Raw genomic sequence first — 55,037 nt, 5'->3', positions numbered from 1 at the left:
TGGTGGAGTGCGATCGTCGAGGCGGTGTTGCAGGCAATGACGATCAGGCGCGGATCATAGCGCTCCGCCAGCCGGCCGAGCAGGGCGGGCACGCGCGCGGCGATCTCGCCCTCGCTGCGCGTGCCATAGGGAAAGCCCCCCGAATCGGCGACATAGACGAGCGGCGCGTGCGGGAGCAGCGCGGCGGTGGGCGCGAGCACCGAGAGCCCGCCCACACCGGAATCGAAGAACAGGATGGGGCGGTTGTCGGTCATCGCCGCGGGCATGGCTCCGCAGCCGTTGAGCGTCAACCGCCCCGAGTTTGGGAACACCCCCGAAGGGGATTTCATCGGCTCTCGATCGCTAGACGCCGCGCACGGCGCATGCCCTTACGGGAGGGGATCAGTTGCTCGGTTTCCAGTTGGCCGGAATGCCCATGGCGAGGACCATCGGGCGGCGCGTGGCGATATATTCGTCCCTGCTCACCTTGCCGTCGCCATTGGCATCGAAACGGGCGAGGAACATCCGCCCGCCCTGCTCCGCGCCGATATCCTTGCGCGGGCCGTGATTGACGCTGACCGAGGCGCGCGGCGCCTCCCCCGCCTCGAGATAGCCGGACTTGTCCCTGTCCATCGTCGCAAAACTCGCCGCGATGAACGCCGTGGCCTGTTCGGGCGTCGCGGGAACGAAGGGGCCGTCGTACAGCTTCGCCTTCTGCTGCGGCGCAGGTGCGTTCTGCCGGGGCGCCGGTGCGCCCGTCGGCATGAGGGCAAGCGCGGCCGCGATCGTGATGCTCATTGCGATTCCTCCTATCCACCACCGGCGCCTGTCGCCGGGGACGGGACCGGGATGCAGTTCGGCGATGCCCGCGGCGAGGTCCGGCGCATGGGGTACCAGCAGCTGGGACTCGGCCTGGACGAGCAGCCGGGCGGCCTGGAGCGAGGAGGACAGGCCCAGCTTGGCCCGCGCCATCTTGAGCCGCTTTTCCACGGCATGGGGCGAAACGCCGAGCTCGATCGCCATTTCCTTGGCGGTCTGGGGCAGCAGGCGGCGGCGCAGGCATTCCTTCTCATTCTCGGTCAACCGGGCGATCGCCGCCCGCATTCGATCGTCCAGCACGCGCCGCTCCCCGCCCCCCACAGGCGCGCGAGGCTAGGGGAAAGTCGAGTTTCGCCCAAGTCGGAGCGATTGGTACCCCATCCACATTGCGCACCCGCAGCAAGCCACTATGTTGACCGGCGCGCAGGGGGATCCTTTGACGAACGACATTCCATGGCTGGTTCCCGCGGGGGTCTTGCTGCTCGGCTATCTGCTGGGCTCGATCCCCTTCGGGCTGCTGCTGACCCGCTTCGGCGGTGCCGGCGACCTGCGCCAGATCGGCTCGGGCAATATCGGCGCGACCAACGTGCTGCGCACCGGCCGCAAGGGGCTGGCGGCGGCGACGCTGCTGCTCGACCTGGCCAAGGGCGCGGCGGCGGTGCTGATCGCTGGCGCGATCCTGCCCGGCGGCGGCGTGCTGGGCGGCCTGGCCGCGTTCATCGGCCATTGCTATCCGGTGTGGCTCAAGTTCAACGGCGGCAAGGGCGTGGCGACGATGATGGGCGTGGTGCTCGCGCTCCACTGGCCCTCGGGCATCGTCTTCGCGGTCGTCTGGCTCGGCCTGCTCGCGATCCTGCGCATCTCCTCGCTGGCCGGCATGAGCGCGGCGATCAGCGCACCGGTGAGCGCCGCGTTCTTCGGGCGGATCGACCTGGTGCTGATGCTGCTCGCGCTGACGATGATCGTGCTGTGGAAGCACCGCGCCAATATCGACCGGCTGCTCAACGGCACCGAACCGCGCATCGGCGGCAGTAAGAGCGGCAGCAAGAAAAGTGCCTGACAGGCGCGAGGCACGGCTAAGGCTGCTGCGCTCCGCCAATATCGGCCCCGTAACCTATCGCCAGTTGATCGCCCGCTTCGGCACCGCCGAGGCGGCGCTCGACGCGCTGCCGATGCTCGCCGAACGCGGCGGCGGGCGGGCGCCGGTGATCGCCGATCTGGGGGCCGTGCGGCGTGAGATCGCCACGGTCGAGCGGCTGGGCGCGCGCTATCTGTTCCTGGAGGATGAGGACTATCCGCCGCTGCTCGCCGAGCTGGACAGTGCTCCGCCGGCGCTGGTCCTGCGCGGGCGACTGGAGCTGCTCGACCGGCCGGCGGTGGCGATCGTCGGCGCGCGCAACGCCTCGGCCGCGGCCTGCCGCTTCGCCCGGCAGATCGGGCTTGGCCTGGCCGAGGCAGGCGTGACGGTGGTCTCGGGCCTGGCGCGCGGGATCGACACGGCGGCGCATGTCGGATCGCTGGGCGGCGGCACGGTGGGTGTGATCGCCAGCGGCATCGACATCGCCTTCCCGCCCGAGAATGCCGAGCTGCAGGAGCGCGTCGCCCGCGAGGGCCTACTGCTCGCCGAGCAGCCGCCGGGCACCGAGCCGCTCGCCCGCTTCTTCCCCTCGCGCAACCGGATCATCGCCGGGCTGGCGCTCGGCACGGTGGTGGTGGAGGCGGCACCGCGCTCGGGATCGCTGATCACCGCGCGGATCGCGGGGGAGGCGGGGCGCGACGTGATGGCGGTGCCGGGGTCGCCGCTCGATCCGCGCGCGCAGGGCTGCAACCTGCTGATCCGCGAAGGCGCGACCCTGGTGCAGGGGGTGGACGACATCCTCGAGATGGTCCGCCCGATCGACCCGCGTGCAGTGCGGGCGCCGTGCAGCGGCTGGCAAGGTCCGCCGCCGGAGGACGCCAGCGATGCCGATCGCCGGGCGGTCGCCGGGCTGCTCGGGCCGGTGCCGGTGAGCGCGGACGAGTTGATCCGGCAGTCGGGACTCGCGCCCGCAGTGGTGCAGACCGTACTGCTCGAGCTGGAGCTGGCCGGAAGGCTGGAACGGCATGCAGGCGGGCGAGTGAGCCTGTCGGGATAGGGGGACGGGGTGGAAGATTTCGATACGCGCATGCTGCTGAAACGGACCGCCGAGATGGTCCGGCACGCGCCTGGCGTCGCGCTGGTGGCCTGGCTGGCCCTGGTGCTGCCGAGCACGCTGCTGAGCGTCGCCACGGACGGCGACGGCCGGTTTGGCTTTGTCAGCGGAATCATCGGGATCTTCGCCCAGTTCATGGTGACCAGCCGCCTGGCCCGGCAGGCCGGCCTGATGCAGGCGGAGAATGTGCCCGGTCGTGCGAGCAGCTTTGTGCTGCTGAGCATCGTCACCGGGCTGGCCATCATGCTCGGCTTCCTCGTGTTCGTGCTGCCCGGACTCTATCTGCTGGCCCGCTGGTCGATCGCGGTCCCGATCGTGATCGCCGAGGGCGCGAAGATGGGCGACGCGCTGACGGCGAGCTGGGAGCGGACCCGGGGCAAGGCCGTGCCGATCTGCGTCGCGCTGCTGGTCGTCGGCACTGGCCTGCTCGGCTCGGTCGCGCTCGATTACTTCTATGTGCCCGACTACGGGACGATGCCGCTGATCCCGACGCTCGTCAGCGACCTGATCGGTTTCGGCTCGAACGTGCTCGCCTGGTTCCTCGCAATGGCGATCTATTCCTTTTCGGCCAGGGAAGCGGAGCCCCGGCTCGAGGAAATCTTCGCCTGACGATCGGGCGGGAGATGCGATCCGCGGCGGCGATCCCTTGCCCTTTCATCGCATGGACCTGCACGTTCGTCGTAGGCCGGCCCGTCCCGATCGCGGTTCAAATGCGGACCCCTAGCAAGTTACGGGAGCGTTCCTACATGCCGGCCACAATCCCCAGGGAGACTATCGACATGGCCGACGCATCCGATCCCGCCAACAACCAGCCTGCCGGCTATGTCCCGCCCAAGGTGTGGACCTGGGAGCAGCCGAGCGGCGGGCAGTTCGCCAATATCAACCGGCCGGTCTCGGGCGCGACGCACGACAAGGTGCTGCCGGTCGGCGAGCACCCGATCCAGCTCTATTCGCTCGGCACGCCCAACGGACAGAAGGTGACGATCCTGCTCGAGGAGCTGCTCGCCGCCGGCCATGCGGGCGCCGAATATGACGCCTGGAAGATCAACATCGGCGAGGGCGACCAGTTCGGCAGCGGCTTTGTCGAGATCAACCCGAACTCGAAGATCCCGGCGATGGTCGACCATTCGGTCTCGCCCAACATCACCGTGTTCGAGAGCGGTGCGATCCTGGTCTATCTCGCCGAGAAGTTCGGTGCGTTCCTGCCGACCGATCCGGCGAAGCGCGCGCAGACGATGAGCTGGCTGATGTGGCAGATGGGCTCGGCGCCGTTCCTGGGCGGCGGCTTCGGTCATTTCTTCGCCTATGCGCCGTTCAAGATCGAGTACGCGATCAACCGCTATGCGATGGAAGTGAAGCGCCAGCTCCACGTGCTCGACACGCATCTGGCCAAGAGCAAGTTCATGGTGGGTGACGAGTACACGATCGCCGACATCGCGATCTGGCCCTGGTATGGCGGCGTGGCGCGCGGCGATGCCTATGCCGGCGCGGCCGAGTTCCTCAACATCGGCGAGTACGAACATTTCAACCGCTGGGCCGCCGAAGTCGGCGAGCGCGAGGCGGTGCAGCGCGGGCGGCTGGTCAATCGCGGCTCGGGGCCCGAGGACCAGCGCGTGCCCGAGCGGCATAGCGCGGCGGACATCGACGCGGTGCGGGCGAAGATGCCGGCCTAGCGGCCGACATACTCCACCCTTGCCGTCCCCTCGGCCCAGACGGGCAGGTACAGTCCCTGCCCGCTGGCCTTGAGCGTGCCGGTGCGGGCCTCGGCGAGGTCGGCGCGGATCAGGAAGTCGCCGGCGCGCTTGCGGACGATCGCGCGGCGGACCTTGCCGAGGAGCTTGTCGAAGTCATGGGTGAAGTTCTGGGTGAGCGATTCCGCCAGCGTCTCGGCCACCCCGGGGCTCTGGGCGAGCAGCACGACCAGGTCGCCGGCCATCCGGTCGGTCTCGCCCGAGACGGAGAGATTCTCGAAATGGACGCGCTGCGAGCCGGGGGCGTTGACCGGTACCGCGGTGAGCCAGACCCGGCCGTGCGTCTCGGCCCCGCCGCTCTGCGGGCGGACGGCGATCGTCAGGCCGACGGCGATGCGGCCTTTGGTGGTGCCGTACAGGACCACGCCGCTGAAACGCGCCGTTACAGGTCCGATCTTGGGCAGCTCGAAGGGGCGTTTCGAACGCTTGTCCAGCGCGCGCTGCAGCACCGGCTCGAGCTGGGCATAGTCGGCGATGACGGGGATGAAGAATTGCAGCTTCGCTCCCTTGGCATCATGGCCGAGCGACGGCAGCGCCACGGGCTTGGGATCCGCAGGCTTGGGCCCGACGAACGTCTCGGTGAGCGCGGCCAGGCCGAGGTTGAGGCGCAGCCGGTTGCCGGTCAGGCGGTAGCCGCCATAGCTCAGCTTCTCCGGGGTGATCCGCATCCAGACCGGCGGATTCTCCTCGTTGAGCTGGAGCACGGTGAAGCTCTGCCGCCAGGCTTCGGCGACGCGGCTGCGGATATCGACCCGGGCGATCTCGCGCGGCAAGGTGCGCTCGAGGTCGCGGACGATCGGGCGGAGCTTCTCGTCGGCCTTGTCGGTGAAGGTGATCCGCTTTCCGAGGAAGTCGATCCCCGGCGGCGCGGTCCAGTCATAGGCGAGGCGGATGGTGGCGCGCGGCTGCCAATTGTCGCTCACCGACAGGCGGATACGGGCATGGACCATGGCCGACCCGGTCGCGGTCTTGCCCTTGAGGAAGCCGCCGACATGGCGTGCGGCGATCGTCGCGCGGATCGGCATGTCGGCGACGATCTCGTCCCCCACGCCGCGCAGCCGGATGCCCGAGCGCGTGACCGTGCCGATCACGTCGCAACCGAGATCGGGGCTGACCTTGAGCTTCGCCTTGAACAGCTTCACCCGCTGGGCCGGCACGCATTTGTCGATGTGCTGGTCGATCGACCAGAGCGTGCGCGGCACCGATTTCTCGATCGTGCGGAGCAGGACGGAAACCGGCACGTCGAGCGGCACGTCGATCGCGGAAACCTGGCGCGGCACTTCGATCGCGTCGCTGGCGCGGGGCGGCGCCTCCGCCCTGGTGTCGAGATGGGCGCGCAGCCAGAAGAAGCCTACGCCGGCACCCGCCGCGAGCAGGGCGAGCACCGCCCCGAGGACCCATGGCCAGCGGCGCCGGCGGCGCGGCGGCAGCGTCGTCTCTTCGGGCAACGTCTCCTCGGGCAATATTCCACTCCCCCTCGGCCTGGCTCGGTGATACCCGCGAAGCGTTACCAAGTTCCAGATCAACCCGCTTGACGCCCGCCGCCACCCCTCCCCACCTTACACGCGTACACGTGAGGAACGCTTACCCCCCATGCAGCTCGTCATCGTAGAATCGCCGGCCAAGGCGAAGACCATCGAGAAATATCTCGGCAAGGACTACCGGGTCCTGGCCTCCTACGGCCATGTCCGCGACCTGCCGGCGCGCGACGGCTCCGTTGATCCCGACGAGGGGTTCGCGATGGAATGGGAGACCTATGCCGACAAGTCGAAGCAGCTGAAGGCAATTGCCGACGAGGCGAAGAAGGCCGACCGACTGATCCTCGCGACCGACCCTGATCGCGAGGGCGAGGCGATTTCCTGGCACGTGCAGGAAGTGCTGAAGAACAAGAAGGCGCTGCCCAAGGAAGTGGAGCGCGTCACCTTCAACGCGATCACCAAGCCGGCGATCCTGACCGCGATGGCGCATCCGCGCGAGCTGGATACCGACCTGATCGACGCGTACCGGGCACGCCGCGCGCTCGATTATCTCGTCGGCTTCACCCTGTCGCCGGTGCTGTGGCGCAAGCTGCCCGGCGCCAAGTCGGCCGGCCGTGTCCAGTCGGTCGCGCTGCGCATCATCGTCGATCGCGAGCGCGAGATCGAGGGGTTCAAGCCGCAGGAATATTGGTCGGTCACCGCCGACATGGAGCAGGACGGCACGCCGTTCCAGGCTCGGCTGGTCAAGTTCAAGGGCGACAAGCTCGACCGGCTTTCGATCGGCGACGGCAAGACCGCCGAGGCGGCGAAGAAGGCCGTCGAGGAAGGCCGTTTCACCGTGGTCTCAGTCGAGACCAAGCCGGCGATGCGCAACCCCGCCGCGCCCTTCACCACCTCGACGCTGCAGCAGGAGGCCGCGCGCAAGCTCGGCTTCTCGGCCAGCCACACCATGCGGATCGCACAGGGCCTCTACGAGGACGGCGCGATCACCTATATGCGTACCGACGGCGTCCAGATGGACCCGAGCGCGATCCAGGACGCCCGCAAGGCCGTCGCGACCCGCTATGACGGTAGCTATGTGCCCGACAAGCCGCGCATCTACACCGCCAAGGCGAAGAATGCCCAGGAAGCCCACGAGGCGATCCGCCCGACCGATTTCTCCAAGGACCGTGCGGGCTCGGGCGATCACGCCAGGCTGTACGATCTGATCTGGAAACGCGCGCTGGCGAGCCAGATGGCCTCGGCCCGGCTGGAGCGCACCACGATCGATCTGGAAGACGCGACCAGCCAGCACGGGCTGCGCGCCACCGGCCAGGTGGTGATCTTCCCCGGCTATCTCGCGCTCTACGAGGAAGGCCGCGACGACGAGGGTGATGAGGATTCGCGCCGCCTGCCACGGATGAGCGAAGGCGCGACGCCGGCCAAGAAGGCGGTCAACGCCGAGCAGCACTTCACCCAGCCCCCGCCCCGCTTCAGCGAAGCGTCGCTGGTCAAGCGGATGGAAGAACTCGGCATCGGCCGGCCTTCGACTTATGCCTCGGTCATCCAGGTGCTCAAGGACCGCGCCTATGTCCGCCTCGAGAAGAACCGCTTCTTCGCCGAAGAGAGCGGACGGCTGCTGACCGCGTTCCTGGAGCGCTTCTTCCAGAAATACGTCAATTACGACTTCACCGCCGAGCTGGAGGAGGAACTGGACGACGTGTCGGGCGGCCGCGCCCAGTGGCAGGCCGTGCTCGAGGCGTTCTGGAAGGACTTCAAGCCGCGCACGGCCGATGTGATGGAGCAGAAGCCGTCGGACATCACCGCGGCGCTCGACGAGTTCCTCGCGCCCTATCTGTTCCCCGAAAAGGCGGACGGCAGCGATCCGCGGCTGTGCCCGAACTGCGGCAATGGCCGGCTGGCGCTGCGCGGCGGCAAGTTCGGCGCGTTCATCGCCTGCTCCAACTATCCGGAGTGCAAGTTCACCCGTCGCTTCGCCCAGCCGGGCGGTGAGGACGGCGCGGACAGCGGACCGGAAGTGCTCGGCCAGGATCCGGACACGGGCCTGAACGTCGAGCGCAAGTCGGGCCGGTTCGGCCCGTACATCCAGCTTGGCGAAGGCAAGGAAGCGGCGCGCGCCTCGATCCCCAAGGACGTCGAGCTCGACCTGGAGCTGGCGCTGAAGCTCCTGAAGCTGCCGCGCGTGATCGGCGACCATCCGGAAACGGGCAACCCGATCACCGCCTCGATCGGCCGCTATGGGCCGTACCTCGCGCATGATGGGAAATACGCCCGCCTGCAGGGCACGATGGAAGTGTTCGAGACCGGCATGAACGCCGCGGTGGTGAAGCTGGCCGAGGCGGCGGCGAATTCGGGCCGTCCGGCCCGGGGAGCGAGCCGTGAGCCGCTCAAGGTTCTCGGCAAGCATCCGCGCACCGAGGCCGAGATCAAGCTGATGGACGGTCGCTACGGCGCGTACGTGACCGATGGCGAGACCAACGCCACGCTGCCCAAGTCGATCGACAAGGACCAACTGACGCTCGAGGAAGCCGCCCAGCTGATCGACGCCCGCGCGGCGGCGGGTCCGGCCAAGGGCAAGGGCAAGAAGAAGGCCGCACCGAAGAAGGCGGCGGCGCCGAAAAAGGCCGCTGCGAAGAAGCCGGCGGCGAAGAAGGCCCCCGCGAAGAAGGCTGCGGCCGAGGACTGACGCATACACTCCTCCCCCGGAGGGGGAGGGGGACCGCCCGAAGGACGGTGGAAGGGTAGTCGCGACAAGCGACGCCCTTTGAATCTGAAGCGGATTACTGGTGGAGAATACCCCTCCACCATGCTGCGCATGGTCCCCCTCCCCCTCCGGGGGAGGAATGGATCAGGCCTTTACGCCGCGCGTACCTCGAAGCCGCGGAGCCAGGCACGTGCGGCCTTCTGCGCTTCGATGATCTCGCGCGCGGTCATGTCCTCGGCGATTTCGGCGCGGCATTCCTGCGCACGCGAGTCGCCCGAGACGGCCGCGATGTTGAACCACTTGTGCGCTTCGATCAGATCGACGCCGATGCCGTCCGCACCGCTCGAATAGACCATACCCAGATCGTAACACGCGTTGGCGTCGCCGCGGGCCGCGTCACGCAGCCGGCTCTCGACGAGGAAACGCGCACTCTTAAGGCTGCTGCCCATGTCGCTTAACCCCTGTTCACCACACCCTCTTGTGGTGGCTTGGGGTTTGGCAGCTAAATCCGAAACAAATGGTTAACAGCGTTAACTGTATTTGTTCAGGTCCGTACTTCTTCAGGGTACCGCGATATTGTCGATCAGCCGGGTGGCGCCGAGCCGGGCCGCAGCGAGCAGACGGAGCTTGCCGGGCGCATAGGCGGTGGCGGGCTCCAGGGTCTCGGCATCGGCCAGCGCGACATAGTCGGTCTCGAAGCCGGCGGCGGCGAGCGTCTCGCGCGCCTGGGCCAGCGCCGCCTCGACATCGCCGCCATCGGTGATCGCCTTGGCCGCGGCGCCGAGCGCGCGCGGCAGCGCCACGGCCTTGGCGCGCTCTTCCGGCATCAGATAGGCGTTGCGCGACGAGAGCGCCAAGCCGTCATCCTCACGCTGGGTGAGCACCGACTGGATCTCTACGGCCAAATTGAGGTCCGTCGTCATGCGGCGGATCACGGCGAGCTGCTGCCAGTCCTTCTCGCCGAACAGGGCGATGTCGGGCTGGACCTGGTTGAACAGCTTGGAGACCACGGTGGCGACGCCGTCGAAATGGCCGGGGCGGTGCGCGCCTTCGAGCAGCGCGCTCACGCCCGAGACCGAGATATTGGTCGCGAAGCCTTCGGGATAGACCACCTCGACCGGCGGCATCCACAGCAGGTCGACGCCGGCGCCAGTGAGCATGCGCGAATCCGCGGCTTCCTTGCGCGGGTATTTCGCCAGGTCCTCGTTCGCGCCGAACTGCTTCGGATTGACGAAGATCGAGACGACGACGCGGTTCGCAGCGCGCTTGGCCGCTTCGACCAACGCCATGTGCCCGTCATGCAATGCGCCCATGGTCGGAACGAGGGCGATGCGCTCGCCTGCCTGGCGCCAGGCGGCGGTCGCCTCGCGAAGGTCTTCGAGCTGACGGACTGTTTGCACGCGTTAACACTTTCGATAAGACGGAAGCGCGGCCTTCTATGGGGGGGAGGCGGTTCGATCAATAAAGGATGTTGGAACTTTGAGCGACGGGTCGAAGCGGCTGCACGTTCTGGTGTTCGCGAACGAGAAGGGCGGCACCGGAAAGTCCACCACCGCCGTTCATACGGCGATCGCGCTGGCGTCGAAGGGCGCGCGCGTCGCGTGCTTCGATCTGGACCACCGCCAGCGGACCATGGGCCGCTATCTGGACAACCGCGCGGCGACCGCCAAGCGGATGGGCAAGCCCCTGCCGATGCCGGTCTATGACACGCATGACGGCGAGAGCATGTCCTATTTCTCCGAGGCGCTCGACAAGCTGGGCGAGAATGCCGACTTCCTGGTGATCGACACGCCGGGCCGCGACGACAAGTTCGCGCGGATCGCGGTGACCAATGCCGATACGCTGGTCACGCCGATGAACGACAGCTTCGTCGATTTCGACCTGATCGGCCAGGTGGACCCCGACACGTTCAAGGTCGTCCGCCCCAGCTTCTATTCCGAGCTGATCTGGGAATCGCGCAAGCGCCGCGCCAAGGCGGACGGCGAGACGATCGACTGGGTCGTCCTCAGGAACCGCATGCAGCACATCGAGGCGCGCAACATGAAGCGCGTGTCCGAGGCGATCGACCAGCTTTCCAAGCGCGTCGGCTTCCGGGTGATCTCCGGCCTGTCCGAGCGCGTGATCTATCGCGAGCTGTTCCCCCAGGGCCTCACCATGCTCGACAGCCGCGAGTTCGGCGAGATGGGCCTGGCGCACGTCGCCGCGCGGCAGGAGCTGCGCGAGATGATGGCCGGGCTGGCGCTGCCCGAAGTCACCATGCCGCTGTTCGCCTGATGGTCTTCAAGCTCCTTGTCGCCGCGGCGATCCTCTATGCCTTGTACCAGCTCGTACTGAAGCCGCGCTCGTCCGCACCGCGCATGCCCGAGGACGAGGCCCGCGCGATCCTGGGGGTTTCGGGCGAAGCCGATGCGGATGCGATCCGTGCGGCGCACCGGCGGCTCGTTTCGGCGGTTCACCCCGACAAGGGCGGTTCCGCCGAGCTGACGCGCCGGATAAACGCGGCGCGCGATACGCTGCTGCGGTCGCGCAATTGAACTTTCCCCCTGTTCGCGATTTGGGCGGGCAGGATTTCCCCGGGAGGCACCATGACGCATCGTTTCGACCCCACTTCGCTGCGCGAGTACGACATTCGCGGGATCGTGGGGGAGACCCTTGGCCCCGATGACGCGCGCGCGATCGGCCGCGGCTTCGCCACCCTGCTGCGCCGCGCCGGCGGCACCCGCGTTGCGGTCGGCCGCGACGGCCGCCTGTCCTCCCCTGCCCTCGAAGCGGCGCTGATCGAGGGCCTGACCGCTTCGGGCTGCTCGGTGGTGCGCACCGGCATGGGCCCGACGCCGATGCTATATTATGCCGAGGCCACGCTGGAGGTGGATGGCGGCATCCAGATAACCGGCAGCCACAATCCCGGCCATTACAACGGCTTCAAGATGGTGTTTCAGCACGCCAGCTTCTTCGGCGAGAAGATCCAGCTGCTCGGCAAGATGGCGGCGGAAGGCGATTGGGACGAAGGCGATGGCACCGAGACGGTGACGGAGGCCGATGTCGAGGACCTGTACGTCAGCCGGCTGTTCGCGGGATTTGCCGGCGGCGCCTATCGCGTTGGATGGGATACGGGCAATGGCGCCGCCGGCCCGGTGATCGAGAAGCTGGTGAAGCTGCTCCCGGGTGAGCATCACACGTTGTTCACCGATGTGGACGGCAATTTCCCCAATCATCATCCCGATCCCACCGAGGAGAAGAACCTCGCCGATCTGAAGAAGCTCGTCGCGGAGAAGCAGCTCGATTTCGGACTGGCTTTCGACGGCGATGGCGACCGCCTGGGTGCGATCGACGGGCAAGGCCGTGTGATCTGGGGCGATCAGCTTCTGTCCATTCTGGCTGAACCTGTTCTTCGCGTGGAGCCCGGCGCGACGATCATCGCCGATGTGAAGGCGTCGCAGATGCTGTTCGACCGAGTCGCGGAGCTCGGCGGCAAGCCGCTGATGTGGAAGACCGGGCACAGCCTGGTGAAGACCAAGATGAAGGAAACCCATGCGCCGCTCGCCGGCGAGATGAGCGGCCACATCTTCTTCGCCCAGGACTATTACGGCTTCGACGACGCGCAATATGCTGCGATCCGGCTGATCCAGGCGGTGCATGTGATCGGCAAGTCGCTGACCGAGCTCAAGGACGCGATGCCCAAGCTGGTCAACACGCCCGAGATGCGCTTCCAGGTGGACGAGAGCCGCAAGTTCGCGGTGGTGGACGAGGTCCTGGATCGCCTCGAGGCCGAGGGCGCCGACGTCAACCGCACCGACGGCGCACGCGTGAACACCGCCGATGGCTGGTGGCTGCTGCGCGCCTCGAACACCCAGGACGTGCTGGTCGCCCGCGCCGAGGCGAAGGACCAGGCCGGCCTCGACCGTCTGCTCGCCCAGATCGACGACCAGCTCGCCAAGAGCGGCCTCGTACGCGGGGAGACCGTGGGGCATTGAACTAATTCCCTCTCCCATTGGGAGAGGGAGCGAGCCGACGCAGTCGGCGGAAGGGTGAGGGTCGAGAGGCAAGGCTACCCTCACCCTTCCCACTCGGCTTCGCCTCGCGGGCCCTTTCCCGCTCCCAAAGGAAGCGGGAGTTAGGGAGATAAGACTCGCATTTCCGCGCCTCAGCCCCCAAATGCGCCCTCATGGCGTCATCCCACCCGCCCATCATCCGTGTCATCGATCTCGAGACCACCGGCGACAAGCCGCCGGCTCATGCCGTGTGCGAGATCGGCTGGCAGGACGTCGCACTCGGCAAGGACGGGCGCTGGGAGCTATACGGAGAGGGCGGCAACCGGATGGTCAATCCCGGCCGGCCGATCCCACCGCTGACCATGGCGATCCACCATATCCGCGACGAGGACGTCGCCGACGCGCCCTGGTGGCACGACGTCGCGCGGCCGATCCTCGATCCCTGGCCGCGCCGCGTCGCGCTGGCGGCCCACCGGGCGAGCTTCGAGGAGCAATATTGCACCCCCGCCCTCACCCGCGGCGCCGACTGGATCTGCACCTGGAAATGCGCGCTGCGGCTCTGGCCGGACAGCGGCGGCTTCTCGAACCAGTTCCTGCGCTATTTCCGCAATCCGGTGGGGCTGGAGCATGAGCGCGGCCTGCCCGCGCACCGCGCCTTCCCCGATGCCTATGTGACTGCGCATCATCTGCGCGACATGCTCAACGAGGCGAGCGTGGCGCAGCTGATCGAATGGTCGAAGTCGCCCGGCCTGCTGCCGCGCGTCCGCTACGGCCCCGACCGCGGCAAGGAATGGAGCGAAATCGACGACGATTCGCTCGCCGCCTTCATGAACGACCGCGACGAGGACATCCGCTTCACCGCGCAGACCGAATTCGCACGGCGTCGCGGCGGAGCTCCGGTCGGCCCGGACGCGCAGACGCAGCGGCTGTTGTTCTAGGCTTTGGCGGGGTCATCCCGATCCATTTCCCCGGCGAAGGCCGGGGTCCAGTCCTTGAACGTCAAGCGCCTTGGCGCGTCTTCGCGCGCACGCTTAGTCTGGGCCCCGGCCTTCGCCGGGGAAAGAAGATGCCTGCCTTGCGGTCTCTTCAGCGCCGCCCGGCGATCAGCCAGCGTACGCCTTCGAGGACGATGCCGTAGACCAGGTGCGAGGCCGCGCCATAGGCGTGCTCGGCGAGCGGCGTCTGGTCCGGTGCCGGCGCCAGGCCCGCTGCGGGCACCGCGACCTCATCGAGCAGGGCGCTGGTGGCGATGCCATAGGCGCCGCCGAAACCGGCGCTCGCCTCGGGCTTGTATTCGGTGATCACGCCGTAGATGCCGCCCAGCACCGCGCCGGTGATATAATGGACAGCCTGGCCCGCCTGCTCGCGATATTCGTCCGGCACCGGCGCGTCGAGGATCGCCTCGCTCGCCTTGTCGGCGGCCTTCACCGTCGCCGGATCCTCGTCCCCGCCCTCGTCGGGCAGCAGCTTCTTCGCCTGGGCCTGGACGGCCGCCATCGCCGCCGAGGCGACGAGGCCGGCGGCAACACCGGCGAGCAGACCGAGAAGGGGACGAGGCTTGGCCATCAGTATCTCCGGGCAGGAAGGGGGCAAACGCTCCCTGCCCGGCTCAACCGGTCACATCAATATTGGATGCGCTCGGCCTTCAGATTGTGCTTGGCCAGATAGGCCTGGACGCTGTCATTGCCCGCGAGATGGCCCGCGCCGACCGCGATGAACACGGTGCCCGGCTTGGCCATGCGCGCGCTGATCCAGTCCGCCCAGCGGGCGTTGCGATCGCTGAGCAGGATCTTGCCGACTTCCGGCGTCTTGCGCATTTCCTCGTTCATCGTCTTGCCCAGCGCGTCGGGATCCCCGGCGCTCCACTGCGCGACCATCTTGTCGAGCAGCGGGCCGACATTGTTGAACTCCTTCACCGTGCTGGCGAGATACTTGACCTGCAGGTCCTCGGGCATCGTGTCGAAGAAGCCGATCTGCTGCTCGAAGGTCTCGAGGCCGATGAGCTGCTTGTTGGCGGCCTTGGCGGCGGCGGTGATCGTCATCTCGGCGCCGCTGTTGGGATCGTAGCCGAGCTTCGGCAGCGGAGCCATGGCGAGCGTCATGGCGGCGAACCAGGGCTCGAAGCGGTCGAGCGCGGAGGCCGGCATGCCGACGCTGGTGAGCGCCGCGGCATAGGCCGGGCGCGAGGCTTCGGGCAGCTTGGTGGTCAACGCCGGATCGGTCTGCGGCGCCATGGCGGCCTTCATGATCACGCCCTGCATCGTCGCGGGATCGGGCATGACCATCTCGAGCGCGACCGTGTCGCTCTTGTCGAACGCGGCCTTCACGGCCTCGTCGAACCAGCTCAGGCCCGGCTTGAGGACATGGACGGTGCCGAACAGATAGATGGTGGTGTCGGCATCCTTGACCACCCAGAGTGCCGGATCGGCGTCCTTGGTTGCGGCGGCAGCAGCAGGCTGCGCGGGGGCCGCCTGGGCATAAGCGGTCGCGGGCAGCGCGAGCGCCACGGCCAGACCGGCGACGGCGTTGAGCAGTTTCTTCTTCAGCAACATCGTGAATGCACTCCACATTGCGCGGCCTTCAGGGCCGGATCTTCTTCCAGAAATAAGCAACGGCCATGACGATCATGGTCGAAAGGAAGAGGGCTTCGTGATCGGGCTGGGACACCAGGCCGCCCTTCCAGAGAAAATACCAGTCGGCGTAGAGGATCAGGTAGAAATTGAGCGCGATCGTACTGGCGATGTAATTGGCCTCCCGCTCGACCTCGTCGATGACCCGCAGGAACCACCAGGCACCGCCGAGCACGCTGAGGGTGAGGAGCACGACCAGTCCGATCGCCAGCGCACCGGGCAGCGTTCCGCTATGGCGCTCCATCACGACCAGAGTCGCGCCCGCCACGCCACCGAGCAGCAGGAAGCCGGCCATGATCCCCCAGAACCGATTGCGGCGCGTTTCCTCGGCGCGCTCGCCCGGACGATCAATCGCCCCGGTCTCCCGACTCGTCATCGAAAAATATCTCCTCGATGGGCATGGCGAACAGGCGCGCGACCTTGAAGGCAAGCGGCAACGAAGGATCGTGCTTGCCCGTCTCGATCGCGTTCACCGCCTGGCGCGACACGCCGAGCCGACCGCCAAGCTCCGCCTGGCTCCAGTCGCGTTCGGCGCGCAGCACTTTCAGGCGATTTCGCATCCTGTTGCTGTCCCCATGTCCTGACTATCTGTCAGGTACACCTTACATAGCGAGTCGAATGGCGTTGTCAATAAGACCTGACATATTGTCAGGACTAGCTGGCGACGAGTTCCTTGAGTGGCACCGAAGTGTCGGCCAGCGCGACGGGATCGAGGACGAGCCCCTCCACCACCAGCTTGCGGCCCTGGACATAGTCCTTGACCGCATTGACGCAGTCGAGCGCGATCACCCGGCCGGCGCGGAGGTAGATCAGCGAGAAGCTGCGCGTCGCGGTATCGCCGCGCACCACCACATCGTGATGCCCCGCCGAGATGCCGACGGTCTGGAGCTTGAGGTCGTACTGGTTCGACCAGAACCAGGGCACGGCGTCGTAGCCCGCCTCGACCCCGCAGATCGTCTTGGCGGCGACGGTCGCCTGGTCGTTGGCGTTCTGGACCGACTCGAGACGGATCGCACTGTCCGCCGCATAGCGGTTCACATGGAGCGCGCAGTCGCCGATCGCGAAGATATCGGGGAGGCTGGTGCGCGACTGGTCGTCGACCAGCACACCATTGCCGCCCGCTGCACCGGCAGCGAGCAGCGGCTCGACCGCGGGGACGATGCCGATTCCGACGATCGCCATGTCGGCGGGGATGACCTCGCCACCCGCCAGACGCACGCCGGTGACGCTGGCTTCGCCCTCGATCGCCTCGACCTGCACGCCCAGCCGGACATCCACGCCGTGGGCACGGTGCTCGGCCTCGAAGAAGCGTGACAGGGCCTCGCCGGCGACGCGGGCGAGGACGCGGTCCTGCGCCTCCAGCACGGTCACCTGCTTGCCGAGCTTGGCCAGCACCGCCGCCGCCTCCAGCCCGATATAGCCGCCGCCGACCACGGCAACGTAGGTGACGCCATCCAGCTCGGCCACCATCTGGTCGACATCGGCACGGGTGCGCACGGTATGGATGCCGGCAAGGTCATGTCCGTCGCAGGACAGGCGGCGCGGTTTGCCGCCGGTCGCCCAGATCAGCCGGCCATAGCCGATCGTCTCGCCATCGGCGGTGACATGGTGCGCGACGGGATCGACCGCGGTGACGGTGCGGCCGGATAGCATCGCCACCTGCCGCTCTTCCCAGAAGGCCGCGTTGCGGATCAGCAGCCGCTCGAACGCCTTTTCGCCCGACAGATATTCCTTGGAGAGCGGCGGGCGCTCATAGGGCAGTTCGGGCTCGTCGCCGAGCAGCGCGATGCTGCCTTCGAACTTGTTCTGCCTGAGCGCGATCGCAGCCTGGGCGCCGCCATGGCCGGCACCGACGATGAGGACGTCGAACTTCATGCCTTGAGCCGCTCCGCATGCCAGGCGACATGGTCGCCGAGGAAGGTCGAGACGAAATAATAGCTGTGGTCATAGCCGGGCTGGAGCCGCTGGGTGAGCGCGATGCCGGCATTCCTACAGGCGCCATCGAGCAACTCGGGCTTGAGCTGGACCTCGAGGAACTGGTCGGCGGTGCCGGTATCGACCAGCAATTCGGGAACCCGCGCGCCATCCTCGATCAGCGCCACGGCGTCGTACTCGCGCCATGCCGCCCGGTCCTCGCCGAGATAGCCGGTCAGCGCCTTCTGGCCCCACGGCACCTGCCCCGGCGCGACGATCGGCGAGAAGGCCGAGACCGAACGGAAGCGGCCGGGATTGCGCAGCCCGATGGTGAGCGCGCCGTGGCCGCCCATCGAATGGCCGGTGATGCCCTGGCGATCCATGTCGGCGGAGAATTCGGCGCCGATCAGCGCGGGCAGCTCCTGCTCGATGTACGAGCGCATGCTGAAGTGCGTCGCCCAGGGCGCCTCGGTCGCGTCGACATAGAAGCCGGCGCCCTGGCCGAAATCATAGGCCTCGTCATCGGGCACGCCTTCACCGCGCGGGCTGGTGTCCGGCGCGACCAGGATGACGCCATGCTCGGCGCATGCCTGCCGATACTCGCCCTTCTCGGTGACGTTCGCATGGGTGCAGGTCAGGCCGGAGAGATACCAGAGCACCGGCAGCTTCGTGCCCGGCGCATGGTCCGGCACGAAGATCGAGAAGGTCATGTCGGTGCCGGTGGCCGCCGAGGCGTGGCGGTACACGCCCTGCATGCCGCCATGCGATCGGTTCGAGGAGAGTTGTTCCATGGGCGGCCTTTTCAGCGGAAGACGATTTCAGCGAAATACGATGGTACGGTTGCCGTTGAGGAAGACGCGGCGTGCGCCCACCCATTGCACCGCGCGGGCTAGCACCTGCGCCTCGATGTCGCGGCCGATGCGGATCATGTCGTCGACCGAAGCGCGGTGATCGACGCGCTCCACCGCCTGCTCGATGATCGGCCCCTCGTCGAGATCGCTGGTGACGAAATGGGCGGTGGCGCCGATCAGCTTCACGCCGCGCTCGTGCGCCCGGTGATAGGGCCTGGCGCCCTTGAAGCCGGGCAGGAAGCTGTGATGGATATTGATGCAGCGCCCCGCCAGCCGGTCGGCAAGATCGGAAGACAGGATCTGCATGTAGCGCGCGAGGATCAGGTAATCGGCGCCGGCGCGGTCGAACTCGGCGAGCAGGGCCGCTTCCTGCGCGTCCTTGCCCTCTGGCAGCAGCATGAAGGGCAGGCCGTGCCATTCGGTCAGGTCGCGCAGCGTCTCGTGGTTCGAGACCACCCCGGCGATCTCGACACCGAGATGATCGGTCTTCCAGCGATGGAGCAGGTCGTTGAGGCAGTGCGAGCCCTTCGACACCGCGATCAGAATCCGCGGGCGCGCGCCGCTCTCGGCCAGGGCCCAATGCAGGCCGAAGCGCTCGGCCACGGGCGCGAAGGCCGTGCGTAGCTGTTCGGTCTCGAACGGGGCGCCCGCCGCCTTGAACTCGACGCGCATGAAGAAGCGCCCGGCATCGAGATCCGCATATTGCTGGCTATCGAGGATGAAGCCGTCGCGCTCCGCCAGGAATCCGCTCACCGCCGCGACGATGCCCGGCCGGTCCTCGCAATCGAGGGTGAGGATCCAGGCCGGTGCGATCACAGGGCCTCGACCTGGGTGGCGGTGGCAGTATCGCCGGTATTGGGCGTGCCTGCCGGCTCGATCACGATCATCTTCACTTCGCCGTGGCGCGCGACCGGACGATGCTCGACGCCGCGCGGGACGACGAAGATCTCGCCGGGGTTCAGCGTGACGGTGCGGTCGCGCAGCTCGATGTCGAGCACGCCTTCGAGGACGAGGAAGAAGTCGTCCGTCTCCGGATGGCTGTGCCAGACGAACTCTCCCTCGACCTTCACGATCCGGATATCGTTGTCGTTGTACCGCGCGACGATGCGCGGCGCCCAATGCTCGGTGAAGGTGGCGAACTTCGCCGCCAGGTTGACGACGTCGCTCATGCGGGCACGCGCCACATGGCGCAGAGCTTGTTGCCGTCCGGATCGCGCAGATAGGCGAGGTACAGCGACCCGAGCGAACCGCCTTCGCGCACGCCCGGCGGATCCTCGATAGCGGTACCGCCATGCGCGAGGCCGGCCGCGTGGAACGCCGCGGCCTGCTCGGCCGAGTCGCACTTGAAGCCGATCGTCGCGCCATTGGCGCAGGTCGCGGGCTCGCCGTCGATCGGCTCGCTGATGCAGAAGCTGCCGCCGTCGTGCCGGTAGAACAGCCGAACCTGGCCGGTGGCGTTGACGTGGCGGAACGGCGCGCCTGCCCCGAGCGTGCCCAGCACAGCGTCGTAGAACGCCCTGGACCGCTCGATGTCGTTGCTTCCCACCATCACATGGCTGAACATGGCCGTTCCTCCCCCCGTTACTGATTAGAAGCCAGGTCGCTGCTTAGAAGACCACCACGCTACGGATGCTCTCGCCCGCATGCATCAGGTCGAAGCCCTTGTTGATCTCTTCCAGGCCCATGACATGGGTGATCATCGGATCGATCTCGATCTTGCCGGCCATGTACATGTCAACGATCTTGGGCACGTCGGTGCGGCCCTTGGCGCCGCCGAACGCGGTGCCGCGCCAGTTGCGGCCGGTGACGAGCTGGAAGGGACGCGTCGCGATCTCCTTGCCTGCCTCGGCCACGCCGATGATGATGCTGGTGCCCCAGCCGCGGTGGCAGGCCTCGAGCGCGATGCGCATCACTTCGGTGTTGCCGGTCGCGTCGAACGTATAGTCCGCGCCGCCATCGGTCATCGCGACGATCGCGGCGACCACGTCCTCACGGCTCATTCCCTTCGAGTTGAGGAACTCGGTCATGCCGAAGCGGCGGCCCCATTCCTCGCGATCGGGGTTGATGTCGACGCCGATGATCTTGTTGGCGCCGGCCAGGCGGGCGCCCTGGATCACGTTGAGGCCGATGCCGCCCAGGCCGAAGATCACGACATTGTCGCCGACCTGGACCTTGGCGGTGTTGATCACCGCGCCGACGCCGGTGGTGACGCCGCAGCCGATATAGCAGCTGCTCTGGAAGGGCGCGTCCTCGCGGATCTTCGCCACGGCGATCTCGGGCAGCACGGTGAAGTTCGAGAAGGTCGAGCAGCCCATATAGTGGTAGATCGGCTGGCCCTTGTACGAGAAGCGCGTGGTGCCGTCGGGCATCAGGCCCTTGCCCTGGGTGGCGCGGATCGCGGTGCACAGGTTGGTCTTGCCCGAGAGGCACGACTTACACTGGCGGCACTCGGGCGTGTAGAGCGGGATCACGTGGTCGCCCGGCTTCACGCTGGTGACGCCCGGACCGACTTCGCGGACGATACCGGCGCCTTCATGGCCGAGCACGCTGGGGAAGATGCCCTCCGAATCGAAGCCGTCGAGCGTATAGGCATCGGTATGGCAGATGCCGGTCGCCATGATCTCGACCAGCACTTCGCCGGCCTTGGGGCCTTCGAGGTCGAGCTCGACGATTTCCAGGGGCTTCTTCGCTTCGAACGCGACGGCGGCGCGGGTCTTCATGGGCTTACTCCTTGCTTGCCGGCCTGATCGGGGAAACGCGGCCGGGTTGCAATGGGAGTCAGCCCCGGATGCGGTCTTCCGGGCGATACAGGGTGAGGAATACACCGCCCCACCAGAGGATGGCGGCGAAGCCCGCGAACTCGAGGAAGGGGCGGACAAAGCCCGAGGTGAAGGCGAGGCCGGCAAAAACCAGCCCGGCAAGCTGCACCCATGCGGGCAGGCTGCCGGCGGCACGCGCCTCGCGCACCGTCAGCGTCGCCCAGAGCGCGACGCCGGCATGGCCGAGCAGCACCAGCGCCGCGACGAGATCGACGCGCGGGGAGATGCGTCCCTGCCCGAGCAACGCGGCCGCCTCGATCCGGAAATGCGCGGCGACAGCGAGGCAGAGCACGCCGGCACCGCCCGCGAGCAAGGCGAAGTCGCGCCCCGGCGTGCGCGGGCCGATCGGGCCGGCGAGCGTGAGCATCGCCAGCAGCATCATGCCGGCCAGCACGCAGCGGACGATCTCGCTGGCGAGGAGCAGGCCCCAATAGGATTGCGCGGATTCGAACCGTCCTCGGGCAATCGCCGCAAACGGGTCCGCCGCTCCCGCCAGATCGTGCGCCACGTCGCCAAGCACGATCAGTGCGATGGTGAGCAACAGGCAGAACAGCGCCGCGACCGTGCCGAAGGGCCTTCCATGATGGCCGACAAAGGACCGCTGCATCACTGCCTCCCGATTGTGTGTTGCATTAGTAATACACCAAGAGATCGCGCGGGACAAGCGCGCGACGTTGGCCCATCGGTCAAGTTGCGCCTATGGGCGCGTTACGATGGCGTATTTCGAAGACCAGCGGCGCGACCTCGCCGAGCTTGCCGACCGCGCGCGTGCCCGCCGATTGAGCGCGCGGGCCGGGCACGATTTCTCCTCCAACGACTATCTCGCGCTGGCGGGCGACCCCGCGCTCGCCGCGGCGGTGCGCGCCGCGATCGATGCGGGCGTGCCGATCGGGTCGGGCGGTTCACGGTTGCTGCGCGGCAATCACGAAGAGCATGAGCGGCTGGAGGCCACGGCAGCGGGCTTCTTCGGAAGCGAGAGCGCGCTCTATTTCTCGACCGGCTATGCGGCCAATGCCGCCCTGCTCTCCACCCTGCCCCAGCGCGGCGACCTGATCGTCCACGACGCCCTGGTCCATGCCAGCGCGCATGAGGGGATCAGGCTGAGCCGGGCCGAGGCGCGCGGGGCCGCGCACAACGATCCGGAGGCGTTCGAGGACGTGATCGCCGGCTGGCGGGCCGAGGGCGGCACCGGGCAGATATGGATCGCCGTCGAGAGCCTCTATTCGATGGACGGCGACCAGGCACCGCTCGACGCGCTGGCCGCGGTCGCGGACCGGCACGAGGCGATACTCGTGGTCGACGAGGCGCATGCCACCGGCGTGTTCGGCGATCGCGGGCGCGGGCTGGCGGCGGGACTGGCCGGGCGCGAGAACCTGATCACGCTGCACACCTGCGGCAAGGCGCTGGGCTGCGAGGGCGCGCTGCTCTGCGGGCCGCATGTGGTGCGCGACTTCCTGATCAATCGCGGGCGGGCCTTCATCTTCTCGACCGCGCCTTCGCCGCTGATGGCGGTGGCAGTGGAGGCCGCGCTCGGGCTGATTGCCGAGCCGGCACGGCGGGTGCAGCTGCACGAACTGATCGCGCGGGCCGAGGCGCTGCTCGCGCCGGTGGGCGTGGCGGCGACGGGATCGCAAATCCTGCCGCTGGTGATCGGCGAGGATGGGCGGACCATGGCGATGGCCGCGGAACTGCAGCGGCGCGGCTTCGACGTGCGTGGGATCCGGCCGCCGACGGTGCCGGCGGGCACCTCGCGGCTGCGCATCTCGCTGACGCGCAATGTGAACGAGGACGACATCGCCGCGCTCGCCGCGGCAATCGGGGAACTGGCATGAGGATCGTCGTCACCGGCACCGATACCGATATCGGCAAGACCGTCTTCGCCGCCGGCCTGGCCGGGGCACTGGGCGCGACCTATTGGAAGCCGATCCAGAGCGGGCTCGACGGCGGCAGCGACGGCGAGCGGGTCGCTGCACTGGCGGGCGCGGTGGTGCATCCCGAGGCCTATCGCCTGACCACGCCCTGCTCGCCGCATCTGGCCGCTGAGATCGACGGGGTGAAGATCGACCTGGACCGGCTGGCGCCGCCACCGCGCGATCCGCTGGTGGTCGATCCACTGGTGATCGAAGGTGCCGGCGGCGTGCTGGTGCCGGTGACGCGCGAGTTGCTCTACGCCGATCTGTTCGCGCGCTGGGGCCTGCCGACCGTGCTGGTCGCGCGGACCAGCCTGGGCACGATCAACCACAGCCTGCTCTCGATCGAAGCGCTGCGCCGCCGCGGCGTGCCGATCCTGGGGGTGGCGTTCGTCGGCGACGCGAACGAGGACAGCGAGGCGACCATCGCCGCGATCGGCAAGGTCCGCCGGCTCGGCCGCCTGCCGATCCTCGATCCGCTCGACGCCCCCACCCTCAAGGCCGCCTTTGCCGAGGCATTCGACCTGTCGGACTTCACGGCATGACCTCGCCCGTCTGGCATCCCTTCACCCAGCACGGGCTGGGCGAGCCGATCCCCGAGGTGGTGCGCACCGAAGGCGCCGCGCTGCACACGCGGGACGGCGGCCGCTTCGTCGATGCGATCTCGTCCTGGTGGGTGACGACGCACGGCCATTGCCACCCGCGCATCATGGCCGCGATCGCCGAGCAGGCGGCCAGGATGGACCAGATCATCTTCGCGGGCTGGACCCATGAGCCCGCCGAGACGCTCGCGCGCGAGCTGGTGCGGATCCTGCCCGATCCGCTGCAGCACGTCTTCTACTCGGACAGCGGCTCGACCAGCGTCGAAGTGGCGCTGAAGATGGCGCTCGGCTTCTGGGACAATCGCGGCGAACCCAGAAACCGTATCGTGGTCCTCGAACACGGCTACCACGGCGACACGATCGGCGGCATGTCGGTCGGCGCGCGCGGGGTGTTCAACCGACCCTATCAGCCCCTGCTGTTCGACGTATCGACCATCCCCTTTCCCGAACCCGGCCAGAGCCAGGCGACGCTGGACGCACTCGAGGCGCAATGCCGCGAGAAGCCGGCCGCGCTGCTGGTCGAACCCCTGGTGCTGGGCGCGGGCGGCATGAAATTCTACTCGGCCAGCCTGCTCGCCGAGATGCGCAAGATCTGCACGGCGCACGGCGTGCTGTTCATCGCCGACGAAGTGATGACCGGCTGGGGTCGCACCGGCACGCTGCTGGCGTGCGAGCGTGCGGGCGTGGTGCCCGACATCCTGTGCCTGTCCAAGGGACTGACCGGCGGCGCGATCCCGCTGGCGGTGACCATGGCGACGGCGCCGATCTTCGAGGCGCACTATTCCGACGATCGCGCGCGGATGTTCTTCCACTCGTCGAGCTACACCGCCAACCCGATCGCCTGCGCGGCCGCTAATGCGAATCTGGCGATCTGGCGCGAGGAACCCGTGCTCGAGCGAATCGCCGATCTGGGCGACCGCCAGCAGGACCGGCTCGACCGGCTCGCCACCCATCCGCTGATTCGCAATCCGCGCCGGCTCGGCACGATCGTGGCCGCCGAGATCGGGGCGAGCCAATCGGCCTATCTCAATTCGGTGGGACCACGGCTCAAGGCCTTCGCGCACGAGCGCGGCGTGCTGATTCGGCCGCTGGGCAACACCGTCTATGTGATGCCGCCCTATTGCATCGAGGATGCGGATCTGGACGCGGTCTATGCCGCGATCACCGATTTCCTGGAGCGGGAGCCCCGCATGGGGGACTTGTTCGCGTTCTAGAAGCGAATGGTGCTGCCGGTGAGGATTGAACTCACGACCTCAGCCTTACCAAGGATGCGCTCTACCACTGAGCTACGGCAGCACTCGCTCGATCGGTCCGGCAAAGCGCCGGGTCCCAAGCGGGAGGCGCCTATGTGCTTGGGTACGCCTGATTGTCAACCCGCATGCGGGCGGTTTATCGCGGGAAAATGAGCGATACGGAAAAGAAAGCCCGATTGGCGGAGGCGCTGCGGGCGAATTTGAGGAAGCGCAAGGCCCAGGCCCGCGAACAGGCCGCGCCCGACGCCTCCCCCGAATCTCAGAGCGAGCCGAACCAGAGCGACAGGCCCTGAGCCGTATCATAGGCATTGCGTATGATGACGTGCGGCCCGAGGAGATACATCGCCATCGTGACCGCACCTGCCAGGAACCACATCACCCGATGGGCGCGCACTTCGCTTCCAACCATGCCAACTCGTCCCCGCTGAGCTGCGGGCCCAAAATCCGCAGCACTTCAGCATGATAGCTATCAAGCCAGTGGCGTTCCTGCTCGGTTAGCAAAGATGGTTTAATCAGCGTTCGCTCTATCGGCGCGAAGGTCAGCGTCTCGAAGCCGAGCATTTTTTGTTCCGCACCCGAAATCAACTGCTTGGTGACCAGCACCAGGTTCTCGATGCGGATGCCGAATTCTTGCGCCTTATAGTAACCGGGCTCGTTCGACAGGAACATGCCTTCGCGCAGCGGCTCGAGGCTCTGGCCGCCCGGATAATAGGGCTGGGCGATGCGCTGCGGCCCCTCGTGCACCGAAAGATACGAGCCGACGCCGTGGCCGGTGCCGTGCCCGTAATCGAGGCCGACTTCCCACAGCGGGCGGCGCGCGAAACTGTCGAGCTGGGCGCCGGTGGTGCCATCGGGGAAGATCGCGGTGGCGATGGCGATATGGCCCTTGAGGACGCGGGTGAAGCGATCCTTCATCTCGTCGCTCGCCTCGCCCACCGGCATGACGCGAGTCACGTCGGTGGTGCCGTCGGCATACTGGCCACCCGAATCGACGAGATAGAGCTGGCCGAGCTCGATCGGCAGGCTCGATTCGTCGGTGACCTTGTAGTGCGGGATCGCGCCGTTCGGGCCGGTGGCGGAGATGGTGTCGAAGCTCAGGTCCTTGAGCGCGCCGGTCTGGTCGCGGAACTCGCGCAGCTTGTCCGCGGCAGACATCTCGGTGAGGCCGCCCTGGGGCGCCGTCTCTTCGAACCATTTGAGGAAGCGGCTCAGCGCCGCGCCGTCGCGGGCCTGGGCGGCCTTCTGCCCTGCGATCTCGGCGGGGTTCTTGATCGCCTTGGCGAGGATCACCGGATCGCGCAGCGCCAGCACCTTGGCCCCGCCGGCATCCAGCGCGTCGAAGATCGCCGCCACCGCGCTGCCCGGATCGGCGGCGACCCGCTTGCCGGCAAAGCCCTGGAGCGCCGGGGCGAAGGCCGATCGATCATGGATGCGGATCGCATTGCCGAGATGCTTGCGGACCTCGTCGGTCACCTTTTCCTCGGCGACGAAGAAATCGGCGGTGCCATCGGCATTGACCACCGCATAGGCGAGGGCGACCGGGGTGTGGCTCACGTCCGTGCCGCGGATGTTGAACGCCCAGGCGATCGAATCGAGCGCGGAGAGGACGACCGCGTCGGCCTTGCGCTCGGCGAGCCAGTCAGCAATCTCGGCACGCTTGGCGGGGGAGGACTTGCCGGCGAGATCGTCCGACTGGACGGCAAGGGTCGCGTCCGAGGGCTGGGGCTTGTCGGGCCAGACCGCGTCGATCGGATTGGTGTTCACCGCGACCAGCTCGGCACCCTTCTCGGCCAGCGCCTTGCGAGCTTCCTCGACCCAGGCGCGGGTGTGCAGCCAGGGATCATAACCGATCCGGCCGCCATCCGGTGCGTGCACGCCGAGCCAGGACGAGACGCTGGTCGCCGGCACGCCGACATATTCCCAGTGATCGGCCGAGACCTGCTGGCGGACCTGGATCGTGTAGCGCCCGTCGGTGAAGATCGCCGCCGCTTCGGGCAGCACTACGGCGGTGCCAGCCGAGCCCTGGAAGCCGGTGAGCCAGGCGAGGCGCTGGGCATAGGCGCCGACATATTCGGACATGTGCTCGTCGGTGAGCGGCACGACGAACCCGTCGAGTCGGTCACGCTTCAACTGCTCGCGAAGGGCCTTGAGACGATCGGCATAGCTGGACATCGGATTACTCTATTGCTGAAATCTATGGGGCTGCTTTGCGCCGATATTCGGCAAAAGTCACACCCTGGGCTATCGCTTCGACGATGAGCGATTTCCCCCTGCCCCGCGCCGACCTGCCCACCCCCGCCCTGCTGCTCGACGTGGCGGCGATGGACCGCAACATAGCGGCGATGGCCGACTATGCGCGGTCGAAGGGACTGGCGCTCAGGCCGCACGCCAAGACGCACAAGAGCGGCGAGATCGCCAGGCGGCAGATCGCCGCCGGCGCGGTCGGGATATGCTGCGCCAAGCTGGGCGAGGCCGAGGCACTGGCGGCCGACGGGGTGGGCGACATCCACCTCACCTCGCCGGTGGTGACCAAAGGTGGCATCGCGCGGCTGACGGCGCTGGCGGGCAAGATCCGGCTTTCGGCGGTGGCCGACCATCCGGACGTGGTGCGTGCACTGGCGGGCAGCGGCGTGACCGTGTTCGTCGATGTCGATCCGGGCAAGCATCGCACCGGCGTGACTTCGCCCGAGGCCGCCGTCGCGCTCGCCCGCGCGATCGTGGCCGCGGGGCTGACGCTGGGTGGGGTGCAATATTATTGCGGCTCCGAGCAGCACATCACGACCTTCGCCGACCGGCATGCGGCGATCGTCGGGAAGACCGACTATCTGCGGACGGTGCTGGCGGCACTGGAGACGGCGGGCTTCGCGATTCCGGTGGTGACGGGTGCCGGCACGGGCACCTTCGCCATCGACGCCGAACTGGGCGTGCTGACCGAGCTGCAGGTGGGCAGCTACATCTTCCTCGACCGCGAATATCGCGATTGCGAACTGGCCGGGCCGCGCTTCGAACAGGCGCTGTGGGTGGATTCCACCGTGGTCAGCGCGAACACGCCCGGCATGGTGACGATCGATGCGGGATTGAAGTCTTTCGCCACCGATGCCGGGGTGCCCGTACCCATGTCAGGCACCGCGCGCTACGCCTTCATGGGCGACGAGCAGGGTGCGCTGATCGGGGAGGATTTGCCGGGCCTGGCGGAGCGTGCAACGCTGGTTCCGCCGCACTGCGACCCGACGGTGAATCTCTACGATCGCTATCATCTGGTGGACGGCGACACGGTCACCGGCAGCTGGCCGGTGACCGCGCGCGGTCGCTCCACCTAGCGGCGGCGGACGTAATAGCAGCGGTTCTTGGCGCTGATCGTGCGATCGATCGCTCGGCCGCCAAAGGCACCGCCGACGCCGCCTACCGCTGCGCCGAGCAGGCCGTGGCCGATGATCGCCGGTCCGGCGAGCACGCCGACCGCAGCACCGCCGATCAGGCCGGCATGGCCGGGCGAGCGACGGCATTTCTTGTAATAGGCACGACCCTTGGTCGACTTGCCCTTGTAGTGACTCTGGGCCTGCGCCGCCTCGATCGGCATCGCAACGGGCATGGCCAGCGCCAAGGCGGCAGCGGCCGCAATGAGCTTACGCATGATTTCCATCCCTTCCTTAAACCAATGCAGGTTAGAACTTGCATGCGGTACGCCCGGTTGCATGAACTGAAAACAACAAGCCGTTCATGGGATCGTTCGGGCCACACAGGGCATTGATCGGGCATGCGCCAAGGAGCCGGCATCTCCTCTCCCCGTGAGCGGCTGGGCAGCGCGTTCTGCGCGCTCGTCCTGGTGGGGCTGCTTGTCCTGATGCTGGCGCACGGGCTGGGGGTGCGGCTGAATGTGGTGCCGACACCGGCGATGCAGCTGGTCGACTTCGCCCTGCCCCCACCGCCGCCGCCGGAACCCGAGATCGCGCCCAAGCCCAGGCCGCGCACCCCGAAGGAAGAGGGCAAGGCAGCGCCACCCAATCTCGTATCCCGCGCCACCGAAGTGGCGACGCCGGTGAAGACGCCCCTGCCCCAGCCCATGCCCGCCGCGACGACACCGGCACAGGGCAGCGACGCCAGCTCGGGCAATGCACCGATCGCCGGGCCTGGGACGGGCGCTGGTGGCGTTGGCAACGGCACCGGATCGGGCGGGCGTGGCAATGGCGCGGGCGGAGGCGGCGGCACGGTGCTGCGGCTGCTCGAAGGCGACATCACCGGGCACGACTATCCCAGGGCGGCGGCACGGGCGGGCGCGCAGGGAACGGTGGGACTGCGCTTCACGGTGGGGGTGAACGGACGGGTGACCGACTGCCAGGTGACTCGGTCGAGCGGCAATGCCGATCTCGATGAGACGACGTGCCGGTTGATCAAGAAGCGCTTCCGCTACGCGCCGAGCCGGGATGCGAGCGGACGGCCCTATGCCGATGTCGTGACCGGCGAGCAGGAATGGGTGCTGTACGACCGGCCGGGACGGGACGAGGACGACTGAGCGCCTCACCTGCGCTTCAGGGCTTCCCCAGCTTCTCCACCAGGAACTCGACGAACGCCCGCACCCGTGCCGGGCGAGTCGCACCGCCGACGAACACCGCGTGGATATCCTCGCGGTCGCCCGGGTTGAACGGCTCGAGCAGCGATACCAGTCGGCCGGCGGCGAGGTCCGCTGCGATGCTGAAGGTGCCGACCCGGGCGATGCCGACCCCGGCGAGTGCCAGCTCGACCAGCGTCTCGCCGTTGTTCGCCTCGATATTGCCGCCGACCGGCAGCGCATAGTCGCGCCCGTCCTGGCGGAAGGGCCAGACCGGCTCGGCGCGGCGGAAATTGAAGTTGAGGCAATTGTGCGCGTGGAGGTCTTCGGGGACCTGCGGCGTGCCCATCCGGGCCAGATAGGCCGGCGCGGCAACGATCGAGCGCCCGGTCTCGCCGATCTTGCGGGCGGTGAGCGCGCTGTCCGCCAGCGGGCCGAAGCGGATCGCGACATCGGCGCGGCCGCCGGCGACATCCTCCAGCGTATCACTCAGGCTGATATCGACCAGGATGCCGGGATGGCGGGCGACGAATTCGCCGAGCAACGGCACGATCACCAGCCGGCCATGGGCAAGCGCCGCACTGACCCGCAACCGCCCGCGCGGCGAGGCCTGGTCGGCCAGCTCCTCCTCGACCTCGGCTATGTCCGCCAGGATGCGCTGGGCGGCGTGGAGATAGGCGTCGCCCTCGGGCGTCAGCACCAGCCGACGGGTAGTGCGGGTGATCAGGCGGACGCCCAGCCGCGCCTCGATCCGCGCGAGCGCGCGGCTGACCGCCGAGGGGGTCAGCTCGAGCCGGCGGGCGGCGGCGGACAGGCTGCCTTCGCGCACCGCGGTGACGAAAATCTCCATCTCGCCCGAGCGATCGGCCATGGCGCGGGTCATTCGTGAATCCAGTGCACAGATGTTTCGCCTTTTCGAACTCTACCGAAAGCAGAGCCGGCAGTCCATTTGCGTTGCCGCACAAATCCCCGGAGCATCGCCGTATGAGTTCCCGTCCCGCGCTCACTGCGCTCGCCATCGGTGCCTTTGGCATCGGCGTTACCGAATTCACCCCGATGGGCCTATTGCCCGTGATCGCAGGCGACCTTGGCGTATCGATCCCCACCGCCGGCCTGCTGGTCAGCGCCTATGCGATCGGCGTGCTGATCGGCGCGCCGCTGATGACGCTCACCACCGGCCGGGTGCCGCGCCGCACCCTGCTGATCGCGCTCGCCGCGATCTTCACGATCGGCAACCTGCTCGCCGCAGTGTCGGACAGCTATGCCATGCTGCTCGCCGCACGGATCGTCACCTCGCTCAACCACGGCGCCTTCTTCGGCGTCGGATCGGTCGTCGCAGCCGGGCTGGTCGCGCCCGAAAAGCGGGCAGGCGCGATCGCCACCATGTTCATGGGACTGACGATCGCGACGATCGGCGGCGTGCCGCTCGCCACCTGGGCGGGCGAAGTGTTCGGCTGGCGGTCGGTCTTCGCCGCCATCGCCGCGATCGGCGTGGTCACGATGGTCGCGCTCCGCCTTTTCGTTCCCGCGCTGCCCGCGGAGAAGGATGCCGACATGATGGCCGAGCTGCGCGTGCTCGGTCGCGGCCCGGTGCTGTTCGCCCTCGCCCTGACGATGGTCGGGTTCAGCGCCATGTTCACCGTGTTCACCTATATCGCGCCGATCCTCCGTGAAGCCTCGCACGCCTCGACCTTCTGGGTGACGGTGGCGCTGGTGATCTTCGGTGTGGGACTGACCGCCGGCAACTGGCTGGGCGGGCGCTATGCCGACAAGTCGGTCGAAGGCGCGCTGATCACGATGACCGCGGCGCTGGCAGTGCTGCTCGTTGCCTTCGCCTTCGGCATGTTCTCGCTGCCGGTCGCGATCGTGCTGATGCCGCTCTGGGGCGCTGCGAGCTTTGCTCTGGTGCCGCCGCTGCAGATGCGGGTGATGGACGCCGCGCACGAGGCCCCCAACCTCGCCTCCGCGATGAACATCGGCGCGTTCAACCTGGGCAACGCGATCGGTGCCGCGCTGGGCGGCGAAGTGATCCGCGAAGGCCTGGGCTATCCGGCAGTCTCGCTCGCCGCCGCCGCGATGGCGCTGGTCAGCCTGGCCATGGTGCTGGCCCCGCGGCTGGCGCGGCGAAGCGCGGCGCTCGCCTGAGCGCTTGCGTACCGACCGATGATTGCGGAGAGTGCGGGTTTCGCAAAGGGGGCTTTGCCATGATCCGCACGTTTCTGACCGCACTTCCGTTCGTCGTCGCGCCGCTTGCCGCCCAGGCCCAGTCCAGCGGCAAATGGGAAGTGAAGGTCTCACCGGCCGAATGCTCGCTGATCCGCGGAGTACAGGCGCCCTCGCCCGCCTTGCTCGCGGTGCGGACAGTGCCGGGGACCGACGAGTTCGTCGTGCTGGTGAGCGGCAAGAAAGTGCCCGAGCGGGCGGCGAACGCACGGTTCTCCGTCGAGCTGCACTTCGATGACGCCAAGCCGATCGAGGCGGAAGCGTCTCCCATGGGCAGGCTGGCAAGCGGACCGACGCTGCAACTCGCCACCTTCAAGCCGACGATGCTCGACAGCTTCGCCGCGGCGCATAACGTGAGCGCCAGCAGCGATGCGGGCAGTTTCGCCAGCTTCGAGGTGCCCAGTGCGCGCGCGGCCATCGGTGCGCTGCGCCAGTGCATCGCCGACCAGCTGATCGACTGGGGCGCCGATCCCGCCCAGTTCGCCCCGGGCGGCACCCCGGCAGTCGCGCTCAAGGATCGCGACGATTGGCTCACCTCCTCGCAATTGATGAATCTGGCCTCGACCACCAGCGAGACGGGGATCGACTATATCTTCCACGTCGTCATCGCGGCCGACGGAAGCATCGAGAGCTGCAAGCGTGACGATGCCAAGTCGGGCGACAAGACCGAGAAGCTCGGCTGCGAACCGTTGATCGGGAAAAAGCTCTTCGCCCCCGCCAGGAACCCGGCTGGAACGCCGGTGAAAGGCGCCGCCGCGTTCCGGGTGATGCTGGTCAGGCGCCCGGGGGGCCGTTGAACCGGGCTCGACAGACGGGCGGGCTGGTCTAAGAAACGGGGCATGACCGATCTTCCCAAGCCGCCCGTCGCCGCTACCCGCCCCCACAGCTTCACCGCGCACGGGGTCACCATCGAGGATCCTTGGGCCTGGCTCCGGGACCCGGCCTATCCGACCGTCACCGACAAGGACGTGCTCGCCTATCTCGAGGAGGAGAACGGTTTCTTCGAGACGGTGATGGAGCCGCTCAAGCCGCTCTCCGAGGCGCTGTTCAAGGAGATGCGCGGGCGGATCAAGGAGGACGAATCCTCCGTACCGCAGAAGGACGGCGACTGGCTCTACTGGAGCGACCACGAGACCGGCGGCGAATATCCGCGACTGTGGCGCAAGCCCGCCGCCGGGGGCGCCGACCAGCTGATCCTCGACGAACCGGCGCTCGCCGAGGGCAAGGAATATTTCCGGGTCGGCGCGGTCACGATCAGCGAAGACGGCACGCTGATGGCCTATTCGACCGATGACGACGGATCGGAGCGCTACACGATCCGCTTCAAGGACCTGGCCGGCGGCGAGGCGATCGGCGAGCGGATCGAGGGCGCCGCGGGCAAATGGGGCGACGTCTCGATCGAGGGCACGATCGGCAACATCGTCTTCACCAGCGGCGGCGACGCGATCCTCTATGGCGTGACCGACGAGAACTGGCGGACGCGGACCATCAAGCTCCACCGGCTGGGCACCGATCCGGCCGAGGACGTGACGATCTATTTCGAGGAGGAGCTCGGCTTCTCGGTCGGCGCCGAGCTGACCAGCGACCGCAAGTGGATCGCGCTCACCACCAGCGACCACGAGACCAGCGAGATCCGCCTCTACCCGGCCAATGATCCGCTCGCCGTGCCGATCCTGGTCAGCCCGCGGAAGCGGGGCCGCGAATATGATGTCGATCTGCACGGCGACACGCTGTTCATCCACACCAACGACACCGATCCGCAGTTCCGCCTGGTCACCGCTTCCCTTTCCAATCCCGGCGAATGGGCCGAGCGGATCGGGCCTTCGGCCCATTTCTACATGACCGGCGTCGCCTGCTTCGCCGACTTCTTCATCGTCGAGGGCCGCGAGGACGGTCTCGATCAGATCGAGCTCCACCGCTACGACCCCACAATCGCCCCGGCGCGCCTCAAATTCCCCGAGGCGAGCTATGTCGCGGGCCTGGGCGACAATCCCGAATATGCCGTCGACACGCTGCGGCTGAGCTATGAATCGATGGTCACCCCCGGCACCGTCTACGACTACACCGTCGCCACCGGCGCGCTCGAGACGCTGAAGGTGCAGGAGATCCCGTCGGGCTATGACGGGAGCAAATACCGCACCGAACGCGTCAAGATCGCCGCCCGTGACGGCACCGAGGTGCCGGTCTCGATCGTCTATCCCAAGGACTTCCCGCGGGACGGCAGCGGCAAGCTCTATCTTTATGCGTACGGTGCCTATGGCTATGCCATCCCGCCGGGCTTCTCGACCAGCCGCATCTCCTTCCTCGACCGCGGCGTCGCCTTCGCCATCGCCCATATCCGCGGCGGCGACGACCTGGGCCAGCAATGGTATCTCGACGGCAAGCTGGCCAAGCGGACCAACACGTTCAACGACTTTGTCGACGTGGCCAGGGGCCTGATCGACCAGGGCTTCACCCACAAGGGCGGCATCGCCATCGCCGGGCGCTCGGCCGGCGGCGAGCTGATGGGCGCGGTGGTGAACTCCGACCCGGACCTGTGGGGCGTGGTCGTCGCCGACGTGCCGTTCGTCGACGTGCTCAACACCATGCTCGACGAGAGCCTGCCGCTCACCCCGGGCGAGTGGCCCGAATGGGGCAATCCGGTGGAGGACGCCGCCGCGTTCGAACTGATCCGCTCGTACAGCCCGTACGACAACGTCACCGCCCAGGCATATCCGCCGCTGTTCATCTCGGGCGGGCTCAACGACCCGCGGGTGACGTACTGGGAGCCGGCCAAATGGGCGGCCAAGCTGCGCGCCACCAAGACCGACTCCAACGTCCTGGTCCTCAAGACCAACATGGGCGCCGGCCATGGCGGCAAGTCCGGCCGGTGGGAGAGCCTGAAGGAATCCGCCGACGAGATGGCCTTCATGCTGTGGCAGCTCGGCGTGGCCGAATAGCCGCGGCATCCGGACCCGCTCCAGTGCCCAAGCGAAGCCGGGGAAAGGCTTCGCGCCTGCCACTGGCGAGGCCCCTCCCCGGCTCCGACCAACGCCCGGGCGTGCCCGGCCGGCGACAGTGATCGGAGGCGAGCCGCCCTAGCGGGGCCCGCCGACCGATCGCGCCACCAGCCGCGTCTCGCGGTGGCATTGGTGGCAGAAGGCGAAATCGAACGTTTCGCTGAGCACCCAGGCCTGGGAACTGACATCCCATTCGGCCCAGGCGTCGCGGGTGACGGCAACCCCGCCACAACGTTCGCATGCCTGTTCGACCCGAGGAGCCTCGCCTTCTGCCACGCCGTGACGATAGGCGATTCGCGCTCCGTTTCGGACGCAAGCTCCTCCATTAAGGACACGCTTCCGTCCCCGTTGCGGGCGAGCGCCGCCCGGCCTAGCCTGCGCGCCTCCGACCAAGGGAGCCATCGATGCGCATTACCACGCTTGCACTCGGCGCCGCTGCGGCGCTGTTCGTATCCGTCGCGGCGACTGCCCCGGGCAGCCACGCCGTAGCCGCCCGCCCCGCCGCGGCCGACGCCAATGCCGACATCATCGCCGGCCGCAAGGCCGCCTTCCTGATGTCCGCCGCGCTGTTCGGCCAGATCAAGGGCGCGATCGACCGGGGCGACGATCCCAAGACGGTGGGCTTCGCCGCGCGCGGGCTCGCCAATTGGGCCAAGGCGATCCCCGGCATGTTCCCCGCCGGCAGCACCTCCCCCACCTCGGAGGCGCTGCCCGCGATCTGGAGCGACCGCGCCAATTTCGAAGCGCGCGCCGCCGATTATGCCGCCGCCGCGACCAAGCTGGCCGACCTCGCCAAGGCCGGCGACAAGCCCGGCCTCGCCGCCCAGTTCGGCGAAGTGGGCAAGGCCTGCAAGGCGTGCCACGACGCCTATCGCAAGCCCGACGACAAGCATTGAGCCCGGAGGGGCGCCCCCAATCCGGGCGCCCCGCAACGCTTCGGCGCAGCCCAGGCTCGGCTGCCCGACTCTACTTTCCGGTGTTAACCTTAATTGTGCATTCACCACGATCGGGCGCACAGGCATAGGGTCCCGGGGAGTATACCGATGCACGACTGCATGAAACGCCGCCTGCTCTACGCGTCCAGCCAGGCCTATCAGCCGGGGATGCAGGTCCATGGCCGCAATGTCGGCTGGATCGAGGCGCCGTTCGTCGTGCGCCGCGAGACCGCGATCGGCAACCGCCAGATCGACCAGGCGCTGGTCGGCCGCACGCCCGAGGGCGTGGTGGTGGCGTTCCGCGGTTCGCTCCCCCCTTTCTTCGGCGACGCGCATGACGGCTGGGACGTGGTGCTCGACTGGCTGAACGACGCCTTCTCGCTGTGCGTCGAGGATTCGCATTATGGCGGCGGCGTGCATTTCGGCTTCGCCGAATCGATGCGCCGGCTGTGGAGCGACGCCGGATCCGGCCCCGGCGTGCGCACCGCGATCCAGGCGATGCTCGACCAGAGCCTGCTCGACCGCAAGACGCGCCGGCACCTGTTCCTGACCGGCCATAGCAAGGGCGGCGCGCTCGCCAACCTCGCCGCATTGCGCGCGGCCCAGGCGAATGAATGGGCCGACCTGCCGGTGAGCGTTGCGACCATCGCCGCGGCGCGCGCCGGCAATGCCGATTTCGCCGCGAGCTATGAACGCACCCGCATCGCCTGCCTGCGCTACGAGATGCCGGGCGACGTCGTCCCGCACCTGCCGCTGAGCCCCGCCACGCCCGGCTGGGCGCGCCGGATCGCCAAGGGCGTGTTCCCCAGGCTGGCGATGGGCGACTATCGCCCGGTCGGCCTACTGGTCACCCCGCCGCCGGCACCCAAGGCCGGCCACCAGGCCTGGACCGGCTCGCGCCGTCCCGTCCGCCGCCTGCTAGACCGGCGCGGATCGGGCCTCGAGGCGCTGACCCCGGCGATCCTGACCGCCCACGCCATCTGCCCGGGCAGCGGCTATGACCGGCTGATCTGCGAAGGCGAAGGCCTTGGCTGCGATCATGGCGAGGCACCGGCGCGCAAGCGGGCCTGAGGTTACCGGGCAACCGCGCGCGCCGGATCACGCCCATATCGGCGCGAATCCCCGCGGAAAGTCACAAAAGTCGCAACATCCACGCGCGCGAGGCTCACCAGTCCTCGTCCATGTCGTCGATCGGGTCGATCGGCTCCTGCGGCGGCTGGGCCTCGTAATCGCGCAGCAGCAGCGGATCGGCGGGTTCGTCGCTGTCCGTCAGGTTCGCGACCGCCTTGGCATAGCGGCGTTCGGCGCCGGCGGCAGGCGAGCTCGACATCGCCGTCTTGGGCTTGAACCATTCGGCGCGCAGATGGGTGAGCAGGAACATCAGCAGTTTGTCCGAAGGCTGGCGGCTTTCGGCGATCAGCACGCCATCCTTCCACAACTCGCGTATCGCGCCGCGCGTCGCCCGCTCGAAGGCGAGGCTGGCCAGTCGGCTCACCGACACGAGCAGCGCCTCGTCCCAGGCATCGGCGAAGGACAGCGCATCGGGCCGCGCCCGTAACCGATAGGCCGAGCGTGGCGAGACGCCGGTGACCTTGCAGGCATCGGAAATGCTGCCAGTCTCGGACAATGCGGTGAGGAAGGCGCGCTGGCGATCGGCGGTCCAGCCATTGTGGCGGGCGCGAAGCACGACGGGGGTGTAATCGGCGAGCGGATCGGGCTCCGCTGCGGGCTGGATCGGCTGGTGTTCCATGGCATCGACTCCTTCTGGTTGGAAGCGAGTCGAATCACGTAACCATATCGGTTCGTGTAGGACACAAAAAACTGCTATAACGAACCGGAATTACACGGGCCGCTTCCAGAACGATCTCGCCTGCAAAAATTCTTCCGATTCCCTTTTCGCAGCATCCCGCCAAAATTCTGTCCGGCTACGCACCCTACGATTCAATTTAAAGTAGTCTGCTACCCGCCCAAGCGTCGGAATATTCATAATATCGTTCGATATGCTACGGAGAAGCATGACCGCCTTGCGGTCCTTGTTAGGCAAGGCTGACTTAAGTCTCGACAACATGCCGCCCGCCTCAACCGTTGGAGACAGGGTCAACAAATCTACCGAAACATCTATCCCTTCAGGGGAAACCACACCACCCGTGAACTTACTACGAAGACGCGAAAGATCGTCATTCAGCGCTTGGCGTACCTTCATAGCTTCTCGCCTGAACTCCGACATAGTCCCGCTTAGGCGCAAATCTTCTATCTCTCTGAATCTCGACCGCAACGCCATAGCCTCAGGTCCGTGCCGAATTTGAAGGACGTGATCCAGACCTCGTTCAGGCGTGCCAGCCATTCCGACCGCCCATCCAGCGATGAAAGGCATAGGCACTTCAAATATACCCGTACCTATTATTCTGTCAGACTCAGCTCTAATTTCGCCAAATTTCGAAGAGAAAAAATCCAAGGTAGAGCGCCGGATATCGCCATCCCCTCTATTCAACATAGAATCTGCGACATACTGCCCAATAAACGTATGCCGTATGGGGTGAGAAGATAGTGCGCAATTATATTTATTCGCAACTAGTATATAAAAAATTGAACGCAACGCGAGCCAATTTAGCGAAGATGTAAATCTCTTTACACTATCCTCTATACTTTCTCCTGCCCTCAGCGCCACCCCCGCATCTTCAATAAGCGGGCCACCTTGACGATGTAATCTTAATCTAAGATCTGGCGATAATGGAGTACGAATGTTCTGATTATATTGAGTCATAATGGCGCTCATTAGCGCCCCATACTTTTCAAGATACAGATCGGCCTCATTGGCCAACAATCTTAGATGCAAATACCAGTCACTTGATTGCATATACCAAGCTGGCACAACATGCAGGTCCATAGCCCTCAGAAACTGAGACATTGGATCCGATTGCAAATCGCCGTTCTTTACGTGGTAGACCATATCCGAAGTGAGTGAACGAGCATCTTGCAGCATCCGCTCATAGGAGTCCGGATTTTCAGAAAGAACCACGAGTTCTGGAAACTTACTCGCACGTTCTTTCCGATACTCTTCTTTGTAGTCATCTAAAAACGCGACCTCATCATATAAAAGAAGCGTTTGGAGATACTGGTCGAAGGCGGAAATATCCCCCTCGATGGGGAATCCTTCAGAGACAGGAATATGGCCTAGTACACGCTGTACTGCGGTAATGGTCGAATTATCAACAATCGCCGATAGCATTTAACAAGTATAAAACTAGCTCCCGCCTTTGAACAGTCGCCTCATAGGGGATGACTAGATCCTCCAGCCTTCCCCCAGACGGGTCTTACTCCGCCGCAATCCCCGACCCCGAGAACATGTCCGGCCCGCCCTCGGCGCCGTCCTCGTTGGCGACCGGCGTGGCCTTGGCCTTCTGGCGCTTGTCGAACGAGTCCCACACCTCGCCCCAGTTGCCGCGGGTCGCTGCCTTCGAATATTCGGTGGCGCGGGTCTCGAAGAAGTTGGCGTGCTCGACGCCGTTGAGCAGCGGGGCGAGCCAGGGGAGCGGGTGCTCCTCGACCATGTAGATCGGCTTGAGGCCGAGCTGGCCCAGGCGCCAGTCCGCGATGTAGCGGACGTACTTCTTGATCTCCTTGGGCGTCATGCCGTTGACCGGGCCCATCTCGAAGACCAGGTCGATGAACGCGTCCTCGATGCGCACCGTCTTCTGGCACATGTCGAGAATGTCGTCGCGGACCGACGGGGTGAGGCAGTTGCGCTCCTTGGTGAAGGCGTGGAACAGCTTGATGATGCCTTCGCAGTGCAGGCTCTCGTCGCGCACCGACCAGCTGACGATCTGGCCCATGCCCTTCATCTTGTTGAAGCGCGGGAAGTTCATCAGCATCGCGAACGAGGCGAAGAGCTGCAGCCCTTCCGTGAAGCCGCCGAACATGGCGAGCGTCTTGGCGATGTCTTCGTCGCTGTCGACGCCGAAGGTGCTCAGATAGTCATGCTTGTCCTTCATCTCCTTGTACTGGAGGAAGGCGGCATATTCGGTCTCGGGCATGCCGATCGTGTCGAGCAGGTGCGAATAGGCGGCGATGTGGACCGTCTCCATGTTGCTGAACGCGGTCAGCATCATCTTGATCTCGGTCGGCTTGAACACGCGGCCGTATTTCTCGTGGTAGCAGTCCTGCACCTCGACGTCGGCCTGGGTGAAGAAGCGGAAGATCTGGGTGAGCAGGTTGCGCTCGTGATCGGTGAGCTTCTGCGCCCAGTCGCGGCAATCCTCGCCCAGCGGCACTTCCTCCGGCAGCCAGTGGATCTGCTGCTGGCGCTTCCAGAAATCGAACGCCCAGGGATATTCGAAGGGCTTGTAGGTCTTGCGGGCTTCGAGAAGCGGCATGGGCGTTACTCCGGGATGAACTTGGAAAATGGAAGGGCGAACGGGCGGGCGGTCATGCGACGCCTCCCGCCAGCGTGAAGACGGCCGCGAAGCCGCCGAGGAACAGGCCGAGCGCGAAGAGCATCATGCCGGCGATGCGCAGGGCATAGGTCGCCGCCTCGCCTTCGGGCAGGCCGAGCGCGCGACGGGCCAGCGCGGGGCGGACGAGCGTCGTCAGCCCCAGCGCACCCGCGGCTCCGGCAATGCCGGCCATCAAGGCGAGGCTGCGGGTCATTCGTGGTCGATCACCGTGCCGCGGCGCTCGCGCACGACGCGGTCGCGATAGACGATCCTGGTCACCCGGCTGCCGCGATTGGCGCCGACGCCGAACACGCAGATGCCGAGGAAATAGCCGAAGTCGTACCAGCCGCCATTGTTGGGCACGGCGTAGATCGCGACGTCCGGGATGATCAGCGAGAGGAACCAGGCGACCGGGAAGATGAAGCCGTGCCACAGCCCCAGCAGGAAGCCGGGAGCCTCGGGCTGGACGGCGCTCGGCACCTGCTTCGCGCAGGCCGCCAGGGCCAGGAAAGCGGCAAGCGGCAGGGCGCGGAAATATTTCATGCAACCCTCCTTTCGGGTGAGTGACAGACGCGACGGCCGGCTGCATCATTTCGCGGTCGCGCGCGTTTAGTGTGCGAACCAATCCCCCAAGGAGAATCCAGATGACCGACGCCAGTGCAATCAAGGAGCATATGGAAGTGATCGGCGCCGACGGCGTCCATGTCGGCACCGTCGACCATGTCGAGGGCGAGCGCATCAAGCTCACCAAGAAGGATTCGGGCGCCGAGATCGAAGGTGCCGAGGGCTCGCACGCCGGGCACCATCACTACATCTCGCTCGGCCTGGTCGCCGAGGTGGAAGGCGACAAGGTCCGCCTGAGCGCGAACGCCGACGTGGCGGTCGAGATCTTCGAAGAAGAGGCCTGAGCTCAAATCTCCTCTCCCTCTGGGAGAGGAAGGGGCCCGCGCCGCTCAGCGGCGTGGGAAGGTGAGGGTGAGCGCACGGAAGTGAAGCCACCCTCACCCTTCCGCCGCTTCGCGGCTCCCTCCCTCTCCCGCTGGGAGAGGGAATTGGCAACGACCGCGATCACACCGCCGGTGTTTTCCAGCACGTCATTGTTCCAGAACCGCAGCACGCGATACCCTTCAGACTCAATGAAGCGCGTGCGACGCGCATCATATTCTGCTGCCTCAGCATGCTGACCGCCATCCACTTCGATGACCAGTCGCTCGGCAAAGCACATGAAATCGACGCGATACGGCCCCAGCGGAGACTGAAAGCGCCACTTCCGCTCCCGGAACGCTTCGCGCAAGGCTCGAAGCAACCTCTTCTCAGCTTCCGTGGCGTTGCGCCGCAGCTCTCGGAGCTGCGGCACGGTGCCCGACGGTTGATCCTGATAGAGGCGCACTCGCCCTCACCCTTCCGCCGCCTTCGGCGGCTCCCTCCCTCTCCCAAAGGGAGAGGGAATTAGCTCACTGACAAGCCAGGCACTCGTCATAGTCGGTCGATTCACCCAGGTTGAACTGCGGCTTGTCGATCGTGTTGTCGGCTTCCACGCCGCCTGCGAAGCCGGCGCGCTGCACCGACTTGGAGCGGAGATAGTAGAGCGACTTGATGCCGAGCTCCCAGGCGCGGAAGTGGAGCATCAGCAGGTCCCACTTCTCGACATCGGCCGGGATGAACAGGTTCAGCGACTGGGCCTGGTCGATATAGGGCGTGCGATCACCGGCGAGCTCGAGCAGCCAGCGCTGGTCGATCTCGAACGAGGTCTTGTAGACGTCCTTCTCTTCCGGGGTGAGGAAGTCGAGATGCTGGACCGAACCGCCCTGCTCGAGAATCGAGTTCCACACCGCATCCGAGTTCTTGCTCTTCTCCGAGAGCAGCTTCTCCAGATACGGGTTCTTGACCGAGAAGGAGCCCGACAGCGTCTTGTGCGTGTAGATGTTGGCCGGGATCGGCTCGATGCAGGCCGAGGTGCCGCCGCAGATGATCGAGATCGACGCTGTCGGCGCGATCGCCATCTTGCAGCTGAACCGCTCCATCACGCCCATGTCGGCGGCATCCGGGCACGGGCCGCGCTCGACGGCGAGCGCCATCGAGGCCTGATCGACCTGCGCCTTGATGTGCTTGAACATCCGCAGGTTCCAGCTCTTGGCCATCGCGCCTTCGAACGGGATGCCCCGGGCCTGGAGGAACGAGTGGAAGCCCATCACGCCGAGACCGACCGAACGCTCGCGGCTGGCCGAATAGGCGGCCTTCTCCATGCCCGGCTCGGCACGGTCGATATAGTCCTGCAGGACGTTGTCGAGGAAACGCATCACGTCCTCGACCAGGTTCTTGTCGTCCTTCCACTGGTCCCAGGTTTCCATGTTGAGCGACGAGAGGCAGCACACGGCGGTGCGCTCGTTGCCCAGATGGTCCTTGCCGGTGGGGAGCGTGATTTCCGAGCACAGGTTCGAGGTCGAGACCTTGAGGCCCAGATCGCGGTGGTGCTTGGGCATGTTCGAGTTCACGTGATCGCTGAACACGATGTAGGGCTCGCCGGTGGCGAGACGGGTCTCGACCAGCTTCTGGAACAGCGCGCGGGCATCGACCTTGGCGCGCTCCGAGCCGTCCTTGGGCGAACGCAGGATCCATTCCTCGCCGTTGCGCACGGCTTCCATGAACGCGTCGGGGATCAGCACGCCGTGGTGCAGGTTGAGCGCCTTGCGGTTGAAGTCGCCCGACGGCTTGCGGATCTCGAGGAACTCCTCGATCTCCGGGTGGCTGATGTCGAGATAGCAGGCAGCCGAACCGCGACGCAGCGAGCCCTGCGAGATCGCCAGCGTCAGCGAATCCATCACGCGGACGAACGGGATGATGCCCGAGGTCTTGCCGTTGAGGCCGACCGGCTCGCCGATGCCGCGGACATTGCCCCAATAGGTGCCGATGCCGCCGCCGCGCGAGGCCAGCCAGACATTCTCGTTCCAGGTATCGACGATGCCGTTCAGGCTGTCCGGCACCGAATTGAGGAAGCAGGAGATCGGCAAGCCGCGACCGGTGCCGCCGTTCGACAGAACCGGCGTGGCGGGCATGAACCACAGCTTCGAGATGTAATCATAGATGCGCTGCGCGTGCGCCTGATTGTCGGCATAGGCCGAGGCGACGCGCACGAACAGGTCCTGGAAGGACTCGCCCGGCAGCAGATAGCGGTCGCGCAGCGTCTCCTTGCCGAACTCGGTCAGCAGCGCGTCGCGCGAATGATCGACCTCGACGTCGTAGGCCTGCGGCGCGACGGCCTTGGAATCATTCTTCTTGCGCACCTTCGGCGCAGCCTTTTCGGTGTTATCCGTGGCCGCCTTGACGGCAGCAGTGGGGGCTTCGGCGACGGTATCGTTCACGCTGTTTTCCGTGTCCCTGAATTCCATGACGTTCACCCCTGACAAATCTCTCTCGCCCTCCACCAGGGGAAGGCATCAAATCCCGACTCAAGGGGCTGGCGACCTTAGCACCGACGCAGTCGCGCGCGAAGAACAAAACATGTCCATCGCACCTTGACCCAGACGCAAATCGACCCGTTCCGCATATGGGTATGCGGCGGAGAGTCCACCAGTGCTTGAGCTTGCCCCTCAGTGCAACCACAACAGATTGTGCCAAACTGAGTCCGCACACAAGAGCCGAAATGGTTAATTTCCACAACGTTTCACCGCTAAAATGACTCGACTCATGGCACCTTCACATCTGCTGCAATGCCGCGACGCGCGGACTTTCCTAGGGTTTCCGAAAGGCAAGGGAACGAACGCGGAACGTTAAATTTTTTGGTGTGAAGGAATCATGACAACCACAAGGGCTTGTGGTTGCCCTCGCCACCCCACCCCAGTTGCAGTTCGCGCAACCGAGCGTTGCGGATTGCCCGGATATCCCGGCGGCTATACCAAGGTCTAAGCCAGTCCTTCGGCGGATCGATCCGCAGCACAGGGGATTATATCGGAATGGCAACGAACGGGGCAGCGCAGGAGCAGGAGGCTTGGCAGCCAGCCCCGCACGAGCGCTCGCCGATCCCCGGTTCGCCGCCAACCCCCTGGCACCCGCTGTCGCGCCGCCTCGCCTATTTCACCGTCGCGGTGCTGGTGGTGATGTCGGGATCGCTCGGCAATGCGATCGTCACCGCCAATTTGACCACGCTGCAGGGCTCGCTCGGCCTCTATTCGGCCGAGATCCAGTGGCTGCCGACCGTCTATGTGATGACCAATGTCTGCGCGAACATGCTGCTGATCAAGTTCCGCCAGCAGTTCGGCATCCGCCTGTTCACCCAGATATTCCTGATCGGCTTCGCGCTGACCACTGCGGCGCATATCTTCACCCACAGCTTCGCGACCGCGGTGGCGGTGCGCGCGCTGAGCGGGGTCGCGGCGGCGGCGTGCAGCACGGTCGGGCTGCTGTACATGGTACAGGCCTGGACGCCCGAGCACCGTCTGAAGGGCATCGTCCTTGCCGTCTCGCTGCCCCAGGCCGCGGTGCCGCTCGCCCGGCTCTTCCCGACCGAAGCGTTCGAAGCCGATCGCTGGCAGTCGCTGTATCTGTTCGAGCTGGGCCTGGCCCTGTTCTGCCTGGCCGGCGTGCGCCTGCTGGTGCTGCCCCCGGTCGAGCGGATGAAGGCGTTCGAGCCGCTCGACTTCGTCACCTTCCCGATCTTCGCGACCGGCATCGCGCTGCTCTGCGCGGTGCTCGGGCTGGGGCGGACGCTCTGGTGGTTCGAGGCACCGTGGATCGCCCCGGCGCTGATCGGCGCGATCATCCTGATCCCCACCGCGCTGGTGATCGAGCACAACCGCAGGAACCCGCTGCTCAACACGCGCTGGCTGGGCAGCGGCGCCATTGTACGCTTCGCGCTCGTCTCGATCCTGGCGCGCGTGGTGCTGTCCGAGCAGACGATCGGCGCGTCGGGACTGCTCGCGGTGGTCGGCATGGGCAACGACCAGTTGCGGACGCTCTATGCCGTGGTGCTGCTCGCCACGCTGGCCGGCGCGATCATCGGGGCGATGACGATCGACCCGACCTTCCTGGGCAAGCCGATCCTGATCGCGCTGGGGCTGATCTGCGTCGGCGCGCTGCTCGATTCGGATTCGACCAACCTGATCCGCCCGCACGACATGTATTTCAGCCAGGCGCTGCTCGGCTTCGCCAGTGCGCTGTTCATCGGCCCGGCGCTGCTGATCGGGCTGACTCGGGCGCTGAAGGAAGGGCCGACGCATTTCGTCAGTTTCTCCGCGCTGTTCGGCATCACCCAGAATCTGGGCGGGCTGTTCGGATCGGCGATGCTCGGCACCTTCCAGGTGATCCGCGAGCATGCCCATAACAACGCCATCGTCGCCGGGCTGATGAGCAGCGATCCGATGATCACGCAGCGTATCCAGCAGAATGCCGCCGCCTATGGCCGGGTGCTGATCGACCCGACGCTGCGCCAGGCCGAGGGCGCGGCGATCCTGACCCAGACGGTGACGCGCGAGGCGAACATCCAGGCCTATAACGACACGTTCCTGCTGATCGCGGCGATCGCGGCGGGGACGATCCTGTGGGCCGGCGTCCACATCATCCGCATCCGGCGCGAGACGCTCGCGCAGATCGCCGCCCAGCGGCAGGCAGCACAAGCAGCAGGAGCACAGAATGGCTGACCCGGCCTCGCCGACCCCAGCGGAACCGGCAGCGGCGCCCCCGCCGCCGCCTGCGGTGAGCGAAGGCGCCGACCCGCCGCCCACGCCCGAGGCCGCCGCGCGGCGCTGGACGCCGCCCAGGCTGCCCTTCCTCTCGATCGGGATCGCGGTGCTGCTGATCCTCGCCGGGGTGACGGCGGTGCTGATGGCGTGGCGCGTCTGGCCGTTCGCCGGGCATGTCCAGGCGACGGAGAATGCCTATGTCCGCGGCCAGGTAACGATCATCAGCCCGCAGGTGAGCGGGTACCTAACCGACGTGCCGGTGCAGGATTTCGCCAGCGTGAAGGCCGGTGACGTGCTCGCGACGATCGACGACCGCATCTATCGCCAGCGGGTCGACCAGGCCAAGGCGAACGTCGCCAGCGCCCAGGCCGCGCTCGCCAACAATCCGCAACAGGCCGCGTCCAAGGCGGCAGCCTATGGCTCGCAGGAGGCGGCGGTCGCCTCGGCCCAGGCGCAGCTGACCAAGGCCCAGGCCGATTTCGCGCGGATCGACGCGCTGGCCAAGCAGGGCTTCATCACCCGGCGCGACCGCGACGCGGCGCTCGCCACGTTGCGGAGCGCCCAGTCGGCGGTGGCGCAGGCCCAGGCGGCGCGCGCGGTGGCGAACGAGGACATCCGCAGCGTGAGCGTCAGCAAGGGCGGGCTGGTCGCCTCGGTCGATGCGGCCAAGGCGGCACTGCACCTGGCCGAGATCGACCTGGCCAACACGGTGATCCGCGCGCCGGTGGCGGGGCAGCTGGGCGAGATCGGCGGGCGGCAGGGGCAATATGTCACCGCCGGCACCCAGCTGATGGCGCTGGTGCCGCAGACGCTGTGGGTGACCGCCAATTTCAAGGAAGCGCAGACCGCGAAGATCCGGCCGGGCGCGAAGGCCAGCTTCAAGGTGGACGCACTGGCCGGGGCCAGGCTCACCGGCGTGGTCGAGCAGCTGGCCCCGGCGGCTGGGTCGGAGTTCGCGGTGATCCGCAGCGACAATGCGACGGGCAATTTCGTCAAGATCCCCCAGCGGATCGCGGTGCGGATCCGGATCGACCCGAACCAGCCGATGGCGGCGCGGCTGCGGCCGGGCATGTCGGTCGAGGCGAGCGTTGAGGTTGGGCGATAGCCAGAACCGCCATCCCGGCCTTACTCCGTCATTCCCGCGAAGGCGGGGATCCAGGGTTTCTCTGCCGTATCGTTCTTTGACTCTGGATCCCCGCCTTCGCGGGGATGACGATGAAGAGGGGCAACGCTAGGCTGGTCCCGACACTGGATTCGAGGAAAGACTATGCGGACGGGAATGGCAGCTCTGGCGGTGGCTCTGGCGTGGGCGACGCCTGGCTGGGCACAGGATGTGGCGGCGCCCGTCCCCGCCCCGCCCTCCGAGGCACCCGTGATCACCCCCATCCCGCTGCCCGCCGACGCGGTGGTGGTCAGCAGCAGCGACGCGCCGGCCGACCTGGTCGCCGAGCGCTCGATCGACGAGCTGCAGGCGATGCTCGCGGCCGGCAAGGTCGAGGCAGGGAAGCTCGCCGACCTCTATGTCGAGCGGATCGGCAAGCTCGACCGCGACGGGCCGACGCTGCGCGCGGTGATCGTCACCGCCCCCGCCAAGGACCTGCGCTATGACGGCCGCGCCAGCGACGACCGGCGCAAGGCGGGCAGGATACTGGGGCCGCTCGACGGCATCCCGGTACTGATCAAGGACAATATCGAGACGCAGAACATGCCCACCACCGCGGGCAGCCTGGCGCTCGCCAACAACGACACCGGACGCGACGCGCCGCTGGTGGCGAAGCTGCGGGCCAAGGGCGCGATCATCCTCGGCAAGACCAACCTCAGCGAATGGGCGAACATCCGCTCGAACCATTCGATGAGCGGGTGGAGCGCGGTCGGCGGGCTGGTGAAGAACCCCTATGCGCTCGATCGCTCGGCCTGCGGATCGTCGAGCGGCTCGGGCGCGGCAGTGGCGGCGAGCCTCGCCGCGGTGGCGGTGGGCACCGAGACCGACGGTTCGGTGGTGTGCCCGGCGGCGATGAACGGGCTGGTGGGTCTCAAGCCCACGCTCGGCCTGATCAGCCGTACCGGGGTGGTGCCGATCAGCCATAGCCAGGACACGCCCGGGCCGATGGCACGGACGGTCAAGGACGCCGCGATCCTGTTCGGCGCGATGATCGGCAGCGATCCCGAGGACCCGGCGACGAAGGACGCCGACAAGCACCGGAAGGACTATGCTGCCGGCCTCACCCCCGATGCGCTCAAGGGCATGCGGGTGGGCTATTGGAAGCCCGAGATGGCCGCCGATCTGGCGGCCCGCTTCGACAAGGCGCTGGAGGAGCTGACCGCGGCGGGCGCCGTGCTGGTCGAAGTGAAGATGCCCGAGCTGAAGGGCCTGGGCGAGGCCGAGGGGCTGGTACTCTACACCGAGCTCAAGGCCGACATGGCGGCCTATCTCGCCACCACCCCGGCCAGCGTCGGCCCGAAGACGCTCGCCGACCTGATCGCGTTCAACGACGCCCACAAGGACAGCGAGATGGCGTTCTTCGGCCAGGAGACCTTCCTCAAGGCGGAGAAGACCAAGGGCCTCGACGATCCCGAATACAAGGCGGCGCGCGAGCAGTCGGCGCGGCAGGCCGGCCCCGAGGGGATCGACGCGATGCTCAAGGCGGCCGATGCGCAGATACTGGTCACCCCGACCTATGGCACGCCCTGGCTGAGCGACCCGGCGCATGGCGACCAGTTCCAGGGGCCCTCGGCCAGCGAGCTGCCGGCGGTGTCGGGCTATCCGCACCTCACCGTGCCGATGGGGCTGGTGAACGGGTTGCCGGCAGGGCTCTCCTTCATCGGCACCGCCTGGTCGGACGGGCTGCTGCTGAAAGCGGGCTATGCCTATGAGCAGGCGACGCATGCGCGGGTGGCGCCGCAATATCTGCCGACGATCCCGGCGGACCTGGGGCCGCGGAAGTAACCGTCGTCCCGGCGAAAGCCGGGATCTCGTGCCGTATCGCGCTATCGCCTGAGACCCCGGCTTTCGCCGGGGTGACGCATATGCCTACTTCTTCCTGTCCAGCTCGAGCAGTTCCTCGCGCACATGGATCGCCTCGAGCGACATGCGCACCTCGACCAGGAAATAGATCAACCCGGCCATCAGCAGCAGCATCGAGATGATGAAGCTGATCGCCACCCAGATGCCGATGTGCCAGTTGGCCAGCCGCGAGACGAACATCATCGCGACGACGAAGCAGATGGCGAGGCCGCTGGCGGTGCACAGGAAGATCGCGTTGTTGATCACCGCGATCCGGCGGTCGATGATGCGCAGCTCCCAGACGTGCCGATCATGCTCCGGCCCGGTCGAGCGCGGATGAAGCTGCTCGATATTGCGCGCCCGATCGACGATACGCGCCAGCCGGCCGACCATGACGTTGAGGAACGCCCCGATGCCCGCAAGGAGGAACACCGGCGCGATCGCCGCCTGGATCGTTTCCGAAACCGTGGAGAGATAGGGACCTTCCATCAGTTGAGCCTTATGCCGGGTGCGAAACGAGGAGTGAAGTGCGGATGATGACGTTCGAGACCGATACGCAGGCGGGAGTGGTCGAGTTCCTCGTCGACGGCGGGGTTACCCGTGCAGAATATGATGCCGGGGTCGCCGCGATGGAGGCGGTGATCGCCGACAAGGGCACGCTCTCGGCCCTCGCGGTGATCCGCAATTTCTCGGGCATGGAGCTCGGCGCCTGGTGGAAGGACGTCAGCTGGGGCGCCACCCACATGACCAAGGTCCGCCGTGCGGCAATCGTCACCGACAGCACCTGGATCGAGATGATGACCAAGGCCGGCAGCATGATGGTCTCCGCCGAAGTGAAGCTGTTCAAGCCGGACCAGATCGAGGCCGCACGCGCCTGGGTGCGCGAGGGTTGAGCGTCATCACGGCTTGGTAACGGGTGGTGCGCTAAGAGCATGGCCATGTCGAAGCCGATGCTGCTCGAGGAATTCACGCGCCTGCCGCCGGCGCTCACCGTCGATTGCGTCGACGGGCTGGCCGGCGCGATCGACTCGGTCGCCGGCGCCGCCGCACCGTCGCACCGCTTCCTGCGCTATGGCTGGTTCGCCGCGGCGCTGAAGGCCTATGGCGGAGCCGCCCGCACGCTCACCGTGGCGCGCGAAGGCGAGCCGGTCGCCGCGCTGCCGATCGTCGCGTCCGGCCCGGCCTGGGCGAAACTCGTCTCGGTGCCCGGCTGCTACTGGCCGTTCCGCAGCTTCCCGGTGCGCGAGGACGCTGGGGTAGAGGCCGTGGAAGCCCTGCTCCCGCGCCTTGCCCGCGAAGCGCGCGCGCTGCGCGTCGGCCCGGTCTATGACGGCGATCCGGGTCTCGAACTGCTCAAGGAAGCCGCCAGGGCCAAGGGCTGGGCGGTGCTCGACCGTTTCGTCGCGGACAGCTTCCTGCTCGATATCACGGCGGCGCAGGGCGAAGGCCCCTGGCCGCGCAACTCGACGCTGAAGAAGAACCGCTTCCACGAGAAGCACCTCGGCTCCCATGGCGAACTCGACTGGAGCTTCGTCCACGGCGCCGACTGGACCGATGCGGCGTTCGATGCGCTCGCCGAGATCGAGGAGAAGAGCTGGATCGCCGACCGGACCGACGGCTCGGACGCGAAGTTCACGGCGCGCGGCCATGGCGGTTTCTGGCGCGCCGCGGCCGAGGATCCGGTGATCGCCAGGTCGATGTGGGCCGCACTGCTCCGCATCGACGGGACGCCGACCGCCTTCTCGTTCGACATGAACGCCGGCACGCTCAAATATGCGATCGCCAACAGCTATGACCCGCGCGTCGCAAAGCATTCGCCGGGCAAGCTGCTCTATTACCGCAATCTGGTCCGCGCGATCGAGGACGGCATCACCACGGTCGACTGGGGTGCCGGCGACAGCGGCTACAAGCAGGTGATCGGCGCCGAGAAGGGCCCGGCGATCCGCGACTGGCTGTTCGTGCGGCCGGGAATCGATGCGCTGGCGGGCAAGCTGCTGCGCTCGGCCTGGAAGCGCACCGGCCGCGCCGAGGGCGAATCAGCGCCGGCGAAAGCGGACCGCGTCCTCGATGCTGAGCAAAGCCAGGGCGGCGGCAAAGAAGGCGAAGGCAGCGATAACTAGATAGAGGTACATCTGGGCCCCTCTCCCGGGTGTTGACCCGCCTTGCCTGCGCCCTGGGACAATCCGCCGCTTTGACGATCGTCAAATGGTCGGCATAGTGGGAACATGACTGCCCAGCTCTGCTCCGACTGCGCGGTGCGCGACCGGGCGCTTTGCGCCAGCCTGGACGATGTCGAGCTGGATGCGCTCAACACGCTCGGTCAGAAGCGCAGGCTCGCCCGCGGCGAGACGCTGCAATGGGCGGGCGAAGAGAGCCTGGTCTGCGGCAACCTGATCTCGGGCGTGCTCAAGCTCAGCGCCACCACGCCCGACGGGCGCGAGCAGGTGGTGGGGCTGCTCTACCCCGCCGATTTCGTCGGCCGCCCCTGGGCCGACCATGCCGATTTCACCATCACCGCGCTAGGCGATGTCGAGCTCTGCGTGTTCCCGCGCGGACCGTTCGAGCGGGTGCTCGAGGATCATGTCCACATGGAGCGGCTGTTGCTCCAGCGTACCCTGGCCGCGCTCGACGAGGCACGCGGGCGGATGCTCACCCTCGCCCGGCTTTCGGCGCGCGAGAAGCTGGCGGGCTTCCTGCTCGACCTGGCCGATCGCTCCCATGGCTGCCGCGCCACCGCCTTCGGGCCGGTGACCTTCGACCTGCCGCTCACCCGCGGCGAGATGGCCGAGGTGCTGGGCCTGACGATCGAGACGGTGAGCCGCCAGCTGAGCAAGCTGAAGGCCGAAGGCGCGATCAACCTGATGGGCGCCCGCGGGATCACGATCCGAGATCGGGCAAAGCTGGAAGCGGCGTAGCCAGGCCGATAATCGTCATTCCGACCTACCGCCGTCATCCCGGCGAAAGCCGGGATCTCGTGCGGCTCCTTCCCCGCGCCTTCGCCTGAGATCCGGCTTTCGCCGGGATGACGATTGGGGCTCCGGAACTCTTCGCTCTCCGGGGAGATCAGGCGAAGTGAAGATCGCGACCTACAACGTAAACGGCGTCAACGGGCGCCTCCCCGTGCTGCTGCGCTGGCTGGCGGAAGCGCAACCCGATGTCGTGTGCCTGCAGGAACTGAAGGCGCCCCAGGAGAAATTCCCCGAAGGCGCGATCCGCGACGCCGGATACGGCGCGGTCTGGCACGGGCAGAAGAGCTGGAACGGCGTCGCCATCCTGGCGCGCGGCGACGATCCGATCGAGACGCATCGCGGCCTGCCCGGCGATCCAGAGGACGTGCAGAGCCGCTATATCGAGGCGGCGGTGAACGGGGTGCTGATAGGCGGGCTGTACCTGCCCAACGGCAATCCCAGGCCGGGTCCGAAATTCGACTACAAGCTCAAATGGATGGAGCGTTTCGCACGCCGCGCCGCCGATCTGGTCTGGCTCGGCGAGCCGGTGGTGCTGGCGGGCGACTATAACGTGATGCCGACCGATCTCGACGTCTACAAGCCCGAGCGCTGGCTGGACGACGCGCTGTTCGCGCCCGAGGCGCGGGCGGCCTATGCACGGCTGCTGGAACAGGGCTGGACCGACGCGCTGCGCCACCTCCATCCCGGCGAGACGATCTACACCTTCTGGGATTATTTCCGGAACGCCTATGCCCGCAATGCCGGGCTGCGGATCGACCATCTGCTGCTCAACGCGCCGGCAGCGAAGCGGCTGAAGCGCGCCGAGGTCGACCGGGAAGTACGCGGCTGGGAGAAGACCAGCGATCACGCGCCGGTATGGGTCGAGCTTTCCCAATAGGCGGCCCCTTCTGCGTGGCGAAGATGCCCTGCGCGCAGGGCTCATCGCCGCCGTTTCCGGCGCCCGGCCGATTGTGCAATAGCGCGCGGAATCGGAAGGTCCGACCGATCTCGGCATGGCAGGAGAGACAGATGGAAGCACTCGGAGCAGGCAATCTCGCGGTGGTGACGGGTGCCGCGGGCGGCATCGGCCTGGCAGTCGCCGAGCGGCTGGTGGCCCGCGGCATGCGGGTCTACCTCGTCGATCGCGCGGCCTCCGTGACGGAACGCGCGAGCGCGCTGGGCGACGCGGCGACGGGCTTCGTCGTCGATGTCAGCGATCGTGCGGCCGTCGATGCGCTGGCGGCGGAAATCCATGCGCGCTTCGGTGCCGTCTCGTTCCTGATGAACAACGCCGCGATCTCGGGCGGCGCCGATGCGCTGTCCGGGCCGGCGATCTGGGACCAGGTGATCGGCGTCAACCTGATGGGCGTCCTGCACGGCGTGCAGGCCTTTGTGCCCGCGATGATCGAGAGTGGCCGGCCCGCCATGATCGTCAATACGGGCTCGAAGCAAGGCATCACCCAGCCGCCCGGCAACACCGCCTATAATGTCAGCAAATCGGGGGTGAAGGCGCTCACCGAGGGGCTGGCGCACACGCTGCTCGAGACGACCGGGGATCGCCTGACCGCCCATCTGCTGATCCCGGGCTTCACCTTCACCGGCATGACCGGCGGCGGTGGCGAGAAGCCGGACGCCGCGTGGAGCGCAGGGCAGGTGGCGGACTTCCTGTTCGAGCGGCTGGCACAGGGCGACTTCTACGTCCTCTGTCCGGACAACGACGTTGCGCGATCGATGGACGAGAAGCGAATGGCGTGGGCAATGGGCGACGTCATCGAGAACCGTCCGGCCCTGTCGCGCTGGCATCCCCGCTACAAGGAGGCCTTCGCTGCCTTCATGCAGGGCTGATACCTGTAGCGCGCAATGGCCGGCGTGACGCCACGCGAAGTGCTGGCCATGGGGTTCAGGCTATTCGGCCTCAAACCCGCACGTAGCGGAAGTACCAGACCTCGTGCCCCAAGCGCCGTGCCTTGCGCTCGTAGCGCGTCTCAGGCCAGTCGTCGGGACGGGTGAGGAAGTCCTCGGCGGTCTTCGCCTGCCATTCGAAATCGCGGCGCTGGTTCATGATCATCATCGCCCAGCGGACATAGACCGGGTGATCGGTGCCGAGGCGGAACTCGCAGCCCGGCTTCAGCTTGGCCGCGATGATGTCCATCGGGCCGTGATTGACCATCCGGCGCTTGGCGTGGCGCGCCTTCCGCCAGGGATCGGGATGCAGGAGGTAGAGCCGGTCGAGGCTGGCATCGGGCAACCGCTCGAGTATTTCGAGCGCATCGCCCATGTGCAGGCGGACATTGGTCAGGTCGCCGTCGCGGATATGGCCTAGCGCGCCGACCACACCGTTGAGGAAGGGCTCGCAGCCGATAAAGCCATGATCGGGCCGCGCGGTCGCCTGGCCGGCGAGATGCTCGCCCGCGCCGAAGCCGATCTCGAATTCGAGCGGCCGGCTGTCACCGAAGAGGATCTGGGAATCGAGCGGGCCGGACTCGGGCACGCTCACCTGCGGCAGCAGCGCCTCGACGAGTTCGGACTGGCCCTGGCGGAGCTTGTGGCCAGCGCGGCGGCCATAGAGACGGCGGATGGAAACGGGATCGGACACGGGCCGCCTGTTAGCGCGCCCCGCGCAGAGAACAAGCTTTAGAGCGCCTGGGCGATCGACGAAGAGGCCGACGGACGATTGCTGGCGCTGCGCTGGTGGGCGGCGAGGCGGCGATGCTGCGGCACGGTGCTGCGCGGTTCGCGGCGGGCGATGTGCGGGCGGGGCAGCGGATGGGCCTGGGCCGGGGCGATCCAATCGCCCTGCATGTGGCGGATGCCCATGGTGCACAGCAGGACCAGGTCCTCGCGGCGGACGATGCCGTTGGCGATCAGCGTCACGTCCATGTTGCGGGCGAGGCGCAGCACGCCCTCGACGATGACTCGGCGGGAGCGGCTGTCCGAGATGTTGCGGACCAGCCCAGCGTCGAGCTTGACGAAGCGCGGGGTGAAACGGCCGAGGAGGCGGACGGCGAGCGGGCCGACGGCGAAGCTGTCGAACGCGATGGCGATGCCACGATCGACACAGGCCTGGGCCAGCGCGGCGACGGGGGCGAGGTCGCCGCGCTCATCGGCATTGATCTCGACGACGATGCGGCCGAGCGCGACGCGGTGCTCGACCGCGGTGCGGAAGAGATGGGCGAGCAAGGCATCGGGCGCGCCGCCGGCGGCGCCGACGGGAATGGCGAGCAGCGCCTCCCCTTCGAGCAGCCCGGCATCGAGGGCACCGGTGATGGCCGCGCTGATCCGGTCCATCTCGAGCTCGGCCCGCGCTTCCGGCGCGAGCGCCGCGGCGATCTGGGCGAAGCTGCGTCCCTGGGCCGAGGCGATCGCCGCCCAGG

General features: G+C 67.0%; 58 protein-coding genes and 1 tRNA gene (2 of these 59 only partly in view). 28 read left to right on the top strand and 31 right to left on the bottom strand.

Annotated elements, in window-relative coordinates:
* Positions 1-254 carry the 5' portion of a glutamate racemase gene (gene murI, locus GGR46_RS20510; RefSeq protein ID WP_183999845.1) on the bottom strand. Its footprint begins 544 nt before the window's first position, so the window shows 254 of its 798 coding nt (coding positions 1-254); it begins with the start codon at positions 252-254; its stop codon lies beyond the left edge, outside the window.
* Positions 255-381: 127 nt separating this feature from the next.
* Positions 382-1,098 (bottom strand): sigma factor-like helix-turn-helix DNA-binding protein, encoded by a 717-nt coding sequence (locus tag GGR46_RS20505; protein ID WP_183999844.1) that lies wholly within the window; start codon positions 1,096-1,098, stop codon positions 382-384.
* 109 nt (positions 1,099-1,207) lie between these two features.
* On the opposite strand from GGR46_RS20505, the gene plsY reads away from it, so the two are divergent.
* The 4 genes from plsY to yghU all read left to right on the top strand — a co-directional run bounded on the left by plsY (position 1,208) and on the right by yghU (position 4,663).
* Positions 1,208-1,858, top strand: coding sequence for a glycerol-3-phosphate 1-O-acyltransferase PlsY (gene plsY / locus GGR46_RS20500; RefSeq protein WP_183999843.1), 651 nt, complete (start codon positions 1,208-1,210; stop codon positions 1,856-1,858).
* Complete coding sequence (gene dprA / locus GGR46_RS20495; protein ID WP_183999842.1) at positions 1,851-2,933, top strand: DNA-processing protein DprA; 1,083 nt, start codon at positions 1,851-1,853, stop codon at positions 2,931-2,933. Before plsY ends, dprA begins: the two co-directional genes overlap by 8 nt.
* Before the next feature lie 30 nt (positions 2,934-2,963).
* A complete protein-coding gene (locus tag GGR46_RS20490; protein WP_183999841.1) occupies positions 2,964-3,599 on the top strand; it encodes a glycerophosphoryl diester phosphodiesterase membrane domain-containing protein in 636 nt (211 codons plus the stop codon).
* Positions 3,600-3,769: 170 nt separating this feature from the next.
* Positions 3,770-4,663, top strand: coding sequence for a glutathione-dependent disulfide-bond oxidoreductase (yghU, locus tag GGR46_RS20485; RefSeq protein ID WP_183999840.1), 894 nt, complete (start codon positions 3,770-3,772; stop codon positions 4,661-4,663).
* On the opposite strand, the gene GGR46_RS20480 is transcribed toward yghU, so the two are convergent.
* On the bottom strand, positions 4,660-6,204 hold the full coding sequence (locus GGR46_RS20480) for a DUF4403 family protein (protein WP_246426227.1): 1,545 nt from the start codon (positions 6,202-6,204) through the stop codon (positions 4,660-4,662). The genes yghU and GGR46_RS20480 overlap by 4 nt on opposite strands.
* Before the next feature lie 130 nt (positions 6,205-6,334).
* Here GGR46_RS20480 and topA point away from each other — a divergent pair, with 130 nt between their 5' ends.
* The gene (topA, locus tag GGR46_RS20475; RefSeq protein WP_183999839.1) at positions 6,335-8,905 is read left to right on the top strand and encodes a type I DNA topoisomerase; all 2,571 of its coding nucleotides are present in this window, start codon (positions 6,335-6,337) and stop codon (positions 8,903-8,905) included.
* Between the two features lie 170 nt (positions 8,906-9,075).
* On the opposite strand, the gene GGR46_RS20470 is transcribed toward topA, so the two are convergent.
* Both GGR46_RS20470 and panC read right to left on the bottom strand, forming a co-directional pair.
* Positions 9,076-9,372 carry an SEL1-like repeat protein gene (locus GGR46_RS20470; RefSeq protein ID WP_183999838.1) on the bottom strand — a complete coding sequence of 99 codons (297 nt, stop codon included), beginning with the start codon at positions 9,370-9,372 and terminating at the stop codon, positions 9,076-9,078.
* Between the two features lie 111 nt (positions 9,373-9,483).
* A complete protein-coding gene (gene panC, locus GGR46_RS20465) occupies positions 9,484-10,323 on the bottom strand; it encodes a pantoate--beta-alanine ligase (protein WP_183999837.1) in 840 nt (279 codons plus the stop codon).
* Positions 10,324-10,402: 79 nt separating this feature from the next.
* On the opposite strand from panC, the gene GGR46_RS20460 reads away from it, so the two are divergent.
* From GGR46_RS20460 to GGR46_RS20445, 4 genes are all read left to right on the top strand, one after another.
* Positions 10,403-11,197, top strand: a complete 795-nt coding sequence (locus GGR46_RS20460; RefSeq protein WP_183999836.1) for a division plane positioning ATPase MipZ — start codon at positions 10,403-10,405, stop codon at positions 11,195-11,197.
* Positions 11,197-11,457 (top strand): J domain-containing protein, encoded by a 261-nt coding sequence (locus tag GGR46_RS20455; protein ID WP_183999835.1) that lies wholly within the window; start codon positions 11,197-11,199, stop codon positions 11,455-11,457. Before GGR46_RS20460 ends, GGR46_RS20455 begins: the two co-directional genes overlap by 1 nt.
* A 51-nt stretch (positions 11,458-11,508) precedes the next feature.
* Positions 11,509-12,897, top strand: a complete 1,389-nt coding sequence (gene pgmG / locus GGR46_RS20450; RefSeq protein ID WP_183999834.1) for a phosphoglucomutase/phosphomannomutase PgmG — start codon at positions 11,509-11,511, stop codon at positions 12,895-12,897.
* A 191-nt stretch (positions 12,898-13,088) separates the two neighbouring features.
* Positions 13,089-13,853 carry an exonuclease domain-containing protein gene (locus GGR46_RS20445; RefSeq protein WP_183999833.1) on the top strand — a complete coding sequence of 255 codons (765 nt, stop codon included), beginning with the start codon at positions 13,089-13,091 and terminating at the stop codon, positions 13,851-13,853.
* 148 nt (positions 13,854-14,001) lie between these two features.
* Here GGR46_RS20445 and GGR46_RS20440 read toward each other — a convergent pair whose 3' ends face one another.
* From GGR46_RS20440 to GGR46_RS20390, 11 genes are all read right to left on the bottom strand, one after another.
* Positions 14,002-14,481: a DUF1440 domain-containing protein gene (locus GGR46_RS20440; protein ID WP_246426226.1), complete on the bottom strand. Its 480-nt coding sequence runs from the start codon at positions 14,479-14,481 to the stop codon at positions 14,002-14,004.
* Between the two features lie 56 nt (positions 14,482-14,537).
* Positions 14,538-15,485 carry a TraB/GumN family protein gene (locus GGR46_RS20435; protein WP_246426225.1) on the bottom strand — a complete coding sequence of 316 codons (948 nt, stop codon included), beginning with the start codon at positions 15,483-15,485 and terminating at the stop codon, positions 14,538-14,540.
* 10 nt (positions 15,486-15,495) lie between these two features.
* The gene (locus GGR46_RS20430; RefSeq protein ID WP_183999832.1) at positions 15,496-15,921 is read right to left on the bottom strand and encodes a hypothetical protein; all 426 of its coding nucleotides are present in this window, start codon (positions 15,919-15,921) and stop codon (positions 15,496-15,498) included.
* Positions 15,893-16,105, bottom strand: coding sequence for a helix-turn-helix transcriptional regulator (locus GGR46_RS20425; RefSeq protein ID WP_183999831.1), 213 nt, complete (start codon positions 16,103-16,105; stop codon positions 15,893-15,895). Before GGR46_RS20425 ends, GGR46_RS20430 begins: the two co-directional genes overlap by 29 nt.
* Positions 16,106-16,199: 94 nt before the next feature.
* Positions 16,200-17,420 carry an NAD(P)/FAD-dependent oxidoreductase gene (locus GGR46_RS20420; protein ID WP_183999830.1) on the bottom strand — a complete coding sequence of 407 codons (1,221 nt, stop codon included), beginning with the start codon at positions 17,418-17,420 and terminating at the stop codon, positions 16,200-16,202.
* Entirely contained in the window at positions 17,417-18,250 is an 834-nt protein-coding gene (gene fghA / locus GGR46_RS20415; protein WP_183999829.1) for an S-formylglutathione hydrolase, read from the bottom strand. Before fghA ends, GGR46_RS20420 begins: the two co-directional genes overlap by 4 nt.
* Positions 18,251-18,277: 27 nt before the next feature.
* Complete coding sequence (purU, locus tag GGR46_RS25565; RefSeq protein ID WP_184000120.1) at positions 18,278-19,108, bottom strand: formyltetrahydrofolate deformylase; 831 nt, start codon at positions 19,106-19,108, stop codon at positions 18,278-18,280.
* Positions 19,109-19,122: 14 nt separating this feature from the next.
* The gene (locus GGR46_RS25560) at positions 19,123-19,479 is read right to left on the bottom strand and encodes a cupin domain-containing protein (RefSeq protein WP_183999828.1); all 357 of its coding nucleotides are present in this window, start codon (positions 19,477-19,479) and stop codon (positions 19,123-19,125) included.
* Positions 19,476-19,874: a VOC family protein gene (locus GGR46_RS20400; protein ID WP_183999827.1), complete on the bottom strand. Its 399-nt coding sequence runs from the start codon at positions 19,872-19,874 to the stop codon at positions 19,476-19,478. The genes GGR46_RS25560 and GGR46_RS20400 overlap by 4 nt, the downstream gene beginning before the upstream one ends.
* Before the next feature lie 43 nt (positions 19,875-19,917).
* Positions 19,918-21,030 (bottom strand): S-(hydroxymethyl)glutathione dehydrogenase/class III alcohol dehydrogenase, encoded by a 1,113-nt coding sequence (locus GGR46_RS20395; protein ID WP_183999826.1) that lies wholly within the window; start codon positions 21,028-21,030, stop codon positions 19,918-19,920.
* Between the two features lie 58 nt (positions 21,031-21,088).
* On the bottom strand, positions 21,089-21,736 hold the full coding sequence (locus GGR46_RS20390) for a hypothetical protein (protein WP_183999825.1): 648 nt from the start codon (positions 21,734-21,736) through the stop codon (positions 21,089-21,091).
* 106 nt (positions 21,737-21,842) lie between these two features.
* On the opposite strand from GGR46_RS20390, the gene GGR46_RS20385 reads away from it, so the two are divergent.
* From GGR46_RS20385 to GGR46_RS20375, 3 genes are read left to right on the top strand one after another with little or no spacing between them, the layout of a single operon-like run.
* On the top strand, positions 21,843-22,961 hold the full coding sequence (locus tag GGR46_RS20385) for an 8-amino-7-oxononanoate synthase (RefSeq protein ID WP_183999824.1): 1,119 nt from the start codon (positions 21,843-21,845) through the stop codon (positions 22,959-22,961).
* Entirely contained in the window at positions 22,958-23,584 is a 627-nt protein-coding gene (gene bioD, locus GGR46_RS20380) for a dethiobiotin synthase (RefSeq protein WP_183999823.1), read from the top strand. Before GGR46_RS20385 ends, bioD begins: the two co-directional genes overlap by 4 nt.
* Positions 23,581-24,855: an adenosylmethionine--8-amino-7-oxononanoate transaminase gene (locus GGR46_RS20375; RefSeq protein ID WP_183999822.1), complete on the top strand. Its 1,275-nt coding sequence runs from the start codon at positions 23,581-23,583 to the stop codon at positions 24,853-24,855. Before bioD ends, GGR46_RS20375 begins: the two co-directional genes overlap by 4 nt.
* A gap of 7 nt (positions 24,856-24,862) precedes the next feature.
* On the opposite strand, the gene GGR46_RS20370 is transcribed toward GGR46_RS20375, so the two are convergent.
* The 3 genes from GGR46_RS20370 to GGR46_RS20365 all read right to left on the bottom strand — a co-directional run bounded on the left by GGR46_RS20370 (position 24,863) and on the right by GGR46_RS20365 (position 27,066).
* Positions 24,863-24,937, bottom strand: a tRNA-Thr gene (locus GGR46_RS20370).
* Positions 24,938-25,153: 216 nt separating this feature from the next.
* Positions 25,154-25,288, bottom strand: coding sequence for a hypothetical protein (locus GGR46_RS25745; RefSeq protein WP_281396631.1), 135 nt, complete (start codon positions 25,286-25,288; stop codon positions 25,154-25,156).
* Positions 25,270-27,066, bottom strand: a complete 1,797-nt coding sequence (locus GGR46_RS20365; protein WP_183999821.1) for an aminopeptidase P family protein — start codon at positions 27,064-27,066, stop codon at positions 25,270-25,272. The genes GGR46_RS25745 and GGR46_RS20365 overlap by 19 nt, the downstream gene beginning before the upstream one ends.
* Before the next feature lie 83 nt (positions 27,067-27,149).
* Here GGR46_RS20365 and GGR46_RS20360 point away from each other — a divergent pair, with 83 nt between their 5' ends.
* On the top strand, positions 27,150-28,214 hold the full coding sequence (locus GGR46_RS20360) for a DSD1 family PLP-dependent enzyme (protein ID WP_183999820.1): 1,065 nt from the start codon (positions 27,150-27,152) through the stop codon (positions 28,212-28,214).
* Here the strand turns inward: GGR46_RS20360 and GGR46_RS20355 are convergent.
* On the bottom strand, positions 28,211-28,528 hold the full coding sequence (locus GGR46_RS20355; RefSeq protein ID WP_183999819.1) for a hypothetical protein: 318 nt from the start codon (positions 28,526-28,528) through the stop codon (positions 28,211-28,213). The two genes, GGR46_RS20360 and GGR46_RS20355, sit on opposite strands and share 4 nt — an antisense overlap.
* A 123-nt stretch (positions 28,529-28,651) precedes the next feature.
* Here GGR46_RS20355 and GGR46_RS20350 point away from each other — a divergent pair, with 123 nt between their 5' ends.
* Positions 28,652-29,407 carry an energy transducer TonB gene (locus GGR46_RS20350; RefSeq protein WP_183999818.1) on the top strand — a complete coding sequence of 252 codons (756 nt, stop codon included), beginning with the start codon at positions 28,652-28,654 and terminating at the stop codon, positions 29,405-29,407.
* Positions 29,408-29,423: 16 nt separating this feature from the next.
* On the opposite strand, the gene GGR46_RS20345 is transcribed toward GGR46_RS20350, so the two are convergent.
* Positions 29,424-30,326, bottom strand: a complete 903-nt coding sequence (locus tag GGR46_RS20345) for a LysR family transcriptional regulator (protein ID WP_183999817.1) — start codon at positions 30,324-30,326, stop codon at positions 29,424-29,426.
* 101 nt (positions 30,327-30,427) lie between these two features.
* Here GGR46_RS20345 and GGR46_RS20340 point away from each other — a divergent pair, with 101 nt between their 5' ends.
* From GGR46_RS20340 to GGR46_RS20320, 5 genes are all read left to right on the top strand, one after another.
* Entirely contained in the window at positions 30,428-31,588 is a 1,161-nt protein-coding gene (locus GGR46_RS20340) for an MFS transporter (protein WP_183999816.1), read from the top strand.
* A 59-nt stretch (positions 31,589-31,647) separates the two neighbouring features.
* Complete coding sequence (locus tag GGR46_RS20335; protein WP_183999815.1) at positions 31,648-32,463, top strand: hypothetical protein; 816 nt, start codon at positions 31,648-31,650, stop codon at positions 32,461-32,463.
* A 42-nt stretch (positions 32,464-32,505) separates the two neighbouring features.
* A complete protein-coding gene (locus tag GGR46_RS20330; protein WP_183999814.1) occupies positions 32,506-34,605 on the top strand; it encodes a S9 family peptidase in 2,100 nt (699 codons plus the stop codon).
* A gap of 464 nt (positions 34,606-35,069) precedes the next feature.
* Positions 35,070-35,561: a c-type cytochrome gene (locus GGR46_RS20325; protein ID WP_183999813.1), complete on the top strand. Its 492-nt coding sequence runs from the start codon at positions 35,070-35,072 to the stop codon at positions 35,559-35,561.
* A 147-nt stretch (positions 35,562-35,708) separates the two neighbouring features.
* A complete protein-coding gene (locus GGR46_RS20320; protein WP_183999812.1) occupies positions 35,709-36,671 on the top strand; it encodes a lipase family protein in 963 nt (320 codons plus the stop codon).
* Positions 36,672-36,765: 94 nt separating this feature from the next.
* Here GGR46_RS20320 and GGR46_RS20315 read toward each other — a convergent pair whose 3' ends face one another.
* The 5 genes from GGR46_RS20315 to GGR46_RS20295 form a co-directional block, all read right to left on the bottom strand.
* Positions 36,766-37,350, bottom strand: coding sequence for a hypothetical protein (locus GGR46_RS20315; RefSeq protein WP_183999811.1), 585 nt, complete (start codon positions 37,348-37,350; stop codon positions 36,766-36,768).
* 90 nt (positions 37,351-37,440) lie between these two features.
* Positions 37,441-38,829, bottom strand: coding sequence for a hypothetical protein (locus GGR46_RS20310; protein WP_183999810.1), 1,389 nt, complete (start codon positions 38,827-38,829; stop codon positions 37,441-37,443).
* 85 nt (positions 38,830-38,914) lie between these two features.
* Positions 38,915-39,973, bottom strand: a complete 1,059-nt coding sequence (locus GGR46_RS20305) for a ribonucleotide-diphosphate reductase subunit beta (protein ID WP_183999809.1) — start codon at positions 39,971-39,973, stop codon at positions 38,915-38,917.
* 52 nt (positions 39,974-40,025) lie between these two features.
* Complete coding sequence (locus GGR46_RS20300; RefSeq protein WP_183999808.1) at positions 40,026-40,247, bottom strand: hypothetical protein; 222 nt, start codon at positions 40,245-40,247, stop codon at positions 40,026-40,028.
* Entirely contained in the window at positions 40,244-40,576 is a 333-nt protein-coding gene (locus GGR46_RS20295; RefSeq protein WP_183999807.1) for a hypothetical protein, read from the bottom strand. The genes GGR46_RS20300 and GGR46_RS20295 overlap by 4 nt, the downstream gene beginning before the upstream one ends.
* Before the next feature lie 101 nt (positions 40,577-40,677).
* Here GGR46_RS20295 and GGR46_RS20290 point away from each other — a divergent pair, with 101 nt between their 5' ends.
* Positions 40,678-40,941, top strand: a complete 264-nt coding sequence (locus GGR46_RS20290) for a DUF2171 domain-containing protein (protein WP_183999806.1) — start codon at positions 40,678-40,680, stop codon at positions 40,939-40,941.
* 2 nt (positions 40,942-40,943) lie between these two features.
* Here the strand turns inward: GGR46_RS20290 and GGR46_RS20285 are convergent, their stop codons facing one another.
* On the bottom strand, positions 40,944-41,423 hold the full coding sequence (locus tag GGR46_RS20285; RefSeq protein WP_183999805.1) for a DUF559 domain-containing protein: 480 nt from the start codon (positions 41,421-41,423) through the stop codon (positions 40,944-40,946).
* Positions 41,424-41,487: 64 nt separating this feature from the next.
* Positions 41,488-43,422, bottom strand: a complete 1,935-nt coding sequence (locus GGR46_RS20280; protein ID WP_183999804.1) for a ribonucleoside-diphosphate reductase subunit alpha — start codon at positions 43,420-43,422, stop codon at positions 41,488-41,490.
* A 564-nt stretch (positions 43,423-43,986) separates the two neighbouring features.
* Here GGR46_RS20280 and GGR46_RS20275 point away from each other — a divergent pair.
* From GGR46_RS20275 to GGR46_RS20265, 3 genes are all read left to right on the top strand, one after another.
* Positions 43,987-45,669, top strand: coding sequence for an MFS transporter (locus GGR46_RS20275; RefSeq protein WP_183999803.1), 1,683 nt, complete (start codon positions 43,987-43,989; stop codon positions 45,667-45,669).
* On the top strand, positions 45,662-46,816 hold the full coding sequence (locus tag GGR46_RS20270) for an HlyD family secretion protein (protein WP_183999802.1): 1,155 nt from the start codon (positions 45,662-45,664) through the stop codon (positions 46,814-46,816). The genes GGR46_RS20275 and GGR46_RS20270 overlap by 8 nt, the downstream gene beginning before the upstream one ends.
* Before the next feature lie 162 nt (positions 46,817-46,978).
* Positions 46,979-48,658 (top strand): amidase, encoded by a 1,680-nt coding sequence (locus tag GGR46_RS20265; protein WP_246426224.1) that lies wholly within the window; start codon positions 46,979-46,981, stop codon positions 48,656-48,658.
* A gap of 84 nt (positions 48,659-48,742) precedes the next feature.
* Here the strand turns inward: GGR46_RS20265 and GGR46_RS20260 are convergent, their stop codons facing one another.
* Entirely contained in the window at positions 48,743-49,204 is a 462-nt protein-coding gene (locus GGR46_RS20260; protein WP_183999801.1) for a DUF2721 domain-containing protein, read from the bottom strand.
* Positions 49,205-49,251: 47 nt separating this feature from the next.
* On the opposite strand from GGR46_RS20260, the gene GGR46_RS20255 reads away from it, so the two are divergent.
* From GGR46_RS20255 to GGR46_RS20235, 5 genes are all read left to right on the top strand, one after another.
* On the top strand, positions 49,252-49,608 hold the full coding sequence (locus tag GGR46_RS20255) for a SpoIIAA family protein (protein WP_221262869.1): 357 nt from the start codon (positions 49,252-49,254) through the stop codon (positions 49,606-49,608).
* Positions 49,609-49,653: 45 nt separating this feature from the next.
* Positions 49,654-50,835, top strand: a complete 1,182-nt coding sequence (locus tag GGR46_RS20250) for a GNAT family N-acetyltransferase (protein ID WP_183999799.1) — start codon at positions 49,654-49,656, stop codon at positions 50,833-50,835.
* A gap of 105 nt (positions 50,836-50,940) precedes the next feature.
* Positions 50,941-51,630, top strand: coding sequence for a Crp/Fnr family transcriptional regulator (locus GGR46_RS20245; protein ID WP_183999798.1), 690 nt, complete (start codon positions 50,941-50,943; stop codon positions 51,628-51,630).
* 157 nt (positions 51,631-51,787) lie between these two features.
* Positions 51,788-52,561, top strand: a complete 774-nt coding sequence (gene xth / locus GGR46_RS20240) for an exodeoxyribonuclease III (RefSeq protein WP_183999797.1) — start codon at positions 51,788-51,790, stop codon at positions 52,559-52,561.
* A 131-nt stretch (positions 52,562-52,692) separates the two neighbouring features.
* Positions 52,693-53,508, top strand: coding sequence for an SDR family NAD(P)-dependent oxidoreductase (locus tag GGR46_RS20235; protein WP_183999796.1), 816 nt, complete (start codon positions 52,693-52,695; stop codon positions 53,506-53,508).
* 70 nt (positions 53,509-53,578) lie between these two features.
* On the opposite strand, the gene trmB is transcribed toward GGR46_RS20235, so the two are convergent.
* Positions 53,579-54,259, bottom strand: a complete 681-nt coding sequence (gene trmB, locus GGR46_RS20230) for a class I SAM-dependent methyltransferase (RefSeq protein WP_183999795.1) — start codon at positions 54,257-54,259, stop codon at positions 53,579-53,581.
* A 38-nt stretch (positions 54,260-54,297) separates the two neighbouring features.
* On the bottom strand, positions 54,298-55,037 hold the 3' portion of the coding sequence (locus GGR46_RS20225; protein ID WP_183999794.1) for an EAL domain-containing protein. 91 nt of this gene lie beyond the right edge of the window; only the last 740 of its 831 coding nucleotides appear in the window; its start codon lies beyond the right edge, outside the window; the stop codon is at positions 54,298-54,300.

Source organism: Sphingomonas kyeonggiensis (assembly GCF_014196745.1).
Lineage (GTDB): Bacteria > Pseudomonadota > Alphaproteobacteria > Sphingomonadales > Sphingomonadaceae > Sphingomonas > Sphingomonas kyeonggiensis.
The sequence above is the reverse complement of the archived record's forward strand: the minus strand, read 5'-3'. Positions and strand labels throughout refer to the sequence as shown.

Excerpts from the sequence above, each read along its gene's own strand:
- plsY (WP_183999843.1), top strand. The coding sequence starts at position 1,208 with ATGTTGACCGGCGCGCAGGGGGATCCTTTGACGAACGACATTCCATGG.
- GGR46_RS20490 (WP_183999841.1), top strand. The coding sequence starts at position 2,964 with ATGCTGCTGAAACGGACCGCCGAGATGGTCCGGCACGCGCCTGGCGTC.
- yghU (WP_183999840.1), top strand. The coding sequence starts at position 3,770 with ATGGCCGACGCATCCGATCCCGCCAACAACCAGCCTGCCGGCTATGTC.
- topA (WP_183999839.1), top strand. The coding sequence starts at position 6,335 with ATGCAGCTCGTCATCGTAGAATCGCCGGCCAAGGCGAAGACCATCGAG.
- GGR46_RS20470 (WP_183999838.1), bottom strand. The coding sequence starts at position 9,372 with ATGGGCAGCAGCCTTAAGAGTGCGCGTTTCCTCGTCGAGAGCCGGCTG.
- GGR46_RS20455 (WP_183999835.1), top strand. The coding sequence starts at position 11,197 with ATGGTCTTCAAGCTCCTTGTCGCCGCGGCGATCCTCTATGCCTTGTAC.
- pgmG (WP_183999834.1), top strand. The coding sequence starts at position 11,509 with ATGACGCATCGTTTCGACCCCACTTCGCTGCGCGAGTACGACATTCGC.
- GGR46_RS20445 (WP_183999833.1), top strand. The coding sequence starts at position 13,089 with ATGGCGTCATCCCACCCGCCCATCATCCGTGTCATCGATCTCGAGACC.
- GGR46_RS20440 (WP_246426226.1), bottom strand. The coding sequence starts at position 14,481 with ATGGCCAAGCCTCGTCCCCTTCTCGGTCTGCTCGCCGGTGTTGCCGCC.
- GGR46_RS20435 (WP_246426225.1), bottom strand. The coding sequence starts at position 15,485 with ATGTGGAGTGCATTCACGATGTTGCTGAAGAAGAAACTGCTCAACGCC.
- GGR46_RS20430 (WP_183999832.1), bottom strand. The coding sequence starts at position 15,921 with ATGACGAGTCGGGAGACCGGGGCGATTGATCGTCCGGGCGAGCGCGCC.
- GGR46_RS20425 (WP_183999831.1), bottom strand. The coding sequence starts at position 16,105 with ATGCGAAATCGCCTGAAAGTGCTGCGCGCCGAACGCGACTGGAGCCAG.
- GGR46_RS20420 (WP_183999830.1), bottom strand. The coding sequence starts at position 17,420 with ATGAAGTTCGACGTCCTCATCGTCGGTGCCGGCCATGGCGGCGCCCAG.
- fghA (WP_183999829.1), bottom strand. The coding sequence starts at position 18,250 with ATGGAACAACTCTCCTCGAACCGATCGCATGGCGGCATGCAGGGCGTG.
- GGR46_RS25560 (WP_183999828.1), bottom strand. The coding sequence starts at position 19,479 with ATGAGCGACGTCGTCAACCTGGCGGCGAAGTTCGCCACCTTCACCGAG.
- GGR46_RS20400 (WP_183999827.1), bottom strand. The coding sequence starts at position 19,874 with ATGTTCAGCCATGTGATGGTGGGAAGCAACGACATCGAGCGGTCCAGG.
- GGR46_RS20395 (WP_183999826.1), bottom strand. The coding sequence starts at position 21,030 with ATGAAGACCCGCGCCGCCGTCGCGTTCGAAGCGAAGAAGCCCCTGGAA.
- GGR46_RS20390 (WP_183999825.1), bottom strand. The coding sequence starts at position 21,736 with ATGCAGCGGTCCTTTGTCGGCCATCATGGAAGGCCCTTCGGCACGGTC.
- GGR46_RS20385 (WP_183999824.1), top strand. The coding sequence starts at position 21,843 with ATGGCGTATTTCGAAGACCAGCGGCGCGACCTCGCCGAGCTTGCCGAC.
- bioD (WP_183999823.1), top strand. The coding sequence starts at position 22,958 with ATGAGGATCGTCGTCACCGGCACCGATACCGATATCGGCAAGACCGTC.
- GGR46_RS20375 (WP_183999822.1), top strand. The coding sequence starts at position 23,581 with ATGACCTCGCCCGTCTGGCATCCCTTCACCCAGCACGGGCTGGGCGAG.
- GGR46_RS20365 (WP_183999821.1), bottom strand. The coding sequence starts at position 27,066 with ATGTCCAGCTATGCCGATCGTCTCAAGGCCCTTCGCGAGCAGTTGAAG.
- GGR46_RS20360 (WP_183999820.1), top strand. The coding sequence starts at position 27,150 with ATGAGCGATTTCCCCCTGCCCCGCGCCGACCTGCCCACCCCCGCCCTG.
- GGR46_RS20355 (WP_183999819.1), bottom strand. The coding sequence starts at position 28,528 with ATGCGTAAGCTCATTGCGGCCGCTGCCGCCTTGGCGCTGGCCATGCCC.
- GGR46_RS20350 (WP_183999818.1), top strand. The coding sequence starts at position 28,652 with ATGCGCCAAGGAGCCGGCATCTCCTCTCCCCGTGAGCGGCTGGGCAGC.
- GGR46_RS20345 (WP_183999817.1), bottom strand. The coding sequence starts at position 30,326 with ATGACCCGCGCCATGGCCGATCGCTCGGGCGAGATGGAGATTTTCGTC.
- GGR46_RS20340 (WP_183999816.1), top strand. The coding sequence starts at position 30,428 with ATGAGTTCCCGTCCCGCGCTCACTGCGCTCGCCATCGGTGCCTTTGGC.
- GGR46_RS20335 (WP_183999815.1), top strand. The coding sequence starts at position 31,648 with ATGATCCGCACGTTTCTGACCGCACTTCCGTTCGTCGTCGCGCCGCTT.
- GGR46_RS20330 (WP_183999814.1), top strand. The coding sequence starts at position 32,506 with ATGACCGATCTTCCCAAGCCGCCCGTCGCCGCTACCCGCCCCCACAGC.
- GGR46_RS20325 (WP_183999813.1), top strand. The coding sequence starts at position 35,070 with ATGCGCATTACCACGCTTGCACTCGGCGCCGCTGCGGCGCTGTTCGTA.
- GGR46_RS20320 (WP_183999812.1), top strand. The coding sequence starts at position 35,709 with ATGCACGACTGCATGAAACGCCGCCTGCTCTACGCGTCCAGCCAGGCC.
- GGR46_RS20315 (WP_183999811.1), bottom strand. The coding sequence starts at position 37,350 with ATGGAACACCAGCCGATCCAGCCCGCAGCGGAGCCCGATCCGCTCGCC.
- GGR46_RS20310 (WP_183999810.1), bottom strand. The coding sequence starts at position 38,829 with ATGCTATCGGCGATTGTTGATAATTCGACCATTACCGCAGTACAGCGT.
- GGR46_RS20305 (WP_183999809.1), bottom strand. The coding sequence starts at position 39,973 with ATGCCGCTTCTCGAAGCCCGCAAGACCTACAAGCCCTTCGAATATCCC.
- GGR46_RS20300 (WP_183999808.1), bottom strand. The coding sequence starts at position 40,247 with ATGACCCGCAGCCTCGCCTTGATGGCCGGCATTGCCGGAGCCGCGGGT.
- GGR46_RS20295 (WP_183999807.1), bottom strand. The coding sequence starts at position 40,576 with ATGAAATATTTCCGCGCCCTGCCGCTTGCCGCTTTCCTGGCCCTGGCG.
- GGR46_RS20290 (WP_183999806.1), top strand. The coding sequence starts at position 40,678 with ATGACCGACGCCAGTGCAATCAAGGAGCATATGGAAGTGATCGGCGCC.
- GGR46_RS20280 (WP_183999804.1), bottom strand. The coding sequence starts at position 43,422 with ATGGAATTCAGGGACACGGAAAACAGCGTGAACGATACCGTCGCCGAA.
- GGR46_RS20275 (WP_183999803.1), top strand. The coding sequence starts at position 43,987 with ATGGCAACGAACGGGGCAGCGCAGGAGCAGGAGGCTTGGCAGCCAGCC.
- GGR46_RS20270 (WP_183999802.1), top strand. The coding sequence starts at position 45,662 with ATGGCTGACCCGGCCTCGCCGACCCCAGCGGAACCGGCAGCGGCGCCC.
- GGR46_RS20265 (WP_246426224.1), top strand. The coding sequence starts at position 46,979 with ATGCGGACGGGAATGGCAGCTCTGGCGGTGGCTCTGGCGTGGGCGACG.
- GGR46_RS20260 (WP_183999801.1), bottom strand. The coding sequence starts at position 49,204 with ATGGAAGGTCCCTATCTCTCCACGGTTTCGGAAACGATCCAGGCGGCG.
- GGR46_RS20255 (WP_221262869.1), top strand. The coding sequence starts at position 49,252 with ATGACGTTCGAGACCGATACGCAGGCGGGAGTGGTCGAGTTCCTCGTC.
- GGR46_RS20250 (WP_183999799.1), top strand. The coding sequence starts at position 49,654 with ATGTCGAAGCCGATGCTGCTCGAGGAATTCACGCGCCTGCCGCCGGCG.
- GGR46_RS20245 (WP_183999798.1), top strand. The coding sequence starts at position 50,941 with ATGACTGCCCAGCTCTGCTCCGACTGCGCGGTGCGCGACCGGGCGCTT.
- GGR46_RS20235 (WP_183999796.1), top strand. The coding sequence starts at position 52,693 with ATGGAAGCACTCGGAGCAGGCAATCTCGCGGTGGTGACGGGTGCCGCG.